The 55,468-nt window shown below is 70.5% G+C and carries 56 protein-coding genes and 4 pseudogenes (1 of these 60 cut by a window edge); 33 read left to right on the plus strand and 27 right to left on the minus strand.

Annotation, left to right across the window (positions count from 1 at the left end):
- Positions 1-431: 431 nt before the first annotated feature.
- The 7 genes from ACFZDK_RS47530 (at position 432) to ACFZDK_RS47560 (ending at position 5,503) form a co-directional block, all read left to right on the plus strand.
- Positions 432-626 carry a DUF5999 family protein gene (locus ACFZDK_RS47530; RefSeq protein ID WP_390983246.1) on the plus strand — a complete coding sequence of 65 codons (195 nt, stop codon included), beginning with the start codon at positions 432-434 and terminating at the stop codon, positions 624-626.
- A 56-nt stretch (positions 627-682) separates the two neighbouring features.
- Entirely contained in the window at positions 683-1,102 is a 420-nt protein-coding gene (locus tag ACFZDK_RS47535) for a methyltransferase (RefSeq protein WP_390983249.1), read from the plus strand.
- Positions 1,103-1,132: 30 nt separating this feature from the next.
- The gene (locus tag ACFZDK_RS47540) at positions 1,133-1,945 is read left to right on the plus strand and encodes a PaaX family transcriptional regulator C-terminal domain-containing protein (RefSeq protein WP_390983251.1); all 813 of its coding nucleotides are present in this window, start codon (positions 1,133-1,135) and stop codon (positions 1,943-1,945) included.
- Positions 1,946-2,134: 189 nt separating this feature from the next.
- Complete coding sequence (gene cysC, locus ACFZDK_RS47545; RefSeq protein WP_390983254.1) at positions 2,135-2,686, plus strand: adenylyl-sulfate kinase; 552 nt, start codon at positions 2,135-2,137, stop codon at positions 2,684-2,686.
- Positions 2,683-3,585, plus strand: a complete 903-nt coding sequence (cysD, locus tag ACFZDK_RS47550; RefSeq protein WP_390983257.1) for a sulfate adenylyltransferase subunit CysD — start codon at positions 2,683-2,685, stop codon at positions 3,583-3,585. Before cysC ends, cysD begins: the two co-directional genes overlap by 4 nt.
- Before the next feature lie 2 nt (positions 3,586-3,587).
- The gene (locus ACFZDK_RS47555; protein WP_390983260.1) at positions 3,588-4,796 is read left to right on the plus strand and encodes a GTP-binding protein; all 1,209 of its coding nucleotides are present in this window, start codon (positions 3,588-3,590) and stop codon (positions 4,794-4,796) included.
- 257 nt (positions 4,797-5,053) lie between these two features.
- Positions 5,054-5,503, plus strand: coding sequence for an ATP-binding protein (locus ACFZDK_RS47560; RefSeq protein WP_390983262.1), 450 nt, complete (start codon positions 5,054-5,056; stop codon positions 5,501-5,503).
- On the opposite strand, the gene ACFZDK_RS47565 is transcribed toward ACFZDK_RS47560, so the two are convergent.
- Complete coding sequence (locus ACFZDK_RS47565; protein ID WP_390983265.1) at positions 5,463-5,621, minus strand: amino acid permease C-terminal domain-containing protein; 159 nt, start codon at positions 5,619-5,621, stop codon at positions 5,463-5,465. The two genes, ACFZDK_RS47560 and ACFZDK_RS47565, sit on opposite strands and share 41 nt — an antisense overlap.
- 413 nt (positions 5,622-6,034) lie before the next feature.
- On the opposite strand from ACFZDK_RS47565, the gene ACFZDK_RS47570 reads away from it, so the two are divergent.
- A complete protein-coding gene (locus ACFZDK_RS47570) occupies positions 6,035-7,222 on the plus strand; it encodes a M4 family metallopeptidase (protein WP_390983268.1) in 1,188 nt (395 codons plus the stop codon).
- A 3-nt stretch (positions 7,223-7,225) separates the two neighbouring features.
- The gene (locus ACFZDK_RS47575) at positions 7,226-8,266 is read left to right on the plus strand and encodes a hypothetical protein (RefSeq protein ID WP_390983270.1); all 1,041 of its coding nucleotides are present in this window, start codon (positions 7,226-7,228) and stop codon (positions 8,264-8,266) included.
- A 459-nt stretch (positions 8,267-8,725) separates the two neighbouring features.
- Here the strand turns inward: ACFZDK_RS47575 and ACFZDK_RS47580 are convergent, their stop codons facing one another.
- Positions 8,726-9,958, minus strand: coding sequence for an IS701 family transposase (locus ACFZDK_RS47580; protein ID WP_390983273.1), 1,233 nt, complete (start codon positions 9,956-9,958; stop codon positions 8,726-8,728).
- A 236-nt stretch (positions 9,959-10,194) separates the two neighbouring features.
- On the opposite strand from ACFZDK_RS47580, the gene ACFZDK_RS47585 reads away from it, so the two are divergent.
- Both ACFZDK_RS47585 and ACFZDK_RS47590 read left to right on the plus strand, forming a co-directional pair.
- Complete coding sequence (locus ACFZDK_RS47585) at positions 10,195-10,422, plus strand: hypothetical protein (protein WP_390983275.1); 228 nt, start codon at positions 10,195-10,197, stop codon at positions 10,420-10,422.
- Positions 10,423-10,543: 121 nt separating this feature from the next.
- Positions 10,544-10,696 carry a hypothetical protein gene (locus tag ACFZDK_RS47590; protein ID WP_159063962.1) on the plus strand — a complete coding sequence of 51 codons (153 nt, stop codon included), beginning with the start codon at positions 10,544-10,546 and terminating at the stop codon, positions 10,694-10,696.
- Positions 10,697-11,238: 542 nt separating this feature from the next.
- Here ACFZDK_RS47590 and ACFZDK_RS47595 read toward each other — a convergent pair.
- From ACFZDK_RS47595 to ACFZDK_RS47615, 5 genes are all read right to left on the minus strand, one after another.
- Complete coding sequence (locus ACFZDK_RS47595; RefSeq protein WP_390983278.1) at positions 11,239-12,339, minus strand: 2Fe-2S iron-sulfur cluster-binding protein; 1,101 nt, start codon at positions 12,337-12,339, stop codon at positions 11,239-11,241.
- A gap of 23 nt (positions 12,340-12,362) precedes the next feature.
- Positions 12,363-13,274, minus strand: coding sequence for a metal-dependent hydrolase (locus ACFZDK_RS47600; RefSeq protein ID WP_390983281.1), 912 nt, complete (start codon positions 13,272-13,274; stop codon positions 12,363-12,365).
- A gap of 79 nt (positions 13,275-13,353) precedes the next feature.
- Entirely contained in the window at positions 13,354-14,283 is a 930-nt protein-coding gene (locus tag ACFZDK_RS47605; protein WP_390983284.1) for an alpha/beta fold hydrolase, read from the minus strand.
- Complete coding sequence (locus ACFZDK_RS47610; RefSeq protein WP_390983287.1) at positions 14,280-15,416, minus strand: hypothetical protein; 1,137 nt, start codon at positions 15,414-15,416, stop codon at positions 14,280-14,282. The genes ACFZDK_RS47605 and ACFZDK_RS47610 overlap by 4 nt, the downstream gene beginning before the upstream one ends.
- Before the next feature lie 4 nt (positions 15,417-15,420).
- Positions 15,421-16,305 (minus strand): SDR family NAD(P)-dependent oxidoreductase, encoded by an 885-nt coding sequence (locus ACFZDK_RS47615; protein ID WP_390983290.1) that lies wholly within the window; start codon positions 16,303-16,305, stop codon positions 15,421-15,423.
- Between the two features lie 179 nt (positions 16,306-16,484).
- On the opposite strand from ACFZDK_RS47615, the gene ACFZDK_RS47620 reads away from it, so the two are divergent.
- Positions 16,485-17,126 (plus strand): TetR family transcriptional regulator, encoded by a 642-nt coding sequence (locus ACFZDK_RS47620; protein ID WP_390983293.1) that lies wholly within the window; start codon positions 16,485-16,487, stop codon positions 17,124-17,126.
- A gap of 54 nt (positions 17,127-17,180) precedes the next feature.
- Positions 17,181-17,519, plus strand: a pseudogene (locus tag ACFZDK_RS47625) (TetR/AcrR family transcriptional regulator); the annotation flags it as partial.
- A 396-nt stretch (positions 17,520-17,915) separates the two neighbouring features.
- Here the strand turns inward: ACFZDK_RS47625 and ACFZDK_RS47630 are convergent.
- Positions 17,916-18,134, minus strand: coding sequence for a hypothetical protein (locus ACFZDK_RS47630; protein WP_390983296.1), 219 nt, complete (start codon positions 18,132-18,134; stop codon positions 17,916-17,918).
- A gap of 179 nt (positions 18,135-18,313) precedes the next feature.
- On the opposite strand from ACFZDK_RS47630, the gene ACFZDK_RS47635 reads away from it, so the two are divergent.
- The 6 genes from ACFZDK_RS47635 to ACFZDK_RS47660 all read left to right on the plus strand — a co-directional run bounded on the left by ACFZDK_RS47635 (position 18,314) and on the right by ACFZDK_RS47660 (position 24,234).
- Positions 18,314-19,126 carry an oxidoreductase gene (locus tag ACFZDK_RS47635; RefSeq protein WP_390983511.1) on the plus strand — a complete coding sequence of 271 codons (813 nt, stop codon included), beginning with the start codon at positions 18,314-18,316 and terminating at the stop codon, positions 19,124-19,126.
- Between the two features lie 65 nt (positions 19,127-19,191).
- Positions 19,192-19,710, plus strand: a complete 519-nt coding sequence (locus tag ACFZDK_RS47640; protein WP_388356997.1) for a nuclear transport factor 2 family protein — start codon at positions 19,192-19,194, stop codon at positions 19,708-19,710.
- Positions 19,711-19,910: 200 nt separating this feature from the next.
- Positions 19,911-21,068 (plus strand): L-dopachrome tautomerase-related protein, encoded by a 1,158-nt coding sequence (locus ACFZDK_RS47645; RefSeq protein WP_390983299.1) that lies wholly within the window; start codon positions 19,911-19,913, stop codon positions 21,066-21,068.
- Positions 21,069-21,526: 458 nt separating this feature from the next.
- On the plus strand, positions 21,527-22,825 hold the full coding sequence (locus ACFZDK_RS47650) for a DUF3533 domain-containing protein (protein WP_390983302.1): 1,299 nt from the start codon (positions 21,527-21,529) through the stop codon (positions 22,823-22,825).
- Between the two features lie 234 nt (positions 22,826-23,059).
- A complete protein-coding gene (locus ACFZDK_RS47655) occupies positions 23,060-23,635 on the plus strand; it encodes a TetR family transcriptional regulator (protein WP_390983305.1) in 576 nt (191 codons plus the stop codon).
- Positions 23,636-23,994: 359 nt separating this feature from the next.
- On the plus strand, positions 23,995-24,234 hold the full coding sequence (locus ACFZDK_RS47660; protein ID WP_390983307.1) for a hypothetical protein: 240 nt from the start codon (positions 23,995-23,997) through the stop codon (positions 24,232-24,234).
- Positions 24,235-24,781: 547 nt separating this feature from the next.
- Here the strand turns inward: ACFZDK_RS47660 and ACFZDK_RS47665 are convergent.
- Complete coding sequence (locus ACFZDK_RS47665; protein ID WP_059203589.1) at positions 24,782-25,381, minus strand: TetR/AcrR family transcriptional regulator; 600 nt, start codon at positions 25,379-25,381, stop codon at positions 24,782-24,784.
- Between the two features lie 85 nt (positions 25,382-25,466).
- Between ACFZDK_RS47665 and ACFZDK_RS47670 the strand changes: the two genes are divergently transcribed.
- The 5 genes and pseudogenes from ACFZDK_RS47670 (at position 25,467) to ACFZDK_RS47690 (ending at position 28,692) form a co-directional block, all read left to right on the plus strand.
- Positions 25,467-26,522 carry an aldo/keto reductase gene (locus tag ACFZDK_RS47670; RefSeq protein WP_390983310.1) on the plus strand — a complete coding sequence of 352 codons (1,056 nt, stop codon included), beginning with the start codon at positions 25,467-25,469 and terminating at the stop codon, positions 26,520-26,522.
- A 145-nt stretch (positions 26,523-26,667) separates the two neighbouring features.
- A pseudogene (locus ACFZDK_RS47675) lies at positions 26,668-26,817 on the plus strand (short-chain dehydrogenase/reductase); the annotation flags it as partial.
- A 50-nt stretch (positions 26,818-26,867) separates the two neighbouring features.
- Positions 26,868-27,206: a nuclear transport factor 2 family protein gene (locus tag ACFZDK_RS47680; protein WP_390983313.1), complete on the plus strand. Its 339-nt coding sequence runs from the start codon at positions 26,868-26,870 to the stop codon at positions 27,204-27,206.
- Entirely contained in the window at positions 27,176-27,439 is a 264-nt protein-coding gene (locus tag ACFZDK_RS47685) for a hypothetical protein (RefSeq protein WP_390983315.1), read from the plus strand. The genes ACFZDK_RS47680 and ACFZDK_RS47685 overlap by 31 nt, the downstream gene beginning before the upstream one ends.
- 248 nt (positions 27,440-27,687) lie before the next feature.
- On the plus strand, positions 27,688-28,692 hold the full coding sequence (locus tag ACFZDK_RS47690; RefSeq protein ID WP_390983318.1) for an alpha/beta fold hydrolase: 1,005 nt from the start codon (positions 27,688-27,690) through the stop codon (positions 28,690-28,692).
- On the opposite strand, the pseudogene ACFZDK_RS47695 reads toward ACFZDK_RS47690, so the two are convergent.
- The 5 genes and pseudogenes from ACFZDK_RS47695 to ACFZDK_RS47715 form a co-directional block, all read right to left on the minus strand.
- Positions 28,679-29,202, minus strand: a pseudogene (locus ACFZDK_RS47695) (3-methyl-2-oxobutanoate hydroxymethyltransferase). The gene ACFZDK_RS47690 and the pseudogene ACFZDK_RS47695 sit on opposite strands and share 14 nt — an antisense overlap.
- Positions 29,203-29,274: 72 nt before the next feature.
- Positions 29,275-29,502 (minus strand): hypothetical protein, encoded by a 228-nt coding sequence (locus ACFZDK_RS47700; protein WP_390983275.1) that lies wholly within the window; start codon positions 29,500-29,502, stop codon positions 29,275-29,277.
- Positions 29,503-29,525: 23 nt separating this feature from the next.
- Positions 29,526-30,137: pseudogene (locus ACFZDK_RS47705) on the minus strand (APC family permease); the annotation flags it as partial.
- A 38-nt stretch (positions 30,138-30,175) separates the two neighbouring features.
- Positions 30,176-31,183 carry an ornithine carbamoyltransferase gene (gene argF / locus ACFZDK_RS47710; RefSeq protein WP_390983321.1) on the minus strand — a complete coding sequence of 336 codons (1,008 nt, stop codon included), beginning with the start codon at positions 31,181-31,183 and terminating at the stop codon, positions 30,176-30,178.
- Positions 31,184-31,275: 92 nt separating this feature from the next.
- Positions 31,276-32,499 (minus strand): arginine deiminase, encoded by a 1,224-nt coding sequence (locus ACFZDK_RS47715; protein ID WP_359226246.1) that lies wholly within the window; start codon positions 32,497-32,499, stop codon positions 31,276-31,278.
- Between the two features lie 128 nt (positions 32,500-32,627).
- Here ACFZDK_RS47715 and ACFZDK_RS47720 point away from each other — a divergent pair, with 128 nt between their 5' ends.
- Together ACFZDK_RS47720 and ACFZDK_RS47725 are read left to right on the plus strand one after the other, a co-directional pair.
- Positions 32,628-33,764, plus strand: a complete 1,137-nt coding sequence (locus ACFZDK_RS47720; protein WP_390983324.1) for an SPFH domain-containing protein — start codon at positions 32,628-32,630, stop codon at positions 33,762-33,764.
- 31 nt (positions 33,765-33,795) lie between these two features.
- Positions 33,796-34,689, plus strand: coding sequence for a hypothetical protein (locus ACFZDK_RS47725; protein ID WP_390983327.1), 894 nt, complete (start codon positions 33,796-33,798; stop codon positions 34,687-34,689).
- A gap of 22 nt (positions 34,690-34,711) precedes the next feature.
- On the opposite strand, the gene ACFZDK_RS47730 is transcribed toward ACFZDK_RS47725, so the two are convergent.
- The 4 genes from ACFZDK_RS47730 to ACFZDK_RS47745 form a co-directional block, all read right to left on the minus strand.
- Positions 34,712-37,258, minus strand: coding sequence for a polynucleotide kinase-phosphatase (locus ACFZDK_RS47730; RefSeq protein ID WP_390983330.1), 2,547 nt, complete (start codon positions 37,256-37,258; stop codon positions 34,712-34,714).
- Positions 37,255-38,730, minus strand: coding sequence for a 3' terminal RNA ribose 2'-O-methyltransferase Hen1 (locus tag ACFZDK_RS47735; RefSeq protein WP_390983333.1), 1,476 nt, complete (start codon positions 38,728-38,730; stop codon positions 37,255-37,257). Before ACFZDK_RS47735 ends, ACFZDK_RS47730 begins: the two co-directional genes overlap by 4 nt.
- Positions 38,731-38,842: 112 nt before the next feature.
- The gene (locus tag ACFZDK_RS47740) at positions 38,843-39,766 is read right to left on the minus strand and encodes a DUF4232 domain-containing protein (RefSeq protein WP_390983336.1); all 924 of its coding nucleotides are present in this window, start codon (positions 39,764-39,766) and stop codon (positions 38,843-38,845) included.
- Between the two features lie 99 nt (positions 39,767-39,865).
- Complete coding sequence (locus ACFZDK_RS47745) at positions 39,866-40,789, minus strand: TIGR03560 family F420-dependent LLM class oxidoreductase (RefSeq protein ID WP_390983339.1); 924 nt, start codon at positions 40,787-40,789, stop codon at positions 39,866-39,868.
- 240 nt (positions 40,790-41,029) lie between these two features.
- Between ACFZDK_RS47745 and ACFZDK_RS47750 the strand changes: the two genes are divergently transcribed.
- On the plus strand, positions 41,030-41,209 hold the full coding sequence (locus ACFZDK_RS47750) for a hypothetical protein (protein ID WP_390983342.1): 180 nt from the start codon (positions 41,030-41,032) through the stop codon (positions 41,207-41,209).
- A 31-nt stretch (positions 41,210-41,240) separates the two neighbouring features.
- Here ACFZDK_RS47750 and ACFZDK_RS47755 read toward each other — a convergent pair whose 3' ends face one another.
- The 3 genes from ACFZDK_RS47755 to ACFZDK_RS47765 all read right to left on the minus strand — a co-directional run bounded on the left by ACFZDK_RS47755 (position 41,241) and on the right by ACFZDK_RS47765 (position 43,344).
- Positions 41,241-41,699 carry a DUF6099 family protein gene (locus tag ACFZDK_RS47755; RefSeq protein WP_355710137.1) on the minus strand — a complete coding sequence of 153 codons (459 nt, stop codon included), beginning with the start codon at positions 41,697-41,699 and terminating at the stop codon, positions 41,241-41,243.
- Between the two features lie 194 nt (positions 41,700-41,893).
- On the minus strand, positions 41,894-42,223 hold the full coding sequence (locus ACFZDK_RS47760) for a MazG-like family protein (protein ID WP_390983345.1): 330 nt from the start codon (positions 42,221-42,223) through the stop codon (positions 41,894-41,896).
- Complete coding sequence (locus ACFZDK_RS47765; RefSeq protein WP_390983347.1) at positions 42,220-43,344, minus strand: ATP-binding protein; 1,125 nt, start codon at positions 43,342-43,344, stop codon at positions 42,220-42,222. Before ACFZDK_RS47765 ends, ACFZDK_RS47760 begins: the two co-directional genes overlap by 4 nt.
- Positions 43,345-43,486: 142 nt before the next feature.
- Here ACFZDK_RS47765 and ACFZDK_RS47770 point away from each other — a divergent pair, with 142 nt between their 5' ends.
- On the plus strand, positions 43,487-44,047 hold the full coding sequence (locus tag ACFZDK_RS47770; protein WP_390983350.1) for a hypothetical protein: 561 nt from the start codon (positions 43,487-43,489) through the stop codon (positions 44,045-44,047).
- Positions 44,048-44,307: 260 nt separating this feature from the next.
- On the opposite strand, the gene ACFZDK_RS47775 is transcribed toward ACFZDK_RS47770, so the two are convergent.
- Positions 44,308-44,697 (minus strand): cell division protein SepF, encoded by a 390-nt coding sequence (locus ACFZDK_RS47775; protein ID WP_390983352.1) that lies wholly within the window; start codon positions 44,695-44,697, stop codon positions 44,308-44,310.
- A gap of 305 nt (positions 44,698-45,002) precedes the next feature.
- Here ACFZDK_RS47775 and ACFZDK_RS47780 point away from each other — a divergent pair, with 305 nt between their 5' ends.
- Complete coding sequence (locus tag ACFZDK_RS47780) at positions 45,003-46,706, plus strand: hypothetical protein (RefSeq protein WP_390983354.1); 1,704 nt, start codon at positions 45,003-45,005, stop codon at positions 46,704-46,706.
- 3 nt (positions 46,707-46,709) lie between these two features.
- Here ACFZDK_RS47780 and ACFZDK_RS47785 read toward each other — a convergent pair whose 3' ends face one another.
- The gene (locus ACFZDK_RS47785; RefSeq protein ID WP_390983357.1) at positions 46,710-47,225 is read right to left on the minus strand and encodes a YceI family protein; all 516 of its coding nucleotides are present in this window, start codon (positions 47,223-47,225) and stop codon (positions 46,710-46,712) included.
- A gap of 89 nt (positions 47,226-47,314) precedes the next feature.
- Between ACFZDK_RS47785 and ACFZDK_RS47790 the strand changes: the two genes are divergently transcribed.
- The 4 genes from ACFZDK_RS47790 to meaB all read left to right on the plus strand — a co-directional run bounded on the left by ACFZDK_RS47790 (position 47,315) and on the right by meaB (position 52,909).
- Positions 47,315-47,842, plus strand: coding sequence for a MarR family winged helix-turn-helix transcriptional regulator (locus ACFZDK_RS47790; RefSeq protein WP_390983359.1), 528 nt, complete (start codon positions 47,315-47,317; stop codon positions 47,840-47,842).
- 83 nt (positions 47,843-47,925) lie between these two features.
- Positions 47,926-49,731 carry a methylmalonyl-CoA mutase family protein gene (locus ACFZDK_RS47795; RefSeq protein WP_390983361.1) on the plus strand — a complete coding sequence of 602 codons (1,806 nt, stop codon included), beginning with the start codon at positions 47,926-47,928 and terminating at the stop codon, positions 49,729-49,731.
- Complete coding sequence (gene scpA / locus ACFZDK_RS47800) at positions 49,731-51,890, plus strand: methylmalonyl-CoA mutase (protein ID WP_390983364.1); 2,160 nt, start codon at positions 49,731-49,733, stop codon at positions 51,888-51,890. The genes ACFZDK_RS47795 and scpA overlap by 1 nt, the downstream gene beginning before the upstream one ends.
- Positions 51,887-52,909, plus strand: a complete 1,023-nt coding sequence (meaB, locus tag ACFZDK_RS47805; protein WP_390983367.1) for a methylmalonyl Co-A mutase-associated GTPase MeaB — start codon at positions 51,887-51,889, stop codon at positions 52,907-52,909. The genes scpA and meaB overlap by 4 nt, the downstream gene beginning before the upstream one ends.
- Here meaB and ACFZDK_RS47810 read toward each other — a convergent pair.
- The 4 genes from ACFZDK_RS47810 to ACFZDK_RS47825 form a co-directional block, all read right to left on the minus strand.
- Positions 52,897-53,472 (minus strand): sigma-70 family RNA polymerase sigma factor, encoded by a 576-nt coding sequence (locus tag ACFZDK_RS47810; RefSeq protein WP_390983369.1) that lies wholly within the window; start codon positions 53,470-53,472, stop codon positions 52,897-52,899. The two genes, meaB and ACFZDK_RS47810, sit on opposite strands and share 13 nt — an antisense overlap.
- Before the next feature lie 124 nt (positions 53,473-53,596).
- Complete coding sequence (locus ACFZDK_RS47815; RefSeq protein ID WP_390983372.1) at positions 53,597-54,256, minus strand: hypothetical protein; 660 nt, start codon at positions 54,254-54,256, stop codon at positions 53,597-53,599.
- Between the two features lie 157 nt (positions 54,257-54,413).
- Complete coding sequence (locus ACFZDK_RS47820) at positions 54,414-55,187, minus strand: hypothetical protein (protein ID WP_390983375.1); 774 nt, start codon at positions 55,185-55,187, stop codon at positions 54,414-54,416.
- Positions 55,188-55,284: 97 nt separating this feature from the next.
- Positions 55,285-55,468, minus strand: partial view of an alpha/beta fold hydrolase gene (locus ACFZDK_RS47825; protein WP_390983377.1) — the final stretch only. 542 nt of this gene lie beyond the right edge of the window; the window shows 184 of its 726 coding nt (coding positions 543-726); the start codon falls outside the window, past its right edge; its stop codon occupies positions 55,285-55,287.

Consider the following 55,468-nt stretch of genomic DNA (forward strand, 5'->3'; position numbering starts at 1 on the left):
ACACCACCCCCCAGGTCATCCGTTCGACAGGGGGCAAAAGTCATGCCGGGCCCGGAGGCCAGCGGCCCTCTTGCAGGACCGCGGAAAACATAACGTGGGGGCATGCCCTGCATACCCGGCGCCCGGACCGCGAGGCGTGACCGTCACCCCTTCGGTGGCGCGTCCCACCAGGGCGCGGACGCCGACCGCGCCACACCGGGGCCGCCGCGCCGTATCGCAGGGACGCCGTCCGCCGTATCGGGGTGCTGATGTCGCGCCGGGCCGGAGACGCCGGTGTATCGCGGACGTGCGGCGACCGTGTCCGGGGTGTCTGTGAGTTGTCCGCGTGTTGTCACAGGTCGCGGCGGGTGGTTCCCCGGCGTTCACGACCGGAGCATGGTCTGGGTATGTCTCGCGGCGAACGCGCCGCAGGCTACCCGTGGAGGTGCGCCATGTGTTCCCACCAGTCCCCGAGCGCGACGGCCGACCGCGGCCTCCCGCACATCGTCGCCGCCCACCCCGAGCAGGGCTGGACCCTGCTGTGCGACGGGGCGATCGTCTTCGACGACACCGGTGAGCTGCACCCCGACGGCAGCGTGGTGCCGCCGCGGCGCGGCCCGGCCGACCGGCTCGCCGTCGCCGCCTGAGCCGGCACCGGGCGAGTCGGGGGGAGCACCGGCCACGACACCGCTACAAAGGCTGCATGCCCACCCCCGACGACCACGGCGGCTACGGCGAACGGCTGCTCGGGCAGTCCAGGCCCGGCGAGGCGGACCGCCTGGCGGCCCTGGCGGACGCCTGCGACCCGGCCACCGTCGCCGTACTCGACGCGCTCCCGCTCGCCCCGGACAGCCGCTGTCTGGACGTCGGCGCCGGCCTCGGCACCATCGCCCGCCGGCTGCTCGCCCGCTGTCCGCGGGGCACGGTCACCGCCGCCGACCTCGACACCCGGTTCCTCGACGGGACGGCCGATCCGCGGCTGGACGTCCGGCAGTTGGACGTCCGCACCGCCGACCTCCCGGCCGCGCTTCGCGGACCCCGCGTTCACCGACCTCGCGCCGGCCCTGGTCGCCGCCTGGGGCCGGGCCCCGCGTTCCTGACTCACGTTCAGCCGGGAACCTGAGGTGACCAGCAGTGATGCCGGGGACCTAAAATGATCAACGTGCCCGAGCAACACGCCCCGAGGTCCCTCATCGTCACGCTCTACGGCGCGTACGGCCGCTTCCTGCCCGGCCCGGTGCCCGTCGCCGAGCTGATCCGGCTGCTGGCCGCCGTGGGCGTGGACGCCCCCTCCGTACGCTCGTCGGTGTCCCGGCTGAAACGGCGCGGGCTGCTGTCCCCGGCCAGAACCGCGCAGGGCGCCGCCGGGTACGAGGTCTCCGCCGAGGCACGGCAGCTGCTCGACGACGGCGACCGCCGGGTGTACGCGGCGCCGCCGCCGCAGGACGCGGGCTGGGTGCTCGCGGTGTTCTCGGTGCCCGAGTCGGAGCGGCAGAAGCGGCATGTGCTCCGCTCCCGGCTGGCCGGGCTCGGCTTCGGCACGGCCGCGCCGGGGGTGTGGATCGCCCCGGCCCGGCTGTTCGAGGAGACGTGGCACACCCTGCGCCGGCTCGGCCTCGACCCGTACGTGGACTTCTTCCGCGGCGATCATCTCGGCTTCGCGCCGACCACCGAGGCGGTCGCCCGCTGGTGGGACCTGACGGCGATCGCCAAGGCGCACGAGCAGTTCCTCGACGCCCATGAACCGGTGCTGCGCGGCTGGGAGCACCGGACGGACACCCCGCCCGAGGACGCCTACCGCGACTACCTCCTCGCCCTCGACTCCTGGCGCCTTCTGCCGTACACCGACCCGGGGCTGCCGACGGACCTGCTGCCCGCGGACTGGCCGGGCATCCGCTCGGCGGCCGTCTTCCGCGCGCTGCACGAGCGGCTGCGGGACGCGGGGGGCGCCTTCGTCGGCCTGTGAACACTCACACCCGCTGTGAATGGAACCAGGTCTGTGAAATGTTCATTGCAGGACCCTGTGACCTCTTGCGTACCACGAGTCACTCAGCTAAACCTCAGCTTCCTTAACCACTCCTCTCAGACTTCTTACCTACTCTTCGACGGGTCGTACGCGAGTTTGAGTAGTAGGTAAGGAAGAGGTCTGTTGCGGATGACCACCACGCCAAGGGCTCAGGGGGCCACGGTCTGGCTGACGGGGCTGCCGAGCGCGGGCAAGACGACGATCGCCCGGCTCCTCGGCGACCGGCTCAAGGCCCAGGGACACCGCGTGGAGGTCCTCGACGGCGACGAGATACGCCGCTTCCTCTCGGCCGGCCTCGGCTTCTCCCGGGAGGACCGGAACACCAACGTCCAGCGCATCGGGCTGGTCTCCGAGGTGCTCGCGCGCAACGGCGTGCTCTCCGTGGTCCCGGTCATCGCCCCCTACGCGGACAGCCGTGAGGCGGTGCGGGCCCGGCACGAGAAGAGCGGGACGCCGTACCTGGAGGTGCATGTGGCGACCCCGGTCGAGGTGTGCAGCGAGCGGGACGTGAAGGGCCTGTACGCCAAGCAGGCGGCGGGCGAGATGACCGGGCTGACCGGCGTCGACGACCCGTACGAGCCGCCCACCGACCCGGCGCTGGTGCTGCACACCGAGCACCAGACCCCGCAGGAGTCGGCGGACGCGGTGCACGCGCTGCTGGCGGAGCGGGGGCTGGTATGAGCACCTTCACGCTGTCCCACCTGGACGCGCTGGAGTCCGAGGCGGTCCACATCTTCCGCGAGGTGGCGGGCGAGTTCGAGCGGCCGGTGATCCTGTTCTCCGGCGGCAAGGACTCCATCGTCATGCTGCACCTGGCGCTGAAGGCGTTCGCGCCCGCGCCGGTCCCCTTCTCGCTGCTGCACGTCGACACCGGGCACAACTTCTCCGAGGTCCTGGAGTACCGGGACCGCACGGTGGAGCGGCACGGGCTGCGGCTGCATGTCGCCTCCGTGCAGGACTACATCGACCGGGGTGTGCTGCGCGAGCGCCCGGACGGCGTCCGCAACCCGCTCCAGACCGTGCCGCTGACGGAGAAGATCCAGAGCGAGAAGTTCGACGCGGTCTTCGGCGGCGGCCGCCGGGACGAGGAGAAGGCCCGCGCCAAGGAACGGGTGTTCTCGCTGCGCGACGAGTTCTCCCAGTGGGACCCGCGCCGCCAGCGCCCCGAGCTGTGGAACCTGTACAACGGCCGGCACGCCCCCGGCGAGCACGTCCGTGTCTTCCCGCTCTCCAACTGGACCGAGCTGGACGTCTGGCAGTACATCGCCCGCGAGGCCATCGAGCTGCCGGAGATCTACTACGCCCACCACCGCGAGGTGTTCCGGCGCGGCGGCATGTGGCTGACCGCCGGCGAGTGGGGCGGCCCCCGTGAGCACGAGACCGTCGAGAAGCGGCAGGTGCGCTACCGGACCGTCGGTGACATGTCCTGCACGGGCGCGGTGGACTCCGACGCCGACAGCATCGAGAAGGTGATCGCCGAGATCGCCGCCTCCCGGCTCACCGAGCGCGGCGCCACGCGTGCCGACGACAAGCTCTCCGAGGCCGCGATGGAAGACCGCAAGCGCGAGGGGTACTTCTAAGCATGACCACGACCATCGACACCTTGCGGTTCGCGACCGCCGGCTCGGTCGACGACGGCAAGTCCACCCTCGTGGGACGGCTGCTGCACGACTCCAAGTCGGTCCTCGCCGACCAGCTGGAGGCCGTCGAGCAGGCCTCCCTCAGCCGTGGCAAGGACGCCCCCGACCTGGCCCTGCTCACCGACGGGCTGCGCGCCGAGCGCGAGCAGGGCATCACCATCGACGTGGCCTACCGCTACTTCGCCACCCCGAAGCGCCGGTTCATCCTCGCCGACACCCCGGGGCATGTGCAGTACACCCGGAACATGGTCACCGGCGCCTCCACCGCCGAACTGGCGATCGTCCTGGTCGACGCCCGCAACGGGATCGTCGAGCAGACCCGCCGGCACGCGGCCGTGGCCGCCCTGCTCCGGGTCCCGCATGTCGTCCTCGCCGTCAACAAGATGGACCTGGTCGGGTACGAGCGGGCCGAGTTCGAGCGGATCGTCGCCGACTTCACCGCGCAGACCGCCGAGCTGGGGCTCCCGGAGGTCACCGCGATCCCGGTCTCCGCGCTCGTCGGCGACAACGTCGTCGACCGGTCCACGCGGATGGACTGGTACGACGGCCCGGCGCTCCTGGAGTTCCTGGAGAACGTCCCGGTCGCCGCGGACGCGGCCGACGCCCCGGCCCGCTTCCCGGTCCAGTACGTCATCCGCCACGGTGACATCCGTCACTACGCGGGCCAGCTGGTCTCCGGCTCGCTGCGGGTCGGCGACCGGGTCACCGTCCACCCGTCCGGGGAGACCTCCGAGATCGCGGCGATCGACGTGCTGGGCACCGCCGTCGAGTCGGCCCACGCCCCGCAGTCCATCGGGGTGCGCCTGGCCGACCAGCGGGACGTCTCGCGCGGTGACATGATCACCGCCGGTACCGAGGTGCCGGTGCTCACCCAGGACGTCACGGCGGCCGTCTGCCATCTGGCCGACCGGCCGCTCAGGGTCGGCGACCGGGTGCTGCTCAAGCACGCCACCCGGACCGTCAAGGCGATCGTCCGGGACCTGGCGGGCGCCACCGAGCTGACCGCCAACGACCTGGGACGGATCACCCTGCGCAGCGCCGAGTCGCTGCCGCTGGACGCCTACGCGGTCTCCCGTCGTACCGGCGCGTTCATCCTGATCGACCCGGCGGACGGCGCGACGCTCACGGCGGGCATGGTCGAGTTCGGCTGAGCCCAGCCACTCACGCGCGAAAGATGCCCCCGGCGATCGCCGGGGGCATCTTCGTGTGCGCGGTCACCGCGTCACAAGGTCACGGCGCGTCAATAAGGCGGTAACAGTGGAGCCGGGCGTGCGAGACGGGCCGGAGGGCGGGGTAAGCCACCCGTTACCGGGGCGAAGGTCCCGTCCGGGGGGCGCCGAGAGCCTCCGGGACCGGCCCCGTACCATTCCTACAGTTGAAAGCAGGACAAGCAGTGATCGCCTGCGCCATGAACGGAATCGCCGTGTACGAACCACCTTCCGCCGCCTCCTGGCGTATCGCGCTGCCGCACACCGTCGCGGCCGTGCCGGTCGCCCGTGCCCTGGTGCGTTCGGCGATGGAGGAGACGGACCACGCGGCGGACCCCGACACCGCCGAGCTGCTCACGGCGGAGCTGGTCGCCAACGCCGTCGAGCACACCGCGGGCAAGGGGCCGATAGAGCTGGTCGTCGAGCTGCTGCCGAGCGGCTGCAAGGTCGAGGTGCACGACCCGGACCCGGCGCCGCCCGGCCACCTCACCCGTCCGGTGATCGAGGAGCCCGACCCCATGCAGGAGGGCGGGCGCGGCCTGCTGCTGATCCGCGCCCTCAGCTCGTCCTGCGGGCACCGCCCCACCGAGTCCGGCAAGGCCGTGTGGTTCAGGCTTCCTGTAGTACCGCGTCAGTGGCGTCCGGCGTAGCGACGACCGCCGCCGTGGCCAGCGTCGAGTTGCGGCGCCCGTAGCCGAGGTAGACCAGCAGGCCCACCGCCAGGAAGCCGGCGAACTGGAGCCAGGTCGCCCACCCGGTCTCGTACATCAGAGAGGGTCATCGCAGCGCTATCACCTGCATAGACGTGCAGGAGGTCCCCGTCCATGGCTACTTTGATGGCTACTTGCGTCTCCCGCTCCACGCCTGCCCGGTAGCGCCCTCAACACAGCACCCAACAATATGTCCCAATTGATGCGAAATGTTCGCCTTTCCGTATCGTTGACTCATAAGTAGGACCTGTAGTTGCCGCCGTCGTCGCCGTTGCCGCACAGGAGGGTTGAGACGTGGAACATGTTGTCGCACTCACCGCGATCATGCTGATCCTCATCGCACTGAGCACCTCCGCCAGCTACGGAGGTAACTGACCAGTGGGCGATCGCCCGCGCGGAACACGGCATTCGCCTCCCGACGCCGCCCGCGGAACGCTACGGTCTGTCGCACGATCTAAGGGGGGTGAGGCCATGGCGGCACATCGGATCTTCTGCACCTTGATTCCGCCCCACATCCTCATGCCCCTGGCCACCCAAGCGGACCCGGCGCTCGCGTACGCGGCGCGTAGGACCCTGGAACGCGACGCCTACGAGCGCACCCATCGGGATCTGACCTCCCTTCTCGGCGTACCAAGGGTCGTCAGGCCTGCCGAGGCGGAGGCGGACAGGCCGTATCGGACCGTCTACGACGGGCAGCACGGGATTGGTCTGCCTGGCGCCAAGATGGTTTCGGAAAACAGCGAGGATGCGAGTGGGGACGCGGCCGTGAACCGCGCCTATACGGGGCTCGGTGCCGCCTTCGATCTCTTCTTTGATGCCTACGGCCGCCGCTCCCTCGACAGCGACGGTCTCCCGCTCACGGCCACCGTCCATTACGACGAGGGGTACTGCAACGCCTTCTGGAACGGCGAGCAGATGGTGTTCGGTGACGGAGATGGGGAGTTCTTCCTCGACCTCACCAAGTCCATCGACGCAATCGGCCATGAACTCACGCATGGCGTGACGCAGTACACCGCCAACCTCGGCTATCACGGCCAGGCTGGTGCCCTCAACGAGTCGATGTCGGACGTGTTCGGCTCGCTCGTCAAGCAGTACGCGTTCGGCCAGATGGCCACCGAGGCCGACTGGCTGATCGGCGCGGGCATCCTCTCCCCGCGCGTGAACGGTGTGGCCCTGCGCTCGCTCAAGGCACCGGGCACGGCCTACGACGACGAGGTCCTCGGCAAGGACCCGCAGCCCGCGACGATGGACGGCTATGTCCGCACCGCGTACGACAACGGCGGCGTGCACATCAACTCCGGCATTCCCAATCACGCCTTCTACCTCTTCGCCGCCGCCCTTGGCGGCCACGCCTGGGAGCGGGCCGGGCAGATCTGGTACGACGTCCTAACCGGCGGCGAGCTGCCGGAGATGGCCGACTTCGGCGGCTTCGCCCGCCTCACTGCCCAGGCCGCGATAGAGCGCTACGGCCACGGTGAGGAAATCCAGGCCCTGATGAAGGCCTGGCACGACGTGGGCGTCTCCACAGAGGGCGGCGGGGGCGGGGGGAACTCGGAGCGGCGGCGGGGCGGGTTCGCAGGTGCCACTCCGCCCCCGCCACCACCTCAGTTGCACACCTCCCCCGGCCCCGACATCGGTGGCGACGACGACGAGTGGTGACCCGTGGGCGACATTGCCAAAGGCGTGCTCGCAGGAGCCTGGACGCTGCTGGTGGGATGGATTCTGCCGGCCGCCGTCAACTTGGCTGTTTTGTTCTTTGCGGTGGCCCCGAGCCTCCGGCACACCGCGCTGTTCGCGAGGCTCTGGCCCACGACCGGCGTTAACGCGACCCTGCTCCTGCTCGCCGGAGCCGTGGTGCTTGGGCTGATGCTCAATGCCCTACAGAATCCTCTCTACCGGATTCTGGAGGGCTACCTGCTGTGGTCAGCCCGAGCTTACGACAACGCCTGCGGCCGACGCCGCCAGGAGAAGTGGGACCTCCAAGACCGGCTGACCCTGTTGCGGTTGCAACGCCGCGCGCAGGCGGGCGCCTTGCTGTCGACGGACCTTCGAGCCGACCTCGTACGCCTCTCACAGCACCCTCGGATCGCGAAGGCTGCCCGCGCAGACCTCAGACGCACGGCCGCCCAACGAGCCTTGCTGCGCGAGAAGCTGGCCCGCTACCCCGTCAACGACGCGCAGATCGCACCCACTCGGCTCGGAAACGCCATCCGCCGGTTCGAGGAGTACGGCTACGACCGCTTCCGGCTCGACACCCAGATCCTGTGGAACGAGCTCACCGGCACCGCCCCGGAGCAACTGCGCCGTCAGGTTGATCTCGCCCGCGCGAGCGTCGACTTCTTCATCGCGCTCCTGGCCGGCCACGTGGCGGTGGCCGGTGCGGCGGTGGCCGCCCTGCTCTCGGCTGATGCCCGGCCCGCCACGCTCACCGCCAGTGCCGTCGTGCTCGGCTGCCTGACCCACGTGTGGTACCGCTGCGCCGTGTCTGCCACCGACGAGTGGGCCGCGGCGGTCCGCGCCCTGGTCAACACGGGGCGTAAGCCCCTCGCTGAGAACCTCGGGCTGGTCCTGCCTGCCGACATCGCGGACGAGCGAAGGATGTGGACCCTCGTCGGCAAGCTGTCTCGACTCCCGTACGACGAAAAGGCCGCGGCTCTCAATCCGTACCGGAGCGCACCGCCATCCGGGCCTTCGCCGACCTGACGTAATGATGCGAAACGGTGGGGGCGTTCCGAGTCGCCGACGTCCAACATATGGACCTCGCACATGACTTGCGTCACGCGTAGGTAGCGATCGAACCTACCGATGGGCTTTTTCGAGCGAGAGACCTCCAGAACTCAAACCCCAAACGGTACCGAGTCGCAATTCACCGCGAACGAGATGCCGCGTGGCACCGACTTCACACTGGCCACACACAGATGCATGGATTCCAGTCCGATCCCCGATCGTCGCCATCAGCTCTCCTAAGGAGGCAGGCCCAACGGCAGTCTCTGGCCCCAATTTCCAGTCTCGCGGCCGGTCGCGAGACTGGGGGTCAGCTCCTCCGGAAGCGGCAAGCGACAGAAATACAGAGCCATACATAACTACCGAGCCCTCGACCGAACCGGAATTGACGCCCAAGTCTCACACGGCAGCTGTAGTTCGTGAGGCGTGAGGTTTCTGTCATGCGATGGCTACTGCTGTGACGTTGTTCCAGCGACGGTGGCAGTCGGCTGCGCGATGCTGATGTCGGCGGCGCCAGTGGGACCAGCGGAGCACGTGTGCGGGATCGGCGTCCTGGCGGGGGCGGGGCAGGGCGAAGGCCCTGATCAGGGCGAGGAGTTCGTGCGGGCTGACGGGCACCATGGCCAGGTCGTCGTCGGGATCGGCGGGGGTCGTGTGTCGCTGCTGCTGGAGGGCGCCGACGGTCAGGAGGGCGTAGGCGAGCACGCTCATCAGGCTCCAGCGGTGCCAGGAGGTCCAGCAGGTGACCTGGCCCTCGTCGAGGTGGGCCAGGCCCTTGGCCCCTTGGAAGTCCTCCTCGACGCGCCACCGGCGGCAGACCGCGCTGACCAGCACCGATATCGGTTGCGGGTCGAGGTGCCAGGTGCGGTAGAAGGAGAGGGGGCCGGTACGGCGGTGGCGGCGGATGAGAACCTGGCTGTGCCCGGCGGCCTGGCCGGGCGGGGTGTCGTCGGGGTGCACGTCGATCATCGCCCAGTCGTAGAGCCGCTCACCCTTGGTGCCGTGGCCGGTCTTCAGCCGCATCCAGGCCCGCTTGGGCACCCGTTCCAGCAGCGCGGTGACCTTGCTCTTCCCGCCGCCTGGTGTGGTGACGTGGTGGCTGGTGGGCACGGTGATCGCATAGCCGTAGCCCAGGGAGCGGATGCGGCGGCGTAACTCGCGGCCGCCGTAGACCTCGTCGGCCGCCACCCACGCGGTGCGGATGCCCGAGGCGTGTGCTTCGGCAAGCATGGCGCCGGCCAGCTGCGGCTTGGTGGCGAACGCTGTCTCGTCGGGCACACCGGTCAGTTCACGGCGTTCGTCGTCGGCGGCCCATGCCTCGCCCAGGTAGAGGCGGCGGTCGATCAGCGCGTGTCCGTCGGCGCTCACGTAGGACAGGTGCACCGCGACCTGGCACAGTCCGATCCCGCCCAGGGCACCGGAGTACTGGCGGGCCGCGCTGACCGCGTCGAGGGAGGATTTCTCATCGCCCGTCTCGTCCACCACCAACATCACTTCTCGGTCGCCGAGTTGCTCCACCGTCCAGGCCGCGGCCGACCGGCGTATCGCCTCGGTATCGAAGCGGGCCCGGGAGAGGAAGTGCTGCAACACGTGCGGGCCGGTGTGGCCGATCGCCTCGGCCAGCGACCAGCAGTTCGCCGAGTCCTTGACCATCAGCTGCCCCTGAACCATGTTCCGGCAGGTCAACCGCGTCTCTCAGCGTGGGAAGCACCCCGCCACTCGGCCCATCAAAGCCTCGAAGGACTCGCCCCACCCGGCGTGTACTACCGTGGCCTGCGCGGCCACCGCTTCGTTTTCCGTCTTCACAAACGATCACGATGCAGGTGGCCGCACCTCTACCCGCCGGCACCCCACCCACCACGTTGACCAGTAGACGCCAACGGCGGTAGGTACAAAGGATGCGACTCGTGAAGTGGCTCGGTGGCGTGGTGTGGATCGGTTCCTGGTACCTGATGTACTTCGAGATCACCCGCTGGCACCACGTCAAGCCGTCGCTGGCGTTCAACTCGGACATAGCCCCCGGTGCCCATCCCGGGCTGGCGCTGATCGTGCTCTACATCGCCTGCGTTGCGGCCCCGCTGGTAGTCCTGACTACCGTGGCCAAGCAAATCCACCGGAACCGGGCTGCCCAGTAAGCGCAGCCCGTTTCCGCACGCCCTACGCCTCACCAACTACAGCTGCCGTGTCTTGGCGGACCGCCCCTCCAAGGAGTCGATACCAGAACTGGCCGCGGTGCGATCCGGGCAGTCTCCCCACGTGATCGACGACCTTGCGGACACGACCTGGGACCGCGAACTCGAAGACCTCTTCCTCCGCATCGGCCACGGCTTCGGCCGCGCGGACCTGCGAAGCCGTATGCGGGACTACGTCCGTGCCCTGCTCGGCCCGGTCGGCCGCAAGAACGGCTGACAACTGGCCGAATACGCTGGCCTCCGCCCCCTCGATGGCCTGCAGCGGCTGCTCAACGGAGCCACCTGGAGTGCCGACGACATCCGCGACGACCCGCAGACACACGTCGCCGAGAAGCTCGGCGACGACGGGGTACTTATACCTTGACGACACCGGCTGGGCCCGGTGCCTGTTGCGGTAGTTCCCCCGGCCACCCGCGGCCCGCTCACCGGGCTCGTGCCCCAGATGATCAGTGAGCTCGCCCTCCAGCGCAGATTCCGGCACCCGCTTGGTCAGCTGTTGCAGGAGGCCGCCCTCCCCGGTGAGCTTCACGCCACCGGCCTGAGCCCGCGCAACCAACTCGGCGACCAACCGTCATCCACGGCGCTCGCCCCCCTCACAGCAGCCTTCCCGGCCCCTCGGTGTCACTCGTCACGTCAGTCATCAACTGCCGCTTCCAGCTCAAGAGTTACACCGCTCACCGTGCAGCCCCCTCTGACGGCGTTGGCAAGAGGGCCGGAGGGCGTCACGCAAGACCTCCTCGACGGGCGCTCGGCCATCGCTCACACCTCCAGCACCAACCGCTCTCCTTCCGGTGCGCGTGAGACGCAGGGCAGCATGGCGCCGGCCGCTCGTTCGGTTGCGGTGAGCCGGCGGTCACGGTGATCGACGTGGCCCTGGGCCACCCGTACCCGGCAGGTTCCGCAGAACCCCTGGCGGCAGGAGAAGGGCAGGTCCGGCAGGGCCTCCTGGAGAACATCCAGGGCGGAGCGGTCGTACGGCACTGGCAGAACCCGTCCGGTGTCGCCCAGCTGGAGTTCGAAAGGACGGCCGTCCGTGATCGGGGCCGGGGCGAAACGCTCGAAGTGCAGGGCGGACGCGCGGCTGTCACCGAACGCGCGCCGAACGCCGTCGATCATGGGCGCGGGCCCGCAGCAGTACACCGCACCCGCCGCCGGGCTCAAGTTCAACAGATCGGCTGTTTCGGGCGCGCCGGACTCGTCGTCAGGACGGATGGAGACCCGGTCAGGGGCTGCTGCCGCGATTTCGGCCAGTTCTGCCGCGAAGGGCATCGAGCCGCGGCTGCGGCCGGTGTGCACGAGCCGCCACTCCAGCCCGCGGCGGGCGGCTTCCCGGGCCATCGGCAGGATGGGGGTGATGCCGATGCCGCCTGCGATGAGCAGGATGGATGCCTCGGCGGCGAAGGGGAAGGCGTTCCGGGGCCCGGTGATGGCGACCCGCATACCGTCTGTGAGGGCGTCGTGTACCTCGGCCGAACCGCCTTGGCCGCCTGCGATGCGGCGCACCGCGATGCGGTACCGGTACCGGTCGGCGGGGTCGCCGCACAGGGAGTACTGCCGCTTGCGGCCGGAGGGCAGGTGCAGTTCGATGTGGGCGCCGGGCTGCCAGGGCGGGAGTTTTGCCCCGTCGGGTGCTGCCAGCCGCAGGGAGACGACGTCCTCGGCCTCTTGGTGCTTGGTGGCGACCACCAGTTCCCGGATCACGGGCATCTCGGTGGCCGGCGGACGTCGGGGAGGAGCGCTGCGCCGCGCGAGGCGCGTGACCGCGTGGTCGCTGAAAGCCGCCAGCTTCTGCATGAAGGAGTCGCTGCGCGGCCTGCCGTACAGGTCCGGTGGCCGGGTGACGGGTGTGATGGTGTTCATGGGTTGCCTTGCTGGTTGCCGGGTCACTGGGCAGCCGCTCGGGCAGCGGGGGACGCCGCCAGGTAGGCGACCGCCAGCTGGGTCGAGCCCTCTTGCGTCGGGTGGTAGCCGGGGCGGAAGTAGCGCAGCACCGAGCGGGCGAACGAGCCCGGCGGGGGCAACAGGTCCTTGTGGGCCGCGGTCAGGTAGTCGCGGAAGCGGACCTCGAACCGATCGTCGAGTTCGGGGTCGGCGCTCATCAGGAAGCGGACTCCGCGGATCCACAGCCGGGTCAGCACCGGAGCGGTGACGAGCATGCCGACCACTCGGCGCCGGTAGCGGGGATCGAGGTGCACCAGCAGGTCGAACGCGACCGAGCGGTGTTCGACCTCTTCCGCGCCGTGCCAGCGGAACAGATCGAGCATCGCGGGGTCCGCGCCGGCCTGGTCCAGGTGCCCGTTGCTGAGAATCCAGTGACCCATGTACGCGGTGAAGTGCTCGAAGGCCGCTATGAGGGCGAGTCGTTGGAGGAGGTGCGCGTGGGTGGCGGCCGGTGTCAGCTCCGGCCGGTCTCCGAGCACCCTTCGGAAGATCCACTCGGACTGCAGGGTGTACGGAGTCGGGTCCAGCCCCTTGGCGAGCAGGTGCTCCAGGACCTCCTGGTGCGCCTCGGCGTGCATCGCTTCCTGGCCGATGAAGCCGCGTACGTCCTCGCGCAGCCGGTCATCGGTGATCAGTGGCAGTGCCTGCTCGAAGGTGCGCACGAACCAGCGTTCGAGTTCGGGGAGCATGAGGTGGAGCACATCGAAGGTGTGGGTCGCGAAGGGCTCGCCCGGTAGCCAGTGCAGCGGGGTGGTGCCCCAGTCGAAGGTGACGTCCCGGGGTTGCAGCACCAGGTCGTGGTGGTCGATGGGCTCGGACGGACGCTCCGGGTGGGCATGTGCGGCTCGGAACATGACAGGTTCCTCCGTCAGCGGTCGGTGTGTGCGAAGGGGCGGTCAGGCAGACGTCCCGTACTGGTGGTCTGTTGGGCTGTCAGATCGGGTACGCGGTGTGGTCCGGAGTGTGAGTGCGGCGGGGGCCGTCCTCGATGCGGTTGGCGAATTCCGCGATCCGGGACGCGATCTCCTCGGGGTGGCTGAGCTGTACCCAGTGCCCGGCGTCGATCGGGCGCCGTTGTATCCGGCCCGTCCAGTGCTCCACTCCGTACGACAGCACCGGGGTGACGCAGAAGTCGCGGGTGGGGATGATGAGTTGAACCGGGACGGTGGTTCGCCGGTTCCGGGGATGTAGCAGGCGGGGCAGCATGTTGGCGCGGTACAGCGCGGTGCCGGATACAGCGTCGCGGGCCAGCGTCGGCGCGGGGTAGGGCGTGTCCCCGGGCACGCCTTGGGAGCCGGTGAGGAAGGCGCGCCAGCGGTGTCCCAGTGCTCTCCAGGTCAGGGCGGGCAGGAGCGGAAGATGGAAGTAGGCGATGTACCAGGACCGTGCGGCCTGCCGCAGCATCTTCGGCAGGTCCGGATGCCGCGGCCGGAGGCGGGCACGGATCAGGTGGCCGACGTGGTCCAGGCAGGGTCCGGAGATGGAGGTGAACGAGGCGATCCGCCCGGCCAGGCGGGTGCCGGTGACCGACTCCCAGGAGTGGATCGATCCCCAGTCGTGTCCGACCAGGTGCACCGGGCGGTCGGGGCTCACGGTGTCGAGAACCGCCTCCAGGTCGGCTTCCAGGCGGGACATCCGGTAGGCGCGCAGACCCCTGGGCCGGTCGGAGGCACCGGCTCCCCGCACGTCGAAGGCGGTGACGTGGAAGCGGTCGGCCAGGTGCTCGGCGACCGGGCGCCACACGGCGCTGGTGTCCGGATAGCCGTGGACCAGCACCACCGCAGGAGCCGTGGACGCTCCCCATTGGTAGGCGGCCAACTCCACGCCGTCCGCATCGATCCGGCGGGCGGCCGGGCCGGTCATCGGCCACCACCGGCAGGGGTCAACTCGCCGTAGTTCAGACCGCCGTGGAAGAAGCTGGGCAGCACCGGCCAGTGCCGCTTGAAGGGGGCCAGCTCCGAGGAGGGCAGGATCTGCAGCCAGCGCGGATCGCGCCGGCTGGGGTCGGCGAGGGTCTTCTCCTTGACCATGGAGTCGTACTGGTCGAGGGAGTCCTCCAGGGTGTTGGCGTTAGGGACCACCTCATGGCCGTAGAACGCGGCGTGGCGGCGCACCCCGGGGATGCGGGAGAGCTCGGGCTGCCAGTTGTCGGCCGAGATGCCGTTCTCGGAGGAGACCCACACCCCGTCGGGAGTGTTCAGCACCAGGGAGTGGTTGCCGTCCGTATGGCCGGGGGTCCACAACAGGCTGACGCCGACACCGAGTTCGACATCGCCGTCGAAAGCGGTGACGCGCTCGTCCGGTACCCCGTCCATGCCTCCGTCGACGTACCAGGCCCACTGCATCGGATGCACCGATTCGAAGGTGCCCAGCTCCCTGCGATGCACCAGCAGCCTGGCGCGCGGGAACAGCGCATCGCGGGGCGCCCGTTCGCCCGGAATCGTCCTGGTACTTCCCATGATCATGCGCACGTCCTGGACGTGCAGGTGGTCGAAGCTGACGAAGTCCACGTCCTCGGGTCGCAGACCGCAGGAGGGCAGGACGGTGTTCGGGTCCTGGTAGAAGCGGGCGAAAACGTGCTCGGTGAGAAAGTCCCCCGCCAGCCGCTTGAGCTGGGCGTAGAACGGCGCTTGAGCCGTTCCGGCGGCGACGGTCGGCTCCCACACGAGTGTTTTCGGCTGACCGTCGAAGCCGTCGAACTGCACGACGAGCATCCGGTTGATGATGCTCACGAACGGGTTGACGGCGAGCGCGGCGCCGTGGAAGCCGAACCGGGTCGGGTACGGGGCGGCGGCGATGTCGAAACTGCGGACGGCGTGGATGCGGCCCTGCTGGACGAACCGCTCACGGTAGGCGGCCGCGGCGCGGCGCACGGCCCGCAGCCGGTCACCGCGGGGCCATACGTCGTGGACACCTTCGAATTCGGGGATGGGACGCGGAGCGGCGGCGTCCTGGGCCTTCTCCGCGCTGGGCGCCGGCTTGGGCGTGGTGGTCACGGGCTCAACTTCCGGGATGGCGGGCGGTCCGGGTGCGCTGCTCGTAGGCCGCGCGGACCGACCGGTCGGACAGGGCGGCGAGCTGGTCGGGGACAAGGAAGTGATGCAGGGCGTCGCGGGCACGGCCCGGCAGCAGCGCGGCCAGCCGGGTCAGGGCGGCTATCTGGCGTGGAACGAAGACCTCGAACCGCGGGCGCAGCACGACATCGAGCACGGCGTCGGCCACCTGATCTGTCGTCAGGCGTGGGGTGCGGCCAGCCGCGGTGCCCACGGCCAGCTCGGTGTCCACTACGCCGGGCATCACCAGGGACACCTGCACGCCGGTGCCACGCAGTTCGGTGCGGACGGCGGTGCTGTAGCCGTGGAGGGCGTGCTTCGTCGCCGCGTAGGTCGCCTCGCCGGCCGGGGCGACCTTGCTGGCAGCCGAGGCGATGTTCACCACGTGGCCGCGCCCGCGTTTCCGCATCTGCGGGATCACCAGTTTCATCCCACGCAGTACGCCGTGGACGTTGACGTCGAACTGGCGCAGGGCGGCTTCCTCCGGTTCCTCCTCGAAGGGGCCCACCCACATGATTCCGGCGTTGTTGATCAGTACGTCGATCGGCCCCAGCTCGGTCTCGACGGTGCGCAGGAAGTCATCGAAGGAAGGTGTGTCGGTGACGTCGAGAGACAGCCCGAGCAGTCGGCCACCGGGACGCGCGCCGATGGCGCCGGCCGTCTCCCTGGCAAGCTCCGCGTCGAGATCGCCGATCGCCACGGCGGCTCCGGCCGCAGCGAGCCGGGCTGCGACGGCACGCCCGATCCCGCGGCCCGCCCCGGTGACCGCGATCACTCGGCCGGTCAGCGGTTGTGTGCGGGAGAGCCCCTGGCGGTCTCTTCGACTGAACACGTACGGGTGTTTGGGCGGTGCTGCCACGGTCGAGCCCCTTCCTTGCCCTGAGCACGAGCGGACCGCTGAGCGGCAAGCGGCCCCCACACGCTTCTGACACGTTGACGTGTCAGATGAAGTGACAAGCTAGAGTGTCAGTTCGGAGCACACCGGTGTCAACACCTCTGCGAAGGGGAGAAATGACCGGCACACAGACCGCCGGGCGGCGCTACGGCGGACGTGAAGCGGCGCAACGACAGCAGGAGCGCCGCACCCGACTCATCCAGGCGGGCCTCGACCTGTTCGGCACGTCCGGATACGCGTCGGTCTCCGTCAAGCAGGTGTGCTCGCATGCCGGACTGACCCAGCGCTACTTCTACGAGTCGTTCCGCGACCGCGAAGACCTTCTCGCCGGGGTCTACAACGACCTGATCGCTACGATCAGCGCCGAAACCGCGCAGGCCGCAGCCGCTGCCGCACCCGATGTCGACGCCCAACTGCGCGCCGGCCTTGAGGTGTTCATCCGCACACTGGCCGGCGACGCCCGCATGGCCCGCCTGGTGCTCATCGAGGTCGTGGGCGCCAGCCCTCGCCTCGAAGTGCGTCGCCGTGAGGTCCTGCACGAATTCGCCGCAATGGTTGCCGCGGTCGTCGGACCGCTCCCCGCCCCGGAAGCCCCCTCCAGCCGGCTCACCATGACCGCGATGAGCCTGGTCGGCGGAGTCAACGAACTCCTCGTGGACTGGACGCTCGGTCACCAGAACGCGACCGTCGAAGAGCTGCTCGACCTGTGCCACACCCTGTTCATCGCGGCCTACCGAGCCATCAGCGATCAGCCCTGATCACGCAGGCCCGGATTCCTTCAGGAGCTTTCCCCGGACGGCAGCCCACGCCCCCGTTCACCCCGCAAGCGGATCCTGCACGTATTCGAGCCCGCGGAACTGCAGGCGTGTGCGCCCGAGTTCCGCGACTGCCGGTACCTGGCTGTGCAGATCTAGCTGAAGGATCAGAGTCACCCTACGAGCCAGGTGGCACACAGGATCAAGGGAGGGCTGACGGCCTTTTCCGTGCCGAGGCCGAACGGGGAGGGGTGAGTGATCCCGACCTGCTGGCCCGACAGCTGATCCTGGTCTTGATGGCGCCAGTGCCCGCGCGGGGATCGGCGCCGACTGCACCTGACCGGGCTCATCGCGCCCACTGTGGCCGCCCTGCTCGATGGGGCAGGCATGCGCTGACGCATCGCCTTTCCGGGCAGGTTCGGTGACTGATGTGTTCTCCGAGCTGATGCCGGTCTCAGGTAACCGGCACGGCCCGAGCCGCTTGATGCCCTGACTCCCCGGTACTCGAGGCAAAGCCCGATGATCGTAAGGGAATTGATGAGCAGCCGGGCGCGGGGGAGGCTGTGGTCTTGTCGGCATTGGCGCCCAGCGGCAGGGCTTGGTCATGGTGTCCGGGAACCTCATCCGGCTGGCCCGGACGCTCGCCGATCTGGTCATTGCCCCGTGCGTTGGCGGCTGCCACGACGGCGTACCCCTGCATCCGCATATGGAGCGCTTCGGGGTGTGCCGAGATCGGCCGCGTAACCGATCGCCATTGGGCTGCCCATGGCGCGGGAGGCCCGCTCGTGCCCCTCATCCTTTCCTTTTGCCCACGCTCTCGAACGCTGAGCAGGCGTCTTCCGTGCTCCGCGCCAAGGCGGCGACGATCGCCTTCTCGCCCGGGAGGAGTCGGAAGAGGTACGGCTGCGTGACACCGACCCGCTTGGCAATCGCCTCGGCAGAGGTGCCGTAGCGGCCCTTGAGCGCGAACTCGCGATCGCAGCGCGGGGATGGCGCTCCCACATCTCTCATGCCTGCTCATCCGGTGCGTGCCGCCATGCCGGCGGGCGCCGGTCAGCTCCACCTGAAGCCGGCCGGCGGCGCGGCCTGGGATCAGTTCCGTGCTTGAGCTTGCGCAATGTAAACCGATCACTTTACAGTGAGGCCAAGGGGAAACCGGCCGGTTTCCCAGATGGCTTCGGGAGTGCATGATGACGACAAATCGGCCGGTTGCCCTGGTGACGGGCGCGTCCTCCGGCATCGGCAAGCAGACCGCGCTCGCGCTGGTCGCGGCGGGTTTCGAGGTGGCCGGCACGGGCCGCGACACCTCACGCGTCACCCCGCTGCGGGGGGTGACGTTCTTCGACCTCGACGTGGTCAGCGACAAGTCGGTGGCTGCCGTGGTCCAGCAGGTGATCGGCCGCTTCGGGCGGATCGACGTCCTGGTCAACAACGCCGGCATCGGCTCGATCGGCGCGGCCGAGGAAACCTCCCTCACGCAGGCCCAGGGCGTCTTCGACATCAACGTCTTCGGCGTCATGCGCATGGTGAAGGAGGTCCTGCCGCACATGCGTGCCCAGGGACGCGGACGCATCATCAACCTCTCGTCCGTACAGGGCTTCATCCCCGCCCCCTACATGGCCGTCTACGGCGCCTCCAAGCACGCGATCGAGGGCTACTCCCAGTCCCTGGACCACGAGGTCCGCCCGTACGGCGTCCGCTCGCTCCTCGTCGAACCCGCCTACACCAACACCGGATTCGAGGCCAACAGCGCCAAGCCCGACACCCCCCTGCAGACCTACGCCGACCAGCGGCACATCTTCGACCGCCTGATGACGGAGGCGATCAAGGCCGGCGACGACCCCGCCGTGGTCGCCAAGGCCATCGTCACGGCAGCCACCGACACCAAGCCGAAACTGCGCTACGCCGCCGGCCCCACGGCCGGACGCGCACGCCTGCTCCGCTTCGCTCCCGCCTGGGTCCTGGACAAGCAGATCCGCAGCATGAACAAACTCACCGGCTGACCCCCGCCACCCGCGCATCCCGCCACCCAAAAACCCGTTCGCGCCGTTGATACCGGGAGAGACCCGTGTCCGAGACCCTGCACTCCGCCGCCACTACCATCGCGCGCTGGCGCTCCGCCGAGGAACGCGGTGATGTCGAAGCCGCGGTCGCGTGCCTGAGCCCGGACGTCGTGCTCAGCTCGCCGCTCACCGACCAGTTCCCCTTCGAGGGATCTGACCAGCTGCGCGACTTCCTGACCGTGGTGTTCGCGGCGGTCAAGGACGTCCAGTACCACACCCAGACCGGCGAGGGCGACACGTACGCCCTGGTCTACCGGGCGCGGGTGGGTTCCCAGTCGTTCGAGGAGGTGCAGATGCTGCGGCTCGACGACCAAGCACGCATCACGGAGATCACGCTCTTCGGGCGTCCGATGCCGGCCCTCACCGCCCTGATGCACCTCGTGGGTCCGGCGCTCGCTCGCCAGCAGGGCCGCCGGGGCCTTGCGACGCTCATGAGCGTCAGCACCGTACCCATTCACGCGATGGTCTCCTCGGGGGACCGCAGCATGGTCGCGAAGACCCGCCCGGCAGCCCGGCGGACCTGAGAGCACCAGGTCCACCGGCCGTTTGACCCCGTTCCCCTTCCAGGAGTTGGCGGTAGCCGCAGGCGATGTCCTCGGCGGACAGCGCTCCTGGTGGCGGCCTCCACCAGCCACGGCAGTGTCCGTCCATTCCCACCACGCGCCGATGTGCTACGGCAACTCGTCGCGCTCTCCAGTGCCTTGACCCAACAGGAGACGCTCTTATGAAACGACGTACGTTCCTTACGGCGACCACCGCGTCGCTGGCCGCCAGCCAACTCGCCGGACCCGCCTACGCCTCCGCATCCCCCTCCGGTTCAACAGCCGGTCACTACGAGGTCGTCGCCCGCTTCTGGGACGCGATGCCGACGGGTGTCACCGTCTCGTGCCGCGGCCGCATCTTCGTCAACTTTCCCCGCTGGGGCGACGACGTCCCGTTCACCGTCGCCGAACTGCGGGACGGGAAGCCGGTGGCCTACCCCGACGCCGAGGTGAACCGCCAGGACGCCTCCGACCTGGCCGGGCACTTCCAGTCGGTGCAGAGCGTCGTCGTCGACGGGGCCGACCGACTGTGGATCCTCGACACCGGAAGCCCGCTGTTCGCCGGGTCCTCCTACGGCGGCCCCAAGCTCGTGGCGGTCGACCTGCGCACCAACCGGATCGTACGGAAGATCCTCTTCCCGCCCGAGGTGGTGCCGGCGAACAGCTACCCCAACGACGTGCGCCTCGACCTGCGGCGCGGCGCCCAGGGCACGGCGTTCATCACCGACTCGGGCGGCTCCAACGGCATCATCGTGGTCGACCTCGCCACCGGCCGCTCCTGGCGGAGACTGGCCGGACATCCCTCGACGCTCCCGGACCCGGACTTCCTTCCGGTCATCGACGGCCAGCCCTTCATGGTCCGCCCCGCGGGCGGCGAGCCCACGTACTACGAGACCGGCTCCGACGGCATCGCTCTCAGCGCCGACGGCACGCGCCTCTACTACTGCCCGCTGTCCAGCCGCCGACTGCACAGCGTGTCCACCGACGCCCTCGCCGACCCGGACGCCACGGACGCCGAGGTCGCGGCGACAGTCGAAAACCTCGGGTTCAAGCCGATGGCCGACGGCCTGGAGAGCGACGACAAGGGACGGCTCTACGGCGGCGACCTGGAACACAACGCCATCTGGCGCAGAAACCCGAACGGCACCTACCGCACCCTCGCCCAGGGCACCGACCTGAACTGGATCGACACCCTGTCCGTCGCCTCGGACCGGCACCTGTACGCCACCGCAAACCAACTCGACCGGCTGGCGCCCTTCCACGAGGGCCAGGACCTGCGCCGCAAGCCCTACCTCCTGGTCCGCCTGCCGATCGACGCCGGGCCGGTCAGGCTCGTGTGACCTCTCCGGCTCGCGTCAGGCGGCCGCCTGGTCGCTGTCCAGGTGCGCACCCCAGCAGTGCAGCGGTCGACCCCGCCCCGGGCGCTGCCCCGGGCGGGGTCCCCGTCGAGGCAGGGCTTGCCGGTGTAGTGCGCTGCAGGGCTTGCGCGACCTGAAGTGAGCCGCTCCCCTCACGGTTCGAAGCGACTCGATGACCAGGAGTGGCGTCGGCACGCGGCTTCGCGGCGCTGCCGGGGTATGGGCCAGCGCCTCGACTTGGAATCCGTAAACCGATCGGTTTGCTGACGGGTCTGAAACCGACCGGTTTCATCGGCTGGAGTCCCGGCAGGGTGCTGCACCTCCGGTTCCGCGTCGCGGCCGTGTGTGCCGAGATCGAACATTCCGAGGGTCACCGGTCCGCAATGAAGCTGTCCGGCCTTCTCCGTCTATGAGTGTGTTGTCCGAGACCGGAGTAAGTCATGAGTGTGATTCACCCGTTCCGCGTCCTGCGTGCCAAACCCCTGTGGACCGCCAACGGCGTCATCACGGGCGTCCTCGCGCTGCTGTTCACGGTGTTCTACGTCGGGGCCAACATCGATCCCGTCGATCACATGAAGAATCTGCCCGTCGGCCTGGTCAACGCCGACAAGGGGGCCGATGTCGGTGGCGAGCAGGTCAACCTGGGGGCTCAGATCACCGAGTCGATCAAGAAGTCCACCGCGAGCGGGGGCAAGATCGACTGGAAGGTGATGGACGAGAAGGAGATGAAGGAGGAACTCGGCAAGGGCAAGCTGTACGGCGCGCTCGTCGTCCCCGCCGACTTCACCTCCGCCACCACCGCACTCACCGGCCCCGCGACCACCGGGACCCCGACCCGTCCGACGCTGACGGTGCTGACCAACCAGTCCGCCGGCAGTGTGGGCTCCAGCCTGGCCCGGACGGCGACGACACAGGCGGCCGAAAGCGCCTCGCTCCAGGTGGGCAAGGAGCTCACGTCCCAGGGCGGGACCGGGCAGGCGAAGCTGCCCGCCGCGGCACGCGTCCTGCTGGCCGACCCGGCCGCCGTCACCGTCGAGGACGGCCATCCCCTCGACGCGCACAGCGGCCTGGGCCTGACAGCGTTCTATTACGCGCTCGTCCTCGTGGTCTGCGGCATGCTCTCCGCCAACGTCATCAGCGGCCAGGTCGACCACGCCCTCGGCTACACCCACAACGACATGGGCCCGTTGCGCCTGCACCGCCCACTCATCCGGGCGACCCGGGTGCAGACCCTCGCCATCAGCAGCACCCTCATGGCCGGGCTGTCCCTGCTGATGGGGAGCCTGGTCATGGCGGGCGCGGTCGGCCTCATGGGAATGCAAGCCGCCCATCTGCCGCTGCTGTGGCTGTACTCGGTGTGCGCCATCGCCGTCTCCGGGATCGGTGCGCTCACCCTGCTCGCCGTCTTCGGCACGCCCGGCATGCTGGTGGTCACGCTGGTCTTCATCGGGATGGCCGTGCCGACGGCCAACGCCACCACTCCCCTCCAGGCCCTGCCCGGCTTCTACCGCTTCCTGGCGGAGTTCGAACCGCTGCGGCAGATCACCGGCGGCATCCGCTCCATCCTGTACTACGACGCCCAGGCCGACGCCGGCCTGACCCGGGGCTGGGTCATGATGGCCGTCGGCCTCGCGGCAGCCGCCCTCTTCGGCTTCGGAGTGACCAGCTGGTACGACCGCAAGGGGCTGCACCGCATCCCCGCCGACACGGAGCCCGAGAAGACCGCTGCCCCGGCGTAGCGGAAGGCGGCTCACCCAAGACGGGGCCATTCAGCGGAGTGGCCCCGGTGTGCGTCGCCCCCGCGGGGACGAGAGGCGCGTGCACCATCAGGGCTCGGCGACGGTCTCTCCCCCAAGACCGTCGCCGAGCCTCTGAGCGGCCTTCAGACGTCCACCCGACGGCAGGCGCCTCCCCCGACCCCACATGGAAACCGATCGGTTTCCATTGCGTCCGATTGGAGTTGACCTCGCGGTATGACTACCAAAGTGAAGCAAAGCCCCCGGGAGCGGCTGCTGGAGGCAGCAGCCACGCTCACCTACCGCGACGGCGTCGGCATCGACATCAGCGTCCAGGCGCTGTGCAAGGCAGCGGGGGTGTCCAAGCGCTCCATGTATCAGCTGTTCGAGAGCAAGGACGAACTGCTGGCGGCGAGCCTGCAGGAGCGTTGCGGTGCCTTCGTGGCGAGGGCCCTGCCCCCGGCGGATGATGGCCGCTCCCCCCGCGAGCGGATCCTGTACGTCTTCGAGCGGGTGGAGTCGCAGGCGGGTGCGCCCGACTTCCAAGGCTGCCGGTACCTGGCTGTGCAGATCGAGCTCAAGGACCAGACCCACCCCGCGAGCCGGACGGCCCACCAGATCAAAGCGAACCTGACGGCCTTTTTCCGTTCCGAGGCCGAACGGGGTGGGGCGAGCAACCCCGACCTGCTGGCCCGGCAGCTCATCCTGGTCATCGACGGCGCCAGCGCCCGCGCGGGGATCGGCGCCGACCATCTGACCGGGATCATCGCACCCACGGCGACCACCCTGCTCGATGCGGCAGACATGCAGTGATCCACCCCGTCTTCGAGCAGGATCGGCGACCGAAACGCTCTTTCGGGTTGCTGCCCGACTCCGGCAGCCGGAGCAGCGCCCACGGCCTCACGTCCCCGCTTCCCCGCAATCGGCGGGAAGCCCGATGGCCGTAAGAGTGCTGCCGATCATGCCGCAAGCAAAGAAGCCTGTGGTCGCGTGGACGTCGGCACCCAGCGACAGGTGCACGGGTACCCCACCGCCTCATCCAGCCGGCCCGGACGAGCTCGCCCGTCTGGCCATCACCCTCTGCCTCAGCGGCCGCGACGACGCCGTATCCCTGCATCTGCATCACGAGCGTTTCGGAGCGCGCCGAGATCAGCCGCGCCTACGCGCCCGCCATGGCGCCCAGGGCCTGCTCGCTGCCCTTCACCGTCGACCGCGTGATGGCGGAGGCGATCAGGGACGGTGACGCCCCCGCCACCGTCGCCAAGGCGATCGTCGCGGCGGCCACCGGCGCCAAACCGAAGCCGCGCTACACCGCCGGCCCCACGGCCGGACGCGCGCGCATACTGCGCCGCGTCGCCCCCGCCCAGGTTTTCGACAAGCAGATCCGCAAGATGAACAAGCTGGCCGGCTGACACCTGCCCGCACTCAAGCGCCACGCAAGAACGAAAGAGGCGATGGAGCGGCACACGGTGGAGATCCAGATCGAGTTCGCTGTTCCGGCAGAGATGCGTGACGGCAGGCTGCGCGCGGATGTCCACCGGCCCGGCGGTACGGGACCGTGGCCGGTGCTGCTGAGCCGGCTGTCGCACGGCCAGCAGACGCCAATGATGGGCATCGTACTTGATCCTCTGCGGCCATCGGGGCACCGAGCGGCGCCCCTCCGCTCGGACTTACGGATGGAAATCGATCGGTTTACGACGAGGGGGCCCGATCAGTTTTCGTCGCAGAGGCGAGCAAGTCCCGAACCCCCATCACTAGGAGTACGGACGGCTTTCCCGTGCGACACCGAAGGGCAGCACACGCAGATTCCCGCGACCTCAGCCTTCACCCGAGCCGGAAGTGCGTTCTTCACAGTCAGTTGAGGGGCGCGACTGGCAGCCCAGAACAACGCTAACCGCTGCGGCCATTGGTCCCGGTTCGCGTCGAAGACACGGGGGGGGGGTGATCTTCAGCTGGGGGTCAGTTCGGGGCCGGCGGGATGGCCTGGTCGATCAGCATTTCCGCGACTTCGTGGGCGTCACGGAAGGGCTGGGTGTCATTGAGTGAGGTGGACAGGGCGCGGGCTCCGTCGAACAGCAGCGCCAGGCGGCGGGCGAGGGTTTCCGGGTCGGGGGCGCCTGCTTCGGCGGCAAGCCCAGCCAGGCGGTGGGTGAATGCTTGTTTGTGCTGTTGGACCAGTTCCGCCACCTCGGGCATGGTGCCTGCACCCTCGACGACGGCGTTGTGGAACACGCATCCGCGATATACCGCGTCCGGGCTGGTCGGGGGTTCGCGGAACAAGGCGAGCAGGCGTTGCCGCGGATCGACGTCGTCGCGGGTCAGTTGCGCCACGGCGGGCACCGGCGGCTCGGCCCTGAAGCGTCCCAGATAGGCGGCGACGATGGCCTCCTTGCTGGGGAAGTGCTGGTACAGGGTGCGGCTGGACACGTGGGCCACCTCAGCGAGCCGGGCGACGCCGGTGGCGTGAATGCCGTCTCGTGAGAACAGTTCCGCCGCGGCGCGCAGGATGCGCTCCCGTGCGCCACGTCCACCCCGGTGGATCGTCTCGGTGCTGGTCACCACTCAAGTATAGCGGCCGCTTTACTTCGGGTCGGTCGTCGGCTACGGTCAAGTACCGTGATCGCTTTACTTTGGAGGCGGCATCATGCGGTACCTGACCTTCGGCCGCGGCAACGGCCTGCGCGTCTCGGAATACGCTCTGGGAACCGCAACCTTCGGCACCCGGTGGGGCGCCGGCAGCGAGCGGAGTGAGACGGCTCGGATCCTGGACCGGTTCGCTGACGCGGGCGGTACCTTCCTCGACACCGCCGAGAGCTATCAGGCAGGCGAGTCCGAAGAGATCCTCGGGCAGTTGCTGACCACCCGGCGCGACCAGTTCACCGTGGCCACGAAGTTCGGCGTCGGCATCCACGCCACCTCGGGCGTGCAAGGCACCGGCGACTCCCGTCGGAACATGATCCGGGCGGTCGAGGGCAGCCTGGCCCGGCTCCGCACCGACCGCATCGACCTGCTGTGGGTCCATTTCCCGGACCCGGTCACCCCGACGACGGAGATCGTGCGTGCACTGGACGATCTGGTGCGCTCCGGGAAGATCCTCTACGCCGGGCTGTCGAACTTCCCGGCCTGGCGCACCGCGCGGGCCGTCACCCTCGCCGAGGTGCGCGGCTGGGCCCCGATCGTGGGCGTGCAGGTCGAGTACAGCCTCGTCGAACGCTCCGCCGACCGGGAAATCCTGCCGATGGCCGAAGCGCTCGGCTTGGGCGCGACGTTCTGGTCACCGCTGGGTGGCGGGCTGCTGACCGGCAAGTATCGCCACCGGTCGGAGGGACGACTCACCACGCTGGGTCGACTGATCCACACCGAAGACACCGAACAGAAAAGCACCGTGCTCAACACCGTCCTGCGCATCGCCGACGACCTCGGCACCACCGCGGCTCAGGTCGCGATCGCGTGGCTACGGCACCGCGCGACAATCGCCACCACCGGACTCGTCCCGGTGATCGGCCCACGCACCGTGTCCCAATTGGACACCTACCTCGCCGCCCTCGACGTCGAACTCAGCCACGAGCAATACCAGCAACTGGACGAAGCCAGCCGGATCCCGCTCGGCCAACCCCACGAATCCGTAGCCGCCCGCACCCCGACCCTGCTCGGCGGCTCCGACATCGACTTCCGGCAACCGACCGTCCCCGTCGCCTGAAAGAAGAGCTCGGATGAAACGACGTACGTTCCTCGCAGCGGCGACCGCATCGATGGCCGCCACCCAACGCGCTCGACCCGCCTATGCCGCCAGTTCAACCGCCGGGCCCTAGGGCCCGGTTGGTGGCGGCGATCAAGGACGGCGACGGGTGATCGTCGGGGCACCGACCGACGTGAAGCCGAAGCTGCGCTACACCGCCGGCACCCTGGCCGGACGCGCCAGCATACTGCGCCGCCTCGTTCCTGCCTGGGCCTTCGACAAGCAGATCCGCAAGCTCAACCAGCTCGACGGCTGACACCCGCCACCTGCAAACCCGATCGCGCCGTTCATACCGGGGAGAGACCCATGTCCGACACCCCGCACTCCGCCGCCACTACCGTCGCGCGCTGGCGATCCGCCCTGGAACGCGGTGACGTCGACGCCGCGGCCGCGTGCCTGAGCGCGGACGTCGTGCTCGTCCCGCCGCTCACCGAACAGTTCCACTTCGAGGGACCCGGCCAGCTGCGAGACTTCCTGGCCTCCGCGTTCACGGCGGTCGAGGACATCCGCCTCCACACCCAGACCGGCGAGGACAACGCCTACGCGGTGCTCCACAACGCGCGGGTAGGACCCAGCCGTTCGAGGAGGCACACATCAAGGAGATCACGCTCTTCGTGCATCAGATGCCGGCCCTCACCGCGATGATGATCACCCTGGGGTCGGACCTCACCCTCCGGCAGGGCCGCCGTGGCCTCGCAGCGCTCCTGCGCGCCAGCGCCACGCCGGCGCACGCGCTGGTCACCTTCGAGGACCGCAGCGTGGTCCCGCCACCCCGGCCGGGGAGCCCGGCGGACCTGACAAGACCACGTGCGAGCACGGCCTCCAGCAATTCGATCTCGATGATCCAGCGGCGGATCTCTGACTCGCCGGGGCGATGACTCTGGCTCCGGAATCCTTCCCTTGAGTATGCAACCAGGAAAGTAGGAGAAAGATGTCGACACGCTCACGCGCAAATCACGGGAAGAAAGGTCTCATACGGCACAGGACTGGCCGTGTGGCCAGTCCTGTCACCGCTCTAGCACTGTGCGCGTTGCTTCAAGGTTGTGCTGGCCCCGCGCGGTCGGCCACCGAGCTCCGGGCTGTAGCAGGCACGGCGGCAAGTGGGGCACCGTCGCCCCAGTCCGGTGTGACGACTCCCCGCGAAGGGGACGCCACTGTCGCTAACTACAAGTTCCGGGACGGCGAAACAATCGATCAGCTGAAACTCCATTACACCCTACTCGGCGAACCACATAAAAATCAGAAGGGCGTGGTCGATAACGCTATCTTGCTCCTTCACTGGACGGGCGCGAGCAGTAAGGCCCTGTTGACACCGGAGTTTCAACAGTCACTTTTCACGCCAGGGGCGCCATTTGATGTGACACGTTATCTGGTTATCATTCCCGACGCGATCGGGCACGGTCAGTCGAGCAAGCCGAGCGACGGACTCAGGAGCAGATTCCCTCACTATGGGTACGGCGACATGGTCGATCTCCAACACAAGCTCGTCACGGAGACACTCGGCATTTCGCATCTGCGCGCAGTCGTGGGGATGTCCATGGGCTGCATGAACGCCTGGCAGTGGGCAGAGGCTTACCCATCCGCGATGGACGGGATCATGCCAGTGGCGTGCTTCCCAGCGCCGATCAGCGGACGGAACCTGCTGTGGCGAAAAATCATCGTCGACCAAATAAAATCCGACCCAACCTGGAACGGCGGAAACTACCAACAACAGCCACCTGCGGCGGCGGCTGCTGCCAGCATTGCGCGGATGATGATCGACGGTGTCTCGCACCTGCAAGAAGAAGTCACCACACCCGGGCAGGCTGACCAGTTTATCCAGGCCGTCAAAGCGCAATCCTCCGGCGGTGACGCCAATGACCTCATCTACTCGTTGGAGGCGTCCCAAGATTTCAACGGCGAGCCTCACCTAGGGAATATAACGGCCAAGGTGTATGCAGTGAACTTTGCCGACGACGAATTCTACCGCGACAGCCTAGGTATCCTGCAGCAAGGCATGACCAAGGTGCAGCACGGAAGATACGTCGTACGCCCGACCACAGACGATTCAACGGGACACTTGTCGATGACACATCCAGCCCTGTGGAAAGACAAGGCGCAAACCTTCATGAAGTGGCTCAACGCCAACTGAGCCATGCTCCAAAACGGGCCAGCACCATCTCGATCAGCACAGCGAACGCACCGGCCGCCTCCAATGCCTTCGCCGCGGACACCAGCCCCTGCGCGTCCTCACCGTGCCTCTGCACCCGGTAGCCCAAGGCTGTGTTCGGACTGCGGGTGAACCCGATGTGCGCCATCACCGGGATCCCGGACCGGGTCAACAGCTCCACCTGCGGCACCATCTCCTCGCCGCCCTCCAGCTTCACCGCGTGCGCGCCCGCCTCCTTCATGAACCGCACTGCCGTGGGGAAGCACTGCTCCGCGGACCCCTCGTACGAGCCGAACGGCAGGTCCGCGATGACCAGCGCCCGCCGGGCCGCCCCGGACACGCGTGTACGAGCGGGAGCAGTTCGTCCACGGTCACCGGCAACGCCGTCGTGTTGCCGAAGACGTTGTTCGACGCCGAGTCCCCGATCAGCAGCACCGGGATACCGGCCTCCTCGAAGGTGGCCGCGGTGTACATGTCGTACGCCGTCAGCATCGCCCACTTCTGCCCGCGCTGCCACGGCAGCTGTAGTTGGTGAGGCGTAGGGCGTGCGGAAACGGGCTGCGCTTACTGGGCAGCCCGGTTCCGGTGGATTTGCTTGGCCACGGTAGTCAGGACTACCAGCGGGGCCGCAACGCAGGCGATATAGAGCACGATCAGCGCCAGCCCGGGATGGGCACCGGGGGCTATGTCCGAGTTGAACGCCAGCGACGGCTTGACGTGGTGCCAGCGGGTGATCTCGAAGTACATCAGGTACCAGGAACCGATCCACACCACGCCACCGAGCCACTTCACGAGTCGCATCCTTTGTACCTGCCGCCGTTGGCGTAGAGGTTCATCACCGCGTCGAGCGAGGCGAAGGCCGCCGGGAGCGCGAAGACGACCGCCACGATCAGGGTGCCGGCGACGGGGGTGGCGGTCTTGGGGGAGACCTTCTCGAAGACGCGCGGGATCAGTCCGTCCCGGGACATGGACATCAGGATGCGGGTCTGGCCGTACATCACCGCGAGGACCACGGAGGCGATGGCGACGACCGCGCCGAAGGCGATCACCCCGCCGCCGACGGTGGACCCGGTGACCTGGTTGACGACGTAGGAGAGGGCGGCGGGGCGGCCCGCGACCTGGTCGCCGCCGATGGCGCCGGTCGCGGCGAGCGCGACCGCGCAGTAGAGCAGGGTGACCACGCCCATGCAGACGAGGATCGCGACCGGGATGTCCCGGCGCGGGTTCTTCGCCTCCTCGCCGGCCGTGGTGATCGCGTCGAAACCGACGTACGAGAAGAACGCGGCGGTGGTGCCCGCGCCGATGCCGCCGAGCCCGGCCGGGGAGAATGGGACGAGGCTGCCGTCCTTGAAGGCGCTGAAGCCGATCACGCAGAAGGCGACCAGGACGACCAGCTTCACGGCCGCCATCGCGGCGGTGGCCCCGGCGAGGGGTGGTGCGGGGCCGCCGCAAAGGATAGGGCTGGTCAGGACAGTGTGGCGACCAGGACCGCCTTGATGGTGTGCATCCGGTTCTCGGCCTCGTCGAAGACGACGGAGTGCTCGGACTCGAACACCTCGTCGGTGACCTCCAGCTCGGTCAGGCCGTGCCGCTCGTAGATCTCGCGGCCGACGTCGGTGCCGAGGTCGTGGAAGGCCGGCAGGCAGTGCAGGAACTTGACGTCGGCGTTGCCGGTGGCACGCAGCACGTCCATGGTGACGGCGTAGGGGCCGAGCAGCGCGATCCGCTCGTCCCAGACCTCCTTGGGCTCGCCCATCGACACCCAGACGTCGGTGGCGACGAAGTCGGCGCCGCGCACGCCCTCCTTCACGTCCTCGGTGAGCGTGATCCGGGCGCCGGATGCGGCGGCGAGCTGCTGGGCCAGGTCGACGATCGTGTCGTCCGGCCACAGCAGGCGGGGGGCGACGATCCGCACGTCCATGCCGAGCAGGGCGCCGGTGACCAGGTAGGAGTTTCCCATGTTGTAGCGGGCGTCGCCGAGGTAGGCGAAGGCGATGCCGGTGAGCGGCTTGTCGCTGTGCTCGGTCATGGTGAGCACGTCGGCGAGCATCTGGGTGGGGTGCCACTCGTCGGTGAGGCCGTTGTAGACGGGGACCCCGGCGAACGCGGCCAGCTCCTCGACCACGCCCTGGCCGTGCCCGCGGTACTCGATCGCGTCGAACATCCGGCCGAGGACCCGGGCGGTGTCCTTCACCGACTCCTTGTGCCCGATCTGCGAACCGGCCGGGTCGAGGTAGGTGGTGACGGCGCCCTGGTCGGCGGCGGCGACCTCGAAGGCGCAGCGGGTGCGGGTGGAGGTCTTCTCGAAGACCAGCGCGATGTTCTTGCCGCGCAGGTGCTGGGTCTCGGTCCCGCCCTTCTTGGCCGCCTTCAGCTCGGCGGCCAGCTCGACCAGCCCGCGGAACTCCTCCTGGGTGAAGTCCAGTTCCTTGAGGAAGTGGCGGCCGGCGAGTGCGGTCGGGACTGTCGCCATGGGGGCGCTCCAGCGGTAGGGGTCAGCTTCAGGGACTATGGAAGTCTATACGATGTTCCACATTTCTATACAGGCCGATATCGCCGGATCCGTCACACCGCGTCCCGCTCCACCGGGCAGCTCATACAGCGCGGCCCGCCCCGCCCCCGGCCCAGTTCACTGCCCGGGATCTCGATCACCTCGATGCCCTGCTTGCGCAGATGGGTGTTGGTGGTGGAGTTGCGTTCGTAGGCGACCACGACACCGGGTTCGACGGCGAGGACGTTGCAGCCGTCGTCCCACTGCTCGCGCTCGGCCGCGTGGACGTCCTGGGTGGCGGTCAGCACCCGGATCTCGTTCAGGCCGAGGGCGGCGGCGATCGCGCGGTGCATGTGCTCCGGCGGATGGTCGGTGACCTTGAGTTCCTTCTCGCCGACGCCCGGTTCGATGGTGTACGAGCGGAGCATGCCGAGCCCGGCGTACTGGGTGAAGGTGTCGGCGCCGACCATCGTCATCACGGTGTCGAGGTGCATGAAGGCGCGCCGCTTCGGCATGTCCAGGGCCACGATCGTGCGCGCCGAGCCCGCCGCGAACAGCTTGTGCGCGAGCATCTCTACCGCCTGCGGGGTGGTGCGCTCGCTCATCCCGATCAGGACCGCGCCGTTGCCGATCACCAGGACGTCGCCGCCCTCGATGGTGGAGGGGTAGGCGGCCTGCCCCTCGGACCAGACGTGGAACGTTTCCGCACGGAAGAGGGGGTGGTGCCGGTAGATCGCCTCGAAGTGCACGGTCTCGCGCTGCCGGGCCGGCCAGCGCATGGCGTTGATGGAGACCCCGTCGTAGACCCAGGCGGAGGTGTCCCGGGTGAAGAGGTGGTTGGGGAGCGGTTCGAGGAGGAAGTCGTCCAGGTCCATGACGTGGAAGCGGACCGAGGTGGGCTCCTCGTGCGCGCCCAGGAACTCCCGCTTGGTCATCCCGCCGACCAGCGCCTCGGCCAGCTCGCGCGCGGGCAGCTTCTCGAAGGCGGCGCGCAGATGGTCGGTGGCGAGCGGGCCGTACTCCTTCTCGTCGAAGACCCGATCCAGGACGAGGGTGCGGGCGGCCGGGATCTCCAGCGCCTCCTCCAGCAGGTCGCCGAAGAGGTGGACGGCGACCCCGCGGTCGCGCAGCACGTCGGCGAAGCCGTCGTGCTCGGCCCGGGCCCGGCGCACCCAGAGGACGTCGTCGAAGAGGAGGGCGTCCTTGTTGCTCGGGGTGAGCCTTTTCAGCTCCAGATCCGGCCGGTGCAGGATGACGCGGCGCAGCCGCCCGGCCTCGGAGTCGACGTGGAATCCCATGTCTCCATCCTGACCATCGCGGACCGCGTTCACCCCCTGCTTGACCGTTTCCTTTTCTCGTCCCCTTGACGACAAGCGCCGCGCCCTGGATTATGGTCTTACTGACTCTAAATCATGAGGGGGGCACCATGGCCGACATCACCCGGCGCCTCGGCTGGCGCCATCTGCGCGGGGCGCCGACGGCGCACGTCCGACACCACCGGGGTGGCCGGCTGCTGCACGACGGACCGGGGCTCAGCTTCTGGTTCCGCGCGCTCACGGCGGCCATCTCGGAGATACCGGTCGACGACCGCGAACTGGCGATGACCTTCCACGCCCGTACGGCCGACTTCCAGGACGTGGCGGTGCAGGCGACGGTCACCTACCGCATCGGCGACCCGGCGGCGGCCGCCGCCCGCCTCGACTTCTCGATCGACCCGGACACGGGGGTGTGGCGGGGCACCCCGCTGGAGCAGCTGGGCACGCTGCTCACGGAGACGGCCCAGCAGCACGCGCTGCACGTGCTGGCCCGGACCCCGCTCTCGGCGGCGCTGGTCGACGGGGTGGCGGCGGTGCGGGAGCGGATCGCGCAGGGGCTGGAGGCCGAGCCCCGGCTGCCGGCGACCGGCATCGAGGTGGTGGCCGTCCGGGTGATGGCGCTGCGGCCGGAGCCCGAGGTGGAGCGGGCGCTGCGCACCCCGGCCCGGGAACAGATCCAGCAGGAGGCCGACCGGGCCACCTACGAGCGGCGGGCGGTGGCCGTCGAGCGGGAGCGGGCGATCGCCGAGAACGAGCTGGCCAGCCAGATCGAACTGGCCCGCCGCGAGGAGCAACTGGTCGAGCAGCGCGGCACCAACGCGCGCCGCGAGGCGGAGGAAGCCGCGGCGGCGGACGCGGTCCAGGCGGAGTCGCAGGCGGCCCGGACGGTGAAGCTCGCGGCGGGCGAGGCCGCCCGCTCCGTGAAACTGGCGGAGGCGGAAGCAGCCCGCTCCGTGACCCTCGCGGAGGCCGAGGCGGCCCGGTCCGTGAAGCTCGCCGACGCCGAGGCGGCCCGGACGGTCACGCTCGCGCGGGCCGAGGCGGCCGGCGCGCGGGAGGTCGGCGAGGCGCGGGCCGCAGCACAGGCGGCCTGGCTCCGGGTGCACGGCGAAGTGGACGTGGCCACCCTGCACGCCCTCACAGGCACCCGGCTCGCCGAGAACCTGCCACGCATCGACAGCGTGACCGTGTCACCGGACGTGCTGACAGGGCTGCTGGCGAAGCTGGGCTCGGGGGAGCAGGCATGAGCGGGGTGCGGCGGCTTCCGGAGGCGGCGCCGTGAGTCTCGCGCCCCGTGCTGTGCTCGTCCACCGGATTACCGAGTACGAGGAGTTGGTGGCCCACCACGGCACCCATGGACAGGCCGCCTTCTTCCTCTCCTCCCGGGGGCGGAGCATCGAGGAGGTCGCCGAACGGCACCGGCGGACCCGGCGGGCGCTCGCCGAGGTGACCTCGGCGGTGCCGCTGACCTGGCGTCAGGCCCGGGTGGAGCGGTCCGACCTGGACCGTTTCCTGTTCGCGCCGGAGGACGTGGTCGTGGTGGTCGGCCAGGACGGGCTGGTGGCGAACGTCGCCAAGTACCTGGACGGCCAGCCGGTGGTGGGCATCGACACCGACCCCGGCCGCAACCCCGGTGTCCTGGTACGGCACCGGCCCGAGCAGGCGGCCGTACTGCTGGCCTCGGTCGTGGCCACCGGCGTCGACGAGCTGACGATGGTCGAGGCGGTCGCCGACGACACGCAGCGGCTCGTGGCGCTCAACGAGATCTACCTGGGAACCGCCGGTCATCAGACCGCCCGATACCGCCTGGGCCTCGAGAACGACGGGGGTGTCGTCGAGGCCCAGGCATCCTCCGGGGTGCTGGTGGGCACCGGCACCGGGGCCACCGGCTGGCTGCGCTCGCTGTGGCAGGAACGCGGCACCCGGCTGCCGCTGCCCTCCCCCACCGAGGACCGCCTGCTGTGGTTCGTCCGGGAGGCCTGGCCGTCCCCGGCGACCGGGACCTCCCTGGTCGCCGGGGAGCTGACGGCCTCGGCGGCCCTGACCCTCACGGTCGAGTCGGACCGCCTGATCGCCTTCGGCGACGGCATCGAGACCGATGCCCTGGAGCTGACCTGGGGGCAGACCGTCCGGGTGGGGGCCTGCGCCCGCCGGCTCCGGCTGGTCGGCTGAGGCCCCGAGGCCCTGACGCCGGTCAGAGGCGGGGGTCGACCGGCTCCGACTCCAGGGCCAGCACCCCGAACACCGCCTCGTGGACCCGCCACAGCGGCTCGCCGTCCGCGAGGCGGTCCAGGGCCTCCAGGCCCAGGGCGTACTCGCGGATGGCCAGGGACCGCTTGTGGTTGAGGAAGCGGTTGCGCAGCCGGGCCAGGTTGTCGGGGCGGGTGTACTCGGGACCGTAGATGATCCGCAGGTACTCGCGGCCCCGGCACTTGATGCCGGGCTGGACCAGGCGGCCGTCCGGGTCGCGGACGACCGCGCCGAGCGGCTTGACGACCATGCCCTCGCCGCCCCGGCCGGTCATCTCCAGCCACCAGTCGACGCCGGCCCGCACCGACTCCGGGTCGCCGGTGTCGACGTACAGGCGGCGGGTGGTCTGCAGCAGACCGCTCGGGTCGTGCTCCACCAGCCGGTCCAGGAGGGCGAGTTGCCCGTCGTGCGGGAGCGCGGCGAGGCTGCGGCCCTGGACCGCGAGGATCTGGAAGGGGGCGAGGCGCACCCCGTCCAGGCCGTCGGTGGTCCAGCAGTAGCGGCGGTAGGCGTCGGTGAACGCGGCCGCGTCGGCGGCGCGGTCACGCTGCCGGTCGCGGAGCTCACCGATGTCGACACCGCGGGCCGCCGCGCCCTCCAGGGCGGCCAGCGCGCCCGGGAAGACCGCGCCGGAGGCGGCGCCCACGGCCGCGTACTGGGTGCGCAGCAGGCCGGAGGCCTTCAGCGACCAGGGCAGCAGCTCGGCGTCCAGGAGCAGCCAGTCGGTGGCGAGTTCGTCCCAGAGACCGGCCGCGTCGACCGCCGCGCGGATCCGGCCGAGGATCTCCTCGGTCACCGACTCGTCGGCGAAGAACGGGCGTCCGGTGCGGGTGTACAGGGAGCCGGTGGGGCCGGGGGCGACGCCGAAGCGCTTCTGCGCCGCCTCGGCATCCCGGCACACCAGGGCCACCGCCCGCGAGCCCATGTGCTTCTCCTCGCACACGACCCGGGCCACTGCGTCCCGCGCGTACTGGGCGAAGGCCTCCGCCGGGTGCTCCAGATAGCCCTCCTCGTGACTCGTGGCGGTGGGCGCCATGGTCGGCGGGAGGTACGGCAGCAGCCGCGGGTCGACCGCGAAGCGGCTCATCACCTCCAGGGCCGCCGCCGCGTTCTCCTCGCGGACCGCGATCCGGCCCTGGTAGCGGGTCTCGACGACCCGTCGGCCCTGGACGTCCGCCAGGTCAAGCGGCCGTCCGTCCTGACCGCCGGGTGCCTCCGTCCGCAGCGGGCGGGCCGGCTCGTACCAGACCCGCTCGGCCGGTACGTCGACCAGCTCCCGCTCCGGCCAGCGCAGCGCGGTCAGCTTGCCGCCGAAGACCGCTCCGGTGTCCAGGCAGATGGTGTTGTTCAACCAGCTGGCCTCCGGAACGGGCGTGTGACCGTAGACGACGGCCGCGCGGCCCCGGTAGTCCTCGGCCCACGGGTAGCGCACCGGCAGGCCGAACTCGTCGGTCTCGCCGGTGGTGTCGCCGTACAGGGCGTGCGAGCGGACCCGGCCGGAGGTGCGGCCGTGGTACTTCTCGGGCAGCCCGGCGTGGCAGACGACCAGCTTCCCGCCGTCGAGGACGTAGTGGCTGACGAGCCCGTCGATGAACTCCCTTACCTGCTGGGCGAACTCCTCGCTCTCGCCCTCCATCTGCTCGATGGTCTCGGCGAGTCCGTGGGTGTGCTGGACCTTGCGGCCCTTGAGATACCGCCCGTACTTGTTCTCGTGGTTGCCGGGCACGCACAGGGCGTTGCCCGATGCGACCATCGACATCACCCGGCGCAGCACGCCCGGGCTGTCCGGGCCGCGGTCGACGAGGTCGCCGACGAACACGGCGGTACGGCCGTCGGGGTGCACGCCGTCGGCGTAGCCCAACTTGGCGAGCAGCGACTCCAGTTCCAAGGCGCAGCCGTGGATGTCGCCGACGATGTCGAAGGGGCCGGTGAGGTGGGTCAGGTCGTTGAACCGCTTCTCGGTGACGACGGTCGCGGACTCGGCCTCCTCGACACCGCGCAGGATGTGCACCTTGCGGAAGCCCTCGCGCTCCAGGTGCCGGACGGACCGCCGGAGTTCGCGGATGTGGCGCTGGATGACCCGGCGCGGCATGTCGGCCCGGTCGGTGCGGGCCGCGTTGCGCTCGGCGCACACCTCCTCGGGCACGTCGAGGACGATGGCGATGGGCAGCACGTCGTACGTCCGGGCCAGGTCGATCAGCTGCTTTCGCGACTCCTGCTGCACGCTGGTCGCGTCGACGACCGTGCGGCGGCCGGCGGCCAGTCGCTTGCCCGCGATGTAGTGCAGGACGTCGAAGGCGTCCTTGGTCGCGCTCTGGTCGTTCTCGTCGTCGGAGACCAGGCCCCGGCAGAAGTCGGAGGAGATCACCTCGGTCGGCTTGAAGTGACGGCGTGCGAAGGTGGACTTGCCGGAGCCGGAGGCGCCGACGAGGACGACCAGGGAGAGGTCGGTGACGGGGAGGACCCGTCCGGTGCGCTGTGTCTCGGTCATGCCGCCTTCGCCTCCTTCGCGGCGATCGTGTCCGTGCCGATCTCGAAAACGGCCATCTGGGTGGGCGGGCCGACCTCGGGGTCGTCCGGGCCCACGGGGGTGAACTCGACGTCGTAGCCGTGGAGTTCGGCGACCCGGTGCGCCCAGGCGCGGAACTCCTCACGGGTCCACTCGAAGCGGTGGTCGCCGTGCCGGACGTGTCCGGCGGGGAGGCTCTCCCAGCGGACGTTGTACTCGACGTTCGGGGTGGTCACGAGGACCGTGCGGGGGCGGGCCGCGCCGAACACCGCGTACTCCAGGGCGGGCAGCCGGGGCAGGTCGAGGTGCTCGATCACCTCGCTGAGCACGGCGGCGTCGTACCCCTTGAGCCGCTGGTCGGTGTAGGCGAGCGAGCCCTGGAAGAGCTTGACGCGGGCGGCCTGCCGCTCCCCCATGCGGTCCAGCTTGAGCCGTCGGGAGGCGATGGTGAGCGCGCGCATCGACACGTCGACGCCGACGATCTCGGTGAAGGAGGGGTCCTTCAGCAGCGCCTGCACCAACTGGCCCTGTCCGCAGCCGAGGTCGAGGACGCGGGCGGCGCCGGAGCGCTTCAGGGCGGCGAGGATCGCCTCGCGTCGCTGCACGGCGAGCGGGGTCGGCTTCTCCTCCGTCTCCGTCTCGTCCTCGACCGCGTTGTCGAGGTCCTCGACCTCGCTGTCGTCGGCCTCGGCGAGCCGGACCAGCTCCAGCCGTTCCATGGCCTGCCGGGTCAGCGACCAGCGGCGGGAGAGGTAGCGGCTGGTGATGAGCTTCTGCTCGGGGTGGCCGGGCAGCCAGCCCTCGCCGGCCCGCAGCAGCTTGTCGACCTCCTCGGAGGTCACCCAGTAGTGCTTGGCGTCGTCGAGGACGGGGAGCAGGACGTAGAGGTGGCGCAGCGCCTCGGAGAGGGTGAGGGTCGCGGACTCCAGGACCAGGCCGACGTAGCGCGAGTCCCCCCACTCCGGGAACGCGGTGTCCAGGGCGACCGGTTCGGCGGTCACCGTCCAGCCGAGCGGCTCGAAGAGGCCGCGTACCAGGTCGGGGCCGCCGCGGGCGGGCAGCGCGGGGACCTCCACGCGCAACGGCCTCGGCTCTGCCGGGGCGTCGGGCAGGGCCCGGCACACCCCGCGCATCGCGCTGGAGAAGACCTTGCCGATCGCCACGGCGAGCAGCGAGGAGGCCGCGTACGGGCGGTCGTTGACGTACTGCGCGAGCGCCGCGTCGGGCGCCCCGCCGCGCCCCTTGCCCTTGCCGCGCCGGACCAGCGCCACCGCGTCGACCTCCAGGAGCAGCGCCGCCGTGCAGCGCTGAACGTCCGCCTCGGGGTAGAAGACGTGCGCGATGCCGTAGGAGGTCGAGAAGGTCTGCGCGTTGTCGGGGTGCTTGTGCAGCAGGTACCCGAGGTCGGTCGCGGGACGGTCGGCGGTGCCGGTGGTGGTGATCGTCAGGAACACGGTGGATCGCCTCGAAAAGGGTCAGGGAAGAGTGCGAAAGCGCTGGTCGTGCGCGTGTCCGCGGTCCCAACGTACCGAGGAAGACGGCGCGGGACGCGGAATTTCTCCCGTCCTACCGGTCGGCCCGCTGCCAGGCGCCGACGCCGAGCTCTCCCGTGGTGCCGAGATCCAGTTCCGGGGTGACCGTCACGGGCCGGGCGCCGGGCTTCGCCACGACCCGGACGTAGGGGACGTTCACCGCGGTGCCCGCCAGGGTGGTGTTGCGCCAGACCAGGCCGGACAGGGCGGTCTCACCGGGTTTCAGGGTGAGGGGGGCGGGCGGGTCGTCGAAGCCGGTTCCCGAGGCGATGGCGGCGCCGCCGTGCCGGATGCGGATGCCGTCGACGGGCGCGCGGTTCTCGTCCAGGAGGCTCAGCCGCGGATAGCCGTCGAGCGCGTAGTCCCGCTTCCCGCAGTTCTCCAGGTGGAGTCCGACGACGCGCAGGCCCATCGCCGCGTCGCCGTCGTCGGCCCACAGCCGCAGCCCGGAGGCCGGGCAGGCACCCGTCTCGGCCGGTGCCTCGTCGGCGGGGACCTTGGTGACCTGCTCGATCTTCACCCGGGTCACCGGGGAGGCACCCGGCGCGAGCACGCCCAGGTCGACGGTCCCGTTCCTGCTGCCGCCCGCCGCGACCCCGCTCACGGTCACCTTCTTGTTGCCCATGACCGCGCCGGTGTCCGTCGTGAAAGCGAAGATCACGGAGTAGGTCATGGCCTCGTCGCCGTCGTTGCTGACCTGGTAGGCGGCGGAGATGCCGGAGTCGCCGGGCAGCCGGTCCGCGTGGACCGAGCCCAGGGACGCGGACGGGCTCGGGGAGGCGGTGGGGAGGGCGACCGAGGTGATGCGGACACCGTCCACCGCGGGGTCGGTGACGGTGGCGCGGGGCGCCGGGACGGCCGCCCCGGCGCCGGTCGGGTCCGCGTGCTCCGTGCCGCATGCCGTGGCCAGGAGCAGGACTGCGGCAGGGGCGAGGAGACGGGGGTGGGGTCTGCGCATCCGGTCACCTCATCAGGGCGAGCAGCGGGCGACTGTGGCGGAAGCCACAGCTCCGGTCACAGCCGTGTCACAGCCGACCGGACGCGCGGACCCGGCCGGTTACGACAGCTGGGACTGGACCTGGGCGGAGATCAGCTCCAGGTGGTCCAGGTCGGAGAGGTCGAGGATCTGGAGGTAGAAGCGCCGGGCGCCGATCTCGGCGTAGCGGCCGATCTTCTCGACGACCTCGGCCGGGGTGCCGGCCAGGCCGTTGGTCTTCAGCTCGTCGACCTCGCGGCCGATCGCGGCGGCACGGCGGGCGACCTCCTGGTCGTCCTTGCCGACGCAGACCACGAGGGCGTTGGAGTACGTCAGCTCGTCCGCCTTGCGGCCGGCCGCCTCGACGGCGGCGCGCACCCGGCCGAACTGGGTCGCGCTGTCCTCGACCGAGGCGAACGGCATGTTGAACTCGTCGGCGTAACGCGCCGTCAGCTTCGGGGTGCGGGTGGCGCCGTGGCCGCCGATCAGCACCGGGATCCGCGCCTGGGCGGGCTTGGGCAGCGCGGGCGAGCCGGTGAGGTCGTAGTAGGTGCCGTGGAAGTCGAAGGTCTCGCCGGCCTTGGTCTCCCAGAGACCGGTGACGATCGCCAGCTGTTCCTCCAGCCGGCCGAACTTCTCCTTCGGGAAGGGGATGCCGTACGCCTTGTGCTCCTCCTCGAACCAGCCCGCGCCCAGGCCGAGTTCGACGCGGCCGCCGGACATCTGGTCGACCTGGGCGACCTGGATGGCGAGCACGCCGGGCAGGCGGAAGGTTCCTGCGGTCATGAGGGTGCCGAGGCGGATCCGCTTGGTCTCCCGGGCGAGCCCGGCGAGGGTGATCCAGGCGTCGGTGGGGCCGGGCAGGCCGTCGACGTCGCCCATCTTCAGGTAGTGGTCGGAGCGGAAAAAGGCATCGAACCCGAGGTCCTCGGTGGCCTTGGCCACGGTGAGGAGGGTGTCGTAGCTCGCGCCCTGCTGGGGCTCGGTGAAGATGCGAAGGTCCATGCGTCCATCCTGCATCTCCTTGCCCCCGTCAGCCGCATTGGTATCGGCCGTCCCGCGCGTCCCCGCCGCGGGTGAAGAGCGCCGACGGCGCGGCGTGGGGCCGTACCGGCCAGTGACCGGCCTCTTCGGTGATCGTTGGGTGGGCGGTGCCGGGCCTGCCGGCGCCCGCGCCGGACGGTCTCCGCCGCGCGTCAGATGGCCCGCCGCCGACGGCGGGCCGGGGGGGCCGAGGAGGCCGTCTTGTCCGAAGAGTCCGCTCCGGGTTCCGTTCCGGATTCCGTTCCGCAGCAGGGTGGCCGGGCCGGTCAGCCGAAGGGGCTGCTCCAGCAGATGGAGGAGCTCATGGCGGCGCTGAACGCGGATCTGTCCGACCTCCACAAGGAGGCGGGACTGGCGCAGGGATCGACGATCGAGAGCTGAACGCCGTCCGGCGTGATCCGCCGGACACCCGCTAGCCGTCGCGGACTTCCTCCCGGGCCGCCAGCTTGCGCAGCATCTCCAGCACCCGGTCCCGGGACTCGTCGGCGGCGTCGATGGCCTCCATGCACTGCCAGTACGTCGCCTCGTCGGCCGCGGTACTGGCCATGCCGACGAGCGTGATGCCGACCTCGCCGAGGAGGCCGCCGAGGCTCAGCAGGGTCTGGCGGGCGTCGTCCAGTTCGGTGAGCTGGGCGGCGCGCAGGGCGCCGGGGTCCAGGTCAGGGGTGCCCAGCACGCCGCAGCCCCGGCCCGCCAGCTCGGTGAGGCCGAGCGCCTCGCCGCGCAGCTCGGGCGGACCGGAGACGGCCAGCCTGCTGCCGATCGCCTGGGCCAGGGCCTGGGCCTGCCATACCTCGGTCATCAGTTCCGGTACGCCGGCGCCGTGCGCCAGCGCCCGTCTGCTCACCACGATGAGCCGCATCGCGTCCATCCGTCGCCCCGTCCCCGTCGGTCCGAACTGCCTTGCCGCACTCAGTAGTTCACTACCCAGAGTGAGGGTGCGCGAGACGCGAAGCCAGAGGAAGACGGAAATCTGTGGACAACAATTCGGATTCGGGCGGGGTTCCGGCTACGGAGCGTTAATGTGGACTTTCGGACTCCCTCCCTGGGTGCCCTGATCCCCCGTCAGGCACGCGGGAACCGCTGCTCGTTGCGGTCGATCTTCGCGGCGAGCGCGGCCAGCGGGTCGATGTCCAGGACCTCGCAGAGCTGCAGCAGATAGGCCAGGACATCGGCGACCTCGTCCGTGACCTTGTGCGCGGTGTCGGGGTCGGCCATCACCCGGGACGACTGCTCCGGGGTCAACCACTGGAAGATCTCGACCAGTTCGGAGGCCTCCACGCTGAGCGCGGACACCAGGTTCTTGGGGGTGTGGTACTGCTGCCAGTCGCGGGCGGCGGCGAACTCGGCCAGCCTGCGCTGGAGTCTCGCCACGTCGAGGGGTTCGTCGGTCACGCGTCCAGGTGTACCACTGTGATCGCCCCGGCTCCGGGGGCCCAGGAGGCGTCGCTCACCGCTCCGACGAGACGGATGTGGCCGCGCTCGCCCATCAGGACGGCGGTGCGCAGGAGTTCGGCGCGCTGGCGGGGGTCGAGGCAGCGGTCGAAGCCGTCGGCGAGGACGGTCAGGCCGCGCATGGCGTCGGGGACCTCGCCGGGGGCGTCGACCTCCAGGACGCCGGGGCCGGTGAACAGGACCAGGGCGAGGGCGAGGTAGCGCAGTTCGCCGTCGCCGAGCCGTTCCAGTTCCGAGCGGTGACCGTCGCCCCGGTCGAGCAGCGCCCGTACCGTGCCGTCGCCGAGCGGTTCCGCGAGCAGATCGGCGACGGGGCCGGCGCAGCCGGTGCGCACGGCGTCGACGAGCAGCCCGTGCCGCCGCCCGCATTCGGAGCGGGTGCGCCACAGGACGTCGGCCAGGTTGTCGCAGCCGCGCAGCAGCCGTCCGGAGCCGCTGAGAACCGGGGTGCGCATGCCCTCGGGCCGCGGATCACAGGCGAACACCGACCGCAGCGCGACGACCATCTGCTCGGCGGCGGCGAGCACCTGCCGCTGTCCGTCCGTCTTCCCGGCCACCCGCAGCGGCAGCAGCGCGGTACCGAGCCGGTCGTCGGGGAGCGGGGCCCGGGTCACCGGTGCGGAGCCCGCCGTGTGCCAGGCGGCCTGGACGGCCCGTCGGCCCGGATCCCGCAGCGCGGTCTCCAGGAGCACGAGCCCTCCGGAGGTCAGCCGCTCCCCCACGATCCGCAGTTCCGGCTCCGCCTGCACGGCGACGTCGAGCCGTACCGGCCCTTCGGGACCGTCCGCCGTACACCCGATCCGGAACCCGCGCCGCCGCTGCGCATCGGGCCGCGCCCGCTCCGGCACCAGCGCGACGGGATCGGGAAACACCTCGCCCAGCTCGGCCCCGCCCCCGAGCCGCGCCAGCGCCTCGTACGCCGCCAGCACCGAGGACTTCCCGCTCCCACTGGGCCCGGCCAACAACGTCACCTGCCCCACCGGAAAGCTCGCTCCCCGATGCCGCGCGAACGCAGAAAGCCGCAACTCCGTGACCCGAGGCCGGGGATCACGACGAGGCACGACAACGGGCGCCGCCGGCCCCCGCCCCGCCCGAACCCCCGAACCGCCGTCGGCCTGACCGGCAACTCCCGCGTCCACCGGTGCCTCCCCGCGCCCCGACCGGGCACGGGGGACGGCCTCCGACGGCCGGGCGGACGCGCCTTTGCGTGCACGAGAGGGCCGCCCGGGCTGCGACGGGCCGTCTGGCCCCACCCGTACGCTCGGCACCGCCGGTGCGCTCGCCGCCGCCGGTGGCACCGCGCCGTCAGGCGAAGGCGGCAGCACGGCCGGCACATCGCCCGAACCCGTACGGCGGAGTCGCCCGGGCAACGACGGATCATCAGACCTCGCGGCCACGCTCGACGCTCCCGGTGACACCCCGTCTTCGGGCGACAGCGGCAAGGCGGCCCGTCCATCGCCCGAACCCGCACGGCGGGAGCGCCCGGCCGACGGCGAACCATCAGCCCCTTCCGCCGCACTCGGCAATCCCGATGACACCGCACCCTCCGACGAGACCGACGAGGCGGGCGCCGCGGCTCCCGAGCGCGCGCGGCGGGACCGTTCCGGCGACGGCGGGCCGTCGGGCCTTGCCGGTGTGCTCCCCGCAGCCGGTGGCGGCGGGGCTTCGGACGACGGCGACGGTGTGTCGCTCGGGGCGGAGTGGGCGGAGGGCGAAGGGCAGGGCGCGGACGACGCGGAGGGCACGGCCATATGCGGACCGTAGGGCTCCGGCTGAGCGGCGAACCGTTCCGTCGTCCGGACCTTCCTACGATCGGGGGACGGGCGTGCGCCGGCTCCACGACCGGCACGCCGATGGCGGAGCCGCCGCCGGGGGTGCCAGGGAGGCGCGTGAGCGCCCCCGAAGGCGCCTGTCCCTCAACCGGAGCAGCCGTTCATGATGCCCACCGAAGAGACGTCCGTCTCTCAGCCGGACGGGGACACCGCCAGGCCGCCCCGCCTGCCCGCCGCCGGCGATGCCGGCTCTCAGGTCCCCGAAACCCCCGCCCCCTCCATCAGCCCGCTGACCTCCGTGCCGGGCGGGGTGAGGAGGAAGACGTTGCGGTCGACGCGGTGCATGCCGCTGGACAGGCCGAAGACCACGCCGGTGCTGAAGTCGAGGACGCGTTTGGCGACCTCGGTCTCGGCGCTGGTGAGGTCGAGGAGGACCGGTATCCCGGCCATCAGCGTCTCGGCGACCTCGCGGGCGTCGGCGAAGACATTGACCCGCAGGACGACGAAACGGCGCCGTGTCTCGGTCTCCGCGTCCGGCAGCGCACGGTGGCCGACCGCGGAGGGCCACGCGTCACGGCCCCGCAGCGGCACGACCTGGGCGAGCCCCTCCCACTGTTCATCGGTGACGTCGTAACGGCTCACCGGCTCCCCCTGACCTGACTCGCACTCGATGCCTGCACCAGCCAATTCTTACGCCAAGCCACCCGTTCGGCCCAACAGCGACACGAAGGGCGAGCGGGTCCGGGCGGCGATCGGTGCTGATCGGTGCACAAAGGCGTGATCTTGTCACTATTCAGGCGATTGCGGCGCATTGGGGGCTTCTTACCGCCCTCACACCGGACTCTTCTCCTCCAGGAACACCCCGCTCACCCCCCGCGATTACCGTCCGGTGCGTGCACTTGGCAGAAACACAACAGGTGACACCCGACCGGCGGACACAGTCGGCGGTGTCCGCCACTCCGGGAGATACCGGAGCCCCCGCGCAATGGCACCGCGTCCTGACCGTCCTCGCCGACATCAGTCTGTTCATCGGCACCCGCTCGATCTGGACACAGGCGGCGACGCACCACCTGGTCCTGGCGGCCGCGATCTCGCTCTGTTATGTCTCGATCCTGGTCTCCGGCGTACTGGCGCTGACGGTCCGCAGGACCCGTTCGCTGGCCCGTCTCGACCTGGTGGTGCTGGTCACGGCCGTGGCCCTCGCGCTGTGCGCCTGGGCCCTGAACCACAACGGCGGCGACGAGGGCGCCCTCACCACCCAGGCGGCCAGGGAACTCGTCGCCGGCCACGCCGTCTACGGACAGCCGTGGCCCTGGCTGTTCCACGGCACGGGCATCGCCCTCACGCCGACGATAGGCGGCAGCTACGACTACACCTACGGCTATCCCCCGCTCGCCCCGCTCCTGACCGCCCCGCTGCTCTGGCTCGGCCACCACGGCGCCCCGGCGACGGCGGTGTGCACGGGCGCGCTGATCGCCGGCACGATCGCGCTGTGGCGGATGCTCCCGGCCCCGTGGCGGTCGGCGGCGACGATGGCCTGCCTGGGGTTCGGTTTCCTCTCGACGTACGCCCGGGTCGGCTACCCGGCGGTCATCGCGCTGGCCCTGCTGATCCCGGTGGTGGTGCGCTGGCCGCAGATCGGGCAGGGCGGCCGGCTGGGCGCGGCCGGCATCGCCCGGGCCGCGTGCCTGGGGGCCGCGTGCGCGGCGCAGCAACTGCCGTGGTTCGTCACACCGTTCCTGCTGGCCGGGGTCTACGCGGTGCGGCGCGGTGAGCTCGGCGGCCGGGCGGCCGGCCTGGTGGTGCTGCGGATCACCGGCGTCGCCGTCACCGTGTGGCTGCTGATCAACACGTACTTCATCGTGTCCGAGCCGGGCCGCTGGCTGGCCGGGATCGCGCTGCCGCTGACCCAGGGCGCCGTGGTGCACGGCCAGGGCCTGGTGGACATCACGCTGTACTACACGAACGGCAGCGACCGCATCGACTGGTACTCGCACGCGAGCATGCTGCTCGCGGCGGCCCTGCTCGCCCTGTTCGTGCTGTTCGTACGGCGCCTCGGCCCGGCCGCGACCGTGCTGCCCTGGCTGGCCTTCTACCTGGCGACGCGCTCCCAGGACGGCTACTACCTGATGATGACGCCGCTGTGGCTGGCCGCGGCCGTGACCGCGCCGCTGCCGGAGTTCGAGCGGGCCTGGCAGCCGCGCCCGGCCTTCCTGACCGGGCCCCGGCGCCGGACCGCCCTGGTCGCGACGATCGCGCTGCTGCTCGCCCCGGCGCTGGCGAGCGCGGCCCTCGCGGCGTCCGGCAGGCCTCCGCTGCGGATGGAGGTCACGGCACTGCGCCGGACCGGGAAGTCGGCGGCGGTGGTGCGGGAGATGACCCTGAAGGTGGTCAACACGGGGAGCACCGCGCTCACCCCGCACTACACGCTCACCACCGGCCAGGGCATGAGCATGTACTGGCTGCTCGTGCGGGGTCCGGCGACGATTCCCGGGCACGGCACCGCGAGCGTCGAACTCCGCCCGCCGAACGGCCGGTTCGGGATCCCCACCAAGCCGAGCACCCGGATCCGGCTGCGCGCCTTCACGGCGGACCCGCAGACCCTGTCCAGCCAGGACGTCCGGCTGCGCAGGACGGCGACCGGCCGGTGAGGGTCAGGCCGCCGCGCGGGTGAAGCGGAGCGTGCCGGTGACCGTGGTCAGGCCGCGGATCATGCCGCCCTGGTTCCAGCCCATCCCGAACTCGTTGCGGTCCACCGTGAACTCGGCCTCCAGCGTGAGCCCGTCCGCGTCGGCGGAGACCAGCTTCGCGGTGATCTTCTGCGGCCTGCTGATGCCCCGCACGGTCAGCTGACCGTCGACGTCCACCGCGTCGCCCGCGCCCCGCACGGCAGCGCGCACCGCGAAGGTGATCTCCGGGTGGTTGGCGGCGTCGAAGAAGTCGGCCGAACGCAGGTGGTCGTCGCGCTTCTTGTTCTTGGTGTCCAGCGAGGCCGCGTCGATCGCCAGCGTGCCGGTGGCGGTGCCGTCGGCGGCGACCTCGCCCCGGCCGGTGAGGCCCGCGAAGGTGCCCTTGACGGTGACCAGGCCCCACATCGTCTTGTGCCGGAGGGCGACGGCGGAGGCGGTCGGGTCGAGCTGCCAGAGGCCGGTTTCCACGGTGACGGGCATGGCCTTACTCCGATCAATTGATGTTTCAAATTTGGATGATGTCACGCTAGCCCAATATGCAAATTTGGACAACAGGTAGAATCGACGGCATGGCCGCCTCCCAGGAACACCCCGCCGAGCTGCCCGAATGCCCGTCCCTCAGGGGTGACGGACTGCTCCCCGCCGAGCTGCGCGCCTGGATGCTGCTGCTGGCCGCGACGGGCGCGGTGGAGCAGCGGCTGCGGTCGGTCGTGAAGGAGACCCTGGACGTCTCGCACGACGAGTTCCTGATCCTGTGCCTGCTGGCCGAGCAGCCCCGGGAAGGGCTGCGCATGACCCGGATCGCCGAGCTGCTGGGCCGCCCCAAGACCCGCCTCACCTACCAGATCGCCTGCCTCCAGCACGGCGGCCTGGTCACCCGGAAGTCGGTCTGCGGCGACAGGCGGGGCATCGAGGTCGCCCTCACCGACAAGGCCCGCGGACTCCTCAGGGACACCTCCGCCACCTTGGCCGGAACGGTCGGCCAGGCGGTCGCGCAGGTCATCGGCCCCGAGCAGCGTCAGGCGCTGTACGCGCTCGTGCCGAAGCTCGCGGACGACACGCACGGACCGCACGAATCAGGCCACTTCACCCCCTAGAGGCGCAGGTCACAGCCACAGGGAGGGCAAGGTCACAGCCCCGCCACCCATGCACTTCTGACGGTCTGCCCTAGCATCCGAGCATGACGGTCCTGCCTGACGACGGGCTCTCCCTGGCCGCCGAGTTCCCTGACGCGACACACGAGCAGTGGCAACGCCTTGTCGAGGGTGTGCTGCGCAAGTCGGGCAAGGAAGTCTCGGGCGAGGCCGCTGAGAACGCCCTGTCCACGACGCTGGAGGACGGGCTGCGCACCCGCCCCCTCTACACCGCGCGCGACACCGCGCCCGAACCCGGCCTGCCCGGCTTCGCGCCCTTCGTGCGCGGCGGCCGCCCCGAGGGTGGCACCGACGGCGGCTGGGGCATAAGGCAACGGCACGCTGCCGCGCCCGACGGCGCGGTCCTGGCCGACCTGGAGAACGGCGTCACCTCGCTCTGGCTGGTGCTCGGCGAGGGCGGCATCCCCGTCGACGGCCTGGGCCGGGCGCTGGAGGGCGTCTACCTCGACCTGGCGCCGGTCGTCCTGGACGCGGGCCGGGACGCCGAGGCGGCCGCCGCCGAGCTGTTCCGGGTGTACGAGGCGAAGGGCGTCGCTCCCGAGGCCGTACGCGGCAACCTGGGCGCCGACCCGCTCGGCTACGAGGCCCGCACCGGCACCGCCCTCCCCTTCGCTCCCGTCGCCGAACTGGCGAAGCGGTGCGCCGAGGGGTTCCCGGGGCTGCGCGCGCTGACCGTGGACGCGCTGCCGTACCACGAGGCGGGCGGTTCGGCCGCGCAGGAACTGGGCGCCTCGCTGGCCACCGGCGTGGCCTACCTGCGGGAGCTGACCGAGGCCGGCCTGGGCGTCGAACAGGCCCTGGGGCAGCTGGAGTTCCGGTACGCGGCGACCGCCGACCAGTTCCTGACGATCGCCAAGCTGCGGGCGGCCCGCCGGCTGTGGGCGCGGGTCGCCGAGGTCAGCGGAGCGGCCGACGCGGGCGCCCAGACGCAGCACGCCGTCACCTCGCCGGTGATGATGAGCCGCCGCGACCCGTGGGTGAACATGCTCCGCACGACGATCGCGACGCTGGCCGCCGGGGTGGGCGGCGCCGATTCCGTGACCGTGCTGCCCTTCGACCACGCGCTGGGCCTGCCAGACGCCTTCGCCCGCCGGATCGCCCGCAACACCTCGACGATCCTGGTCGAGGAGTCGCACCTGGCCCGGGTCGTCGATCCGGCCGGCGGCTCCTGGTACGTCGAGCAGCTGACCGACGAACTCGCCCACGCCGGCTGGGAGTTCTTCCGGACGATCGAGCGCGACGGCGGCCAGGCGGCCGTGCTGCGCTCCGGCCGGCTGCGCACCGACCTCGCGACCACCTGGGCCGAGCGCTCCAAGAAGCTCGCCAAGCGCCGCGAACCCATCACCGGCGTCAGCGAGTTCCCGCTCCTGGCCGAGAAGCCGGTGGAGCGCGAGCCCGCGCCCGAGCCGCCGTCGGGAGGTCTCCCCCGGGTCCGCCGGGACGAGGCGTTCGAGGAGCTGCGCGCCCGCTCGGACGCCCATCTCGCGGCCACCGGCGCCCGCCCCCGGATCCACCTGGCGACGCTCGGCTCGGCCACCGAGTACACGGGCCGCGCGACCTTCGCCTCGAACCTCTTCCAGGCGGGCGGCATCGAGCCGGTCACCGGGGGAAGCTTCGAGGAGAGCGGTGCCACCGAGGCGGTGCTCTGCTCCAGCGACGCGCAGTACGCCGAACAGGCCGCGCGGACGGCCGAGTCGCTGAAGGCGGCCGGTGCCCGGCACGTGTTCCTCGCGGGCCGGGGCGACTTCCCCGGCATCGACTCGTACGTCTTCGCGGGCTGCGACGCCGTGGCCGTGCTGTCCGAGACCCTCGACCGCATGGGAGTGTCCTGATGGGAATCCCCGACTTCTCCGGCATCGAACTGGGGACCCCCGTCACCGAGGGCAGCCCCGAGGAGTGGCGGGCGGCCGGCGGTGACCTGCCGCTGTGGGAGACCCCGGAGGGCATCGGGGTCAAGCCGCTCTACACCGGCCGCGACCTGGAGGGCCTGGACTTCCTCGGGACCTACCCGGGCATCGCGCCGTATCTGCGCGGCCCCTACCCGACGATGTACGTCAACCAGCCCTGGACCATCCGCCAGTACGCGGGCTTCTCCACCGCCGAGGAGTCCAACGCCTTCTACCGGCGCAACCTGGCGGCCGGCCAGAAGGGCCTCTCGGTCGCCTTCGACCTGCCCACCCACCGGGGCTACGACAGCGACCACCCGCGCGTGACCGGTGACGTCGGCATGGCGGGCGTGGCCATCGACTCGATTCTCGACATGCGCCAGCTCTTCGACGGCATCCCGCTGGACAGGATGACCGTGTCGATGACGATGAACGGCGCGGTGCTGCCCGTGCTGGCGCTGTACATCGTGGCGGCGGAGGAACAGGGCGTACCGCCCGAGAAGCTGGCCGGGACCATCCAGAACGACATCCTCAAGGAGTTCATGGTCCGCAACACCTACATCTATCCGCCGAAGCCGTCGATGCGGATCATCTCCGACATCTTCGCCTTCACCTCCCAGCGGATGCCCCGCTACAACTCGATCTCCATCTCCGGCTACCACATCCAGGAGGCCGGCGCCACGGCCGACCTGGAGCTGGCGTACACGCTCGCGGACGGCGTCGAGTACATCCGGGCGGGCCGGGAGGCGGGCCTGGACGTGGACGCGTTCGCGCCCCGGCTCTCCTTCTTCTGGGCGATCGGCATGAACTTCTTCATGGAGATCGCGAAGCTCAGGGCGGCCCGTCTGCTCTGGGCCAAGCTGGTCGACCAGTTCGAGCCGAAGAACACCAAGTCCCTCTCCCTGCGCACCCATTCGCAGACCTCGGGCTGGTCGCTGACCGCGCAGGACGTCTTCAACAACGTCACGCGTACGGCCGTGGAGGCGATGGCGGCGACCCAGGGCCACACCCAGTCGCTGCACACCAACGCCCTGGACGAGGCCCTGGCCCTGCCGACGGACTTCTCCGCGCGCATCGCCCGCAACACCCAGCTGCTCATCCAGCAGGAGTCGGGCACGACGAGGGTCATCGACCCGTGGGGCGGCAGCGCCTACGTGGAGCGGCTGACGTACGACCTCGCCCGCAAGGCCTGGGCGCACATCCAGGAGGTCGAGGCAGCGGGCGGCATGGCCAAGGCGATCGACGCCGGCATTCCCAAGCTGCGCATCGAGGAGGCCGCGGCCCGCACCCAGGCCCGGATCGACTCCGGCCGGCAGCCGGTGATCGGCGTCAACAAGTACCGCGTGGAGAGCGACGAGGCGATCGAGGTCCTCAAGGTCGACAACTCCTCCGTCCGCGCCCAGCAGATCGAGAAGCTGCGGCGGCTGCGGGCCGAGCGGGACGAGACGGCGTGCCGGGACGCGCTGGACGCGCTGACCCGGGCGGCGGACGGCGACGGCAACCTGCTGGAGCTGGCCGTGCACGCGGCCCGCGCCAAGGCCACCGTCGGTGAGATCTCGGACGCCCTGGAGAAGGTGTACGGCCGGCACGCGAGCCAGATCCGTACGATCTCCGGTGTGTACCGCAACGAAGCAGGCGAGTCCCCGAACGTGGACCGCACCCGCGCCCTGGTCGACGCGTTCGACGAGGCCGAGGGGCGCCGCCCGCGCATCCTGGTCGCCAAGATGGGCCAGGACGGTCACGACCGCGGCCAGAAGGTGATCGCCACCGCCTTCGCCGACCTCGGCTTCGACGTCGATGTCGGCCCGCTGTTCCAGACCCCTCAGGAGGTCGCCCGCCAGGCGGTGGAGGCGGACGTCCACGTGGTCGGCGTGTCCTCGCTGGCGGCCGGCCACCTCACCCTCGTACCGGCGCTGCGCGAGCAGCTCGCCGAGGAGGGCCGGGAGGACATCATGATCGTGGTCGGCGGTGTCATCCCGCCGCAGGACGTGCCGACCCTGCTGGAGATGGGCGCCACGGCCGTGTTCCCGCCCGGGACGGTGATTCCGGACGCGGCCTACGACCTGGTCGAGCGGCTGTCGGCGGAACTCGGGCACGACCTGTGATCGATGTCGACGCCTATGTGAAGGGTGTGCTCGACGGGAAGCGCGCGGTGATCGCCCGCGCCATCACCCTCGTCGAGTCCACTCGTCCACAACACCGGGCGTTGGCACAGGAGTTGCTCACCGAGCTGCTCCCGCACAGCGGCCGGGCGCGGCGGATCGGCGTCAGCGGGGTGCCGGGCGTGGGCAAGTCGACGTTCATCGACGCGTTCGGCACGCTGCTGACGGGCCTGGGGCACCGGGTCGCCGTGCTCGCCGTGGACCCGTCGTCGACGCGAACCGGCGGCTCGATCCTCGGGGACAAGACCCGGATGGAGCGGCTGGCCGTCGACCCGAACGCCTTCGTCCGGCCCTCGCCCAGCGCGGGCACGCTGGGCGGGGTCGCGAAGGCGACCCGGGAGTCGATGGTGGTCATGGAGGCCGCCGGGTACGACGTGGTCCTCGTCGAGACCGTCGGCGTCGGGCAGTCCGAGACCGCGGTCGCCGACATGGTCGACTCCTTCCTGTTGCTCAGCCTGGCCCGCACCGGCGACCAGCTCCAGGGCATCAAGAAGGGCGTCCTGGAACTCGCCGACGTGATCGCCGTCAACAAGGCGGACGGCCCGCACGAGCGCGACGCGCGCTCCGCCGCCCGGGAACTGGCGAGCGCGCTGCGGCTGATGCACGGGAAGGACGCGTTCTGGACTCCCCCGGTGCTGAGTTGCAGCGCGCGGGAGTCGACGGGCCTCGAGCTGGTCTGGGAACGCCTTGAGCAGCACCGGGCGTTGCTGGACTCGACCGGGCGGCTCGCGGACAAGCGCCGTGAGCAGCAGGTGGGCTGGACCTGGTCGATGGTGCGGGACGAACTGCTCGGGCGGCTGCACGCCCACCCTGCCGTGCGCGCGGCCGCCCCCGACCTCGAACAGCAGGTCAGGGACGGCTCGTTGACGGCGACCCTGGCCGCCGAACGCATTCTGCGAGCGTTCGAAGGGCCTTCCGAAGGGTCTCTCGAAAGGCCTTCCGAAGGGCCTCAGGCCAGCTGATCCTGGAGCGCCTCGCGGGCCCGGGCCACCCGGGAGCGGACCGTGCCGACGGGACAGTCGCTGACCTCGGCGGCCTCCGCGTAAGGCAGCCCGACGAGCTGGGTGAGGACGAACGCCTCACGCCGTTCGTCGGGCAGCGCCGCGAGGAGGTCGAGCAGGACGACCCCCTCCTCGAAACCCGGCAGCCCGTACGGCTGGGCGCGCTCGACGGCGAGTTGCCAGTCGAGGACGTCCGCCGGGCGCGGCCGGGCGGCGGCGTACCGGTGGCTGTCCACGACGGCCCGGCGGGCGATCGACAGCAGCCAGGAACGGGCCGAACCGTGTCCCTCGAAGCGGTGCAGGCTGCCCAGCGCGCGCAGGAACGTGTCCTGCGCGAGGTCGTCGACCGCCTGCGGGTCGGCGCAGAGATGGGCGACGTACCGCAGGACGTCGCGGTGCAGGGCCCGTACGAACGCGTCCACGGCGGCGGTGTCGCCGGACCGGGCGGCAAGCGCCCAGGCCGTGATCGACGCGTCGCGTTTCTCGTCCGGCGCAGGACGTGCGGGCAGGACGGAAGTGATCACTCGGTGTCCTTGTGAGAAAGGTGAAGGGGGCGACGGCCCGGTGGCGCTCGCGGTGCTCCAGCGGGCGTACGGCCGCCGTGTTCGTCCGGGGCGCGCAGGGGCGGTCCCGGAACACCAGCTGTCGTCAGATGACAGCCGTCCGCACGGGCGGACCCCGGGAAGTGATCGCGTGGACGAGAAGAAGAAGCCGTGGTGCCCGGTCCGAGCGGCGGCGGTGCGGCCGGGGGCGCGGCCGCTCGGGGGCGGCGGGCAGGGCGAGCAGCAGCCGCAACGGGGCGATGAGCGGTGCGGTGAGCCGGGCGGCCGCGGCCCGGCTGATGCGGAAGGCCGCGCGTTCGCCGTGGCCGAGCCAGAGTCCGCACAGCAGGGCGGCGAGGAGGTGGGCGGCGAGCATGCCGGTGGAGGCGGTGCCGCCGGTGCCGAAGCCTAGGTATTCGGCGGGGCTTATGTGGGCGGGGCCCATGTGCATGGCGGACATGTCACCGGCCATGTCCATGTGCATGGCACCCATGGGGGTGGCGCTGGTGGTCCACACCTGGGCGGCCGAGAAGCCGGAGTGCAGGGCCGTCTGGGCGCCCACCGCGGCGGACGCGACCAGCGGGAGTCCGCGTTCGCGTGCCGACAGGGTCCAGCCGAGGGCGGCGGTGACCGCGGTGCCGGCGGCCAGTGCCCAGGCGGGGACCGGGCTGCCGGACATCAGGACGTGGCCGACGGCGGCGAGCAGCACGCAGACAGCCGCGAACACCGCGGACCGTACTGTGCGTGCGCACCAACCTGCCGTCATGGCGCATCATCCTTGCATCCGGCGTGGTCTCCTTCGGGGAGTGGTACGGGGATCCACAGGTGGCGTGCTCAACTCATAGGTGGGGTGGGGTGGTTCACAGTCGGGTGCGGGTTCGGTGGGGGCTGGTCGCGCCCACGCGGCGGAGCCGCAGATCGATTCAGCCCGGCGCCCCTGGCAGGGCGGCTGCAGCCCAGGGTCCTTCCGGTACCCCCGGGCGGACTTTCGCCGCCGTCACGTCGACCACGATCGTGCGGTCGTCGTCGAGGTCGGACCTGACCCGGCGCAGGTGTCCCGCCCTGTCGATCCAGTAGGTCAGCGGGGATTGATCGAGCTCGGGCGGCGTGCTGGTCGGAGGAGGCGCGGAGAAGACGTCGTACGTTCGGCCGTCGATGCGGTCTTCGCCCAGACGGCGTGGCTTCGACCGGGCGAGCAACCGGGCGTTGTCCGGGTGGTCGGCGGCGAGGCTGAGTGTCAGGCGGAGGGCGGTGTCCAGTGAAGCGGGGCCGTACGTACGGCGGATCCAGGCCGCCGGTCTGACCCGGGCCGCGTCCCGTACCGCCTCCGCCAGCGACGCCGGTTTCGCGAGGGGGCCCGCGCTGCCGTCGATCCTCGGGCGGGCGATGGAGAGTCCGGTGCCGTCCCATGCCAGCAGCCCCCGCTCGGCCGCGTCCCCCGTGTAGAACCAGCCCACCGCCCGGTGCCGGTGCTCGTCGACCACCGCGCGGACCACGGCCGTTCCGCCGGGCAGCGGTGCCCGTACCGTCACCTCGGCCGGGCTGTCCCGGTACGCACGGAACCGGGTGAGGGCCATGCGCCGGGCCTCGTCCGCCGAGAGCGGGCGGGGAGCGTCGCCGCCAACGACGAGGAACGGCAGGGTCCCGCACACTCCCGTCACGACGGCCAGGGCCGCCCAGGTCCAGGGGGATCGCATCGGTGTCCGCATGATCACGTACCTACACGCGGACGGGCCGCGCCCGGTCGACACCGGTGCGCGGCCCGCTCTGCGTCACTCTTGCGGGGTGCGCCGTTTACTCCGTGCCGAGGGACAGCACGGCCGCGCGGATCACGTCCGCGACCTCCTGCGGGTGGGCGAGCATGACCAGGTGCGAGGAGTCGACCTCGACGGTCGTCATTCCGGCGCGCTCGTAGCCGTAGCGCTCGACGTCCGGGTTGATGGTGCGGTCCGCGGACGACACCAGGCCCCAGGACGGC

Source organism: Streptomyces sp. NPDC007901, from assembly GCF_042959465.1.
GTDB lineage: Bacteria > Actinomycetota > Actinomycetes > Streptomycetales > Streptomycetaceae > Streptomyces.

Bases quoted from the DNA above. Each gene is read 5' to 3' on its own strand.
- cysC (WP_390983254.1), top strand. From the start codon at position 2,135: ATGACCACCACGCCAAGGGCTCAGGGGGCCACGGTCTGGCTGACGGGG.
- ACFZDK_RS47600 (WP_390983281.1), bottom strand. From the start codon at position 13,274: ATGTTCCGAGCCGCACATGCCCACCCGGAGCGTCCGTCCGAGCCCATC.
- ACFZDK_RS47605 (WP_390983284.1), bottom strand. From the start codon at position 14,283: ATGACCGGCCCGGCCGCCCGCCGGATCGATGCGGACGGCGTGGAGTTG.
- ACFZDK_RS47745 (WP_390983339.1), bottom strand. From the start codon at position 40,789: ATGGACCTTCGCATCTTCACCGAGCCCCAGCAGGGCGCGAGCTACGAC.
- ACFZDK_RS47635 (WP_390983511.1), top strand. From the start codon at position 18,314: ATGACGACAAATCGGCCGGTTGCCCTGGTGACGGGCGCGTCCTCCGGC.
- ACFZDK_RS47530 (WP_390983246.1), top strand. From the start codon at position 432: ATGTGTTCCCACCAGTCCCCGAGCGCGACGGCCGACCGCGGCCTCCCG.
- ACFZDK_RS47755 (WP_355710137.1), bottom strand. From the start codon at position 41,699: ATGGACGCGATGCGGCTCATCGTGGTGAGCAGACGGGCGCTGGCGCAC.
- ACFZDK_RS47670 (WP_390983310.1), top strand. From the start codon at position 25,467: ATGCGGTACCTGACCTTCGGCCGCGGCAACGGCCTGCGCGTCTCGGAA.
- ACFZDK_RS47620 (WP_390983293.1), top strand. From the start codon at position 16,485: ATGACCGGCACACAGACCGCCGGGCGGCGCTACGGCGGACGTGAAGCG.
- ACFZDK_RS47580 (WP_390983273.1), bottom strand. From the start codon at position 9,958: ATGGTTCAGGGGCAGCTGATGGTCAAGGACTCGGCGAACTGCTGGTCG.
- ACFZDK_RS47815 (WP_390983372.1), bottom strand. From the start codon at position 54,256: ATGACGGCAGGTTGGTGCGCACGCACAGTACGGTCCGCGGTGTTCGCG.
- ACFZDK_RS47790 (WP_390983359.1), top strand. From the start codon at position 47,315: ATGGCCGCCTCCCAGGAACACCCCGCCGAGCTGCCCGAATGCCCGTCC.
- ACFZDK_RS47740 (WP_390983336.1), bottom strand. From the start codon at position 39,766: ATGCGCAGACCCCACCCCCGTCTCCTCGCCCCTGCCGCAGTCCTGCTC.
- ACFZDK_RS47715 (WP_359226246.1), bottom strand. From the start codon at position 32,499: ATGGGATTCCACGTCGACTCCGAGGCCGGGCGGCTGCGCCGCGTCATC.
- ACFZDK_RS47820 (WP_390983375.1), bottom strand. From the start codon at position 55,187: ATGCGATCCCCCTGGACCTGGGCGGCCCTGGCCGTCGTGACGGGAGTG.
- ACFZDK_RS47720 (WP_390983324.1), top strand. From the start codon at position 32,628: ATGGCCGACATCACCCGGCGCCTCGGCTGGCGCCATCTGCGCGGGGCG.
- ACFZDK_RS47630 (WP_390983296.1), bottom strand. From the start codon at position 18,134: ATGAGAGATGTGGGAGCGCCATCCCCGCGCTGCGATCGCGAGTTCGCG.
- ACFZDK_RS47795 (WP_390983361.1), top strand. From the start codon at position 47,926: ATGACGGTCCTGCCTGACGACGGGCTCTCCCTGGCCGCCGAGTTCCCT.
- ACFZDK_RS47565 (WP_390983265.1), bottom strand. From the start codon at position 5,621: ATGTACGAGACCGGGTGGGCGACCTGGCTCCAGTTCGCCGGCTTCCTG.
- ACFZDK_RS47535 (WP_390983249.1), top strand. From the start codon at position 683: ATGCCCACCCCCGACGACCACGGCGGCTACGGCGAACGGCTGCTCGGG.
- ACFZDK_RS47570 (WP_390983268.1), top strand. From the start codon at position 6,035: ATGGCGGCACATCGGATCTTCTGCACCTTGATTCCGCCCCACATCCTC.
- ACFZDK_RS47650 (WP_390983302.1), top strand. From the start codon at position 21,527: ATGAGTGTGATTCACCCGTTCCGCGTCCTGCGTGCCAAACCCCTGTGG.
- ACFZDK_RS47785 (WP_390983357.1), bottom strand. From the start codon at position 47,225: ATGCCCGTCACCGTGGAAACCGGCCTCTGGCAGCTCGACCCGACCGCC.
- ACFZDK_RS47660 (WP_390983307.1), top strand. From the start codon at position 23,995: ATGGCGCCCAGGGCCTGCTCGCTGCCCTTCACCGTCGACCGCGTGATG.
- ACFZDK_RS47645 (WP_390983299.1), top strand. From the start codon at position 19,911: ATGAAACGACGTACGTTCCTTACGGCGACCACCGCGTCGCTGGCCGCC.
- ACFZDK_RS47730 (WP_390983330.1), bottom strand. From the start codon at position 37,258: ATGACCGAGACACAGCGCACCGGACGGGTCCTCCCCGTCACCGACCTC.
- ACFZDK_RS47560 (WP_390983262.1), top strand. From the start codon at position 5,054: ATGAACGGAATCGCCGTGTACGAACCACCTTCCGCCGCCTCCTGGCGT.
- scpA (WP_390983364.1), top strand. From the start codon at position 49,731: ATGGGAATCCCCGACTTCTCCGGCATCGAACTGGGGACCCCCGTCACC.
- ACFZDK_RS47680 (WP_390983313.1), top strand. From the start codon at position 26,868: ATGTCCGACACCCCGCACTCCGCCGCCACTACCGTCGCGCGCTGGCGA.
- argF (WP_390983321.1), bottom strand. From the start codon at position 31,183: ATGGCGACAGTCCCGACCGCACTCGCCGGCCGCCACTTCCTCAAGGAA.
- cysD (WP_390983257.1), top strand. From the start codon at position 2,683: ATGAGCACCTTCACGCTGTCCCACCTGGACGCGCTGGAGTCCGAGGCG.
- ACFZDK_RS47540 (WP_390983251.1), top strand. From the start codon at position 1,133: ATGATCAACGTGCCCGAGCAACACGCCCCGAGGTCCCTCATCGTCACG.
- ACFZDK_RS47555 (WP_390983260.1), top strand. From the start codon at position 3,588: ATGACCACGACCATCGACACCTTGCGGTTCGCGACCGCCGGCTCGGTC.
- ACFZDK_RS47595 (WP_390983278.1), bottom strand. From the start codon at position 12,339: ATGAACACCATCACACCCGTCACCCGGCCACCGGACCTGTACGGCAGG.
- ACFZDK_RS47655 (WP_390983305.1), top strand. From the start codon at position 23,060: ATGACTACCAAAGTGAAGCAAAGCCCCCGGGAGCGGCTGCTGGAGGCA.